General features: G+C 48.0%; 62 protein-coding genes (1 of these 62 cut by a window edge). 52 read left to right on the top strand and 10 right to left on the bottom strand.

All coding sequences use genetic code 11. The annotated features are described in order from the left end of the window. Positions 1–136: the final stretch of a peptide ABC transporter substrate-binding protein gene (locus ACM6JA_RS05385; protein ID WP_414851484.1), read on the top strand. The gene continues 1,511 nt to the left of window position 1, outside the view; only the last 136 of its 1,647 coding nucleotides appear in the window; its start codon lies beyond the left edge, outside the window; the stop codon is at positions 134–136. Positions 137–192: 56 nt separating this feature from the next. On the opposite strand, the gene ACM6JA_RS05380 is transcribed toward ACM6JA_RS05385, so the two are convergent. Continuing rightward, the gene (locus ACM6JA_RS05380) at positions 193–642 is read right to left on the bottom strand and encodes an SRPBCC family protein (RefSeq protein ID WP_414851483.1); all 450 of its coding nucleotides are present in this window, start codon (positions 640–642) and stop codon (positions 193–195) included. A 115-nt stretch (positions 643–757) separates the two neighbouring features. On the opposite strand from ACM6JA_RS05380, the gene ACM6JA_RS05375 reads away from it, so the two are divergent. The 8 genes from ACM6JA_RS05375 (at position 758) to ACM6JA_RS05340 (ending at position 10,531) form a co-directional block, all read left to right on the top strand. After that, entirely contained in the window at positions 758–1,561 is an 804-nt protein-coding gene (locus ACM6JA_RS05375) for an AraC family transcriptional regulator (protein WP_414851482.1), read from the top strand. 241 nt (positions 1,562–1,802) lie between these two features. After that, positions 1,803–3,428, top strand: coding sequence for a peptide ABC transporter substrate-binding protein (locus ACM6JA_RS05370; protein WP_414851481.1), 1,626 nt, complete (start codon positions 1,803–1,805; stop codon positions 3,426–3,428). A gap of 423 nt (positions 3,429–3,851) precedes the next feature. Further along, positions 3,852–5,504, top strand: a complete 1,653-nt coding sequence (locus tag ACM6JA_RS05365; RefSeq protein ID WP_414851480.1) for a peptide ABC transporter substrate-binding protein — start codon at positions 3,852–3,854, stop codon at positions 5,502–5,504. Between the two features lie 133 nt (positions 5,505–5,637). After that, positions 5,638–7,233 carry a peptide ABC transporter substrate-binding protein gene (locus tag ACM6JA_RS05360; RefSeq protein WP_414851516.1) on the top strand — a complete coding sequence of 532 codons (1,596 nt, stop codon included), beginning with the start codon at positions 5,638–5,640 and terminating at the stop codon, positions 7,231–7,233. Between the two features lie 129 nt (positions 7,234–7,362). Next, positions 7,363–7,620 (top strand): hypothetical protein, encoded by a 258-nt coding sequence (locus tag ACM6JA_RS05355; protein WP_007721136.1) that lies wholly within the window; start codon positions 7,363–7,365, stop codon positions 7,618–7,620. Positions 7,621–7,661: 41 nt separating this feature from the next. Continuing rightward, the gene (locus ACM6JA_RS05350) at positions 7,662–8,141 is read left to right on the top strand and encodes a hypothetical protein (RefSeq protein ID WP_414851479.1); all 480 of its coding nucleotides are present in this window, start codon (positions 7,662–7,664) and stop codon (positions 8,139–8,141) included. 171 nt (positions 8,142–8,312) lie between these two features. Next, a complete protein-coding gene (locus ACM6JA_RS05345) occupies positions 8,313–9,968 on the top strand; it encodes an N-acetylmuramoyl-L-alanine amidase (protein ID WP_414851478.1) in 1,656 nt (551 codons plus the stop codon). 14 nt (positions 9,969–9,982) lie between these two features. Further along, positions 9,983–10,531 carry a GerMN domain-containing protein gene (locus ACM6JA_RS05340; RefSeq protein WP_414851477.1) on the top strand — a complete coding sequence of 183 codons (549 nt, stop codon included), beginning with the start codon at positions 9,983–9,985 and terminating at the stop codon, positions 10,529–10,531. Between the two features lie 589 nt (positions 10,532–11,120). On the opposite strand, the gene ACM6JA_RS05335 is transcribed toward ACM6JA_RS05340, so the two are convergent. Continuing rightward, positions 11,121–11,321 carry a DUF378 domain-containing protein gene (locus ACM6JA_RS05335; RefSeq protein ID WP_409176883.1) on the bottom strand — a complete coding sequence of 67 codons (201 nt, stop codon included), beginning with the start codon at positions 11,319–11,321 and terminating at the stop codon, positions 11,121–11,123. A gap of 182 nt (positions 11,322–11,503) precedes the next feature. Between ACM6JA_RS05335 and ACM6JA_RS05330 the strand changes: the two genes are divergently transcribed. From ACM6JA_RS05330 to pstB (ACM6JA_RS05315), 4 genes are all read left to right on the top strand, one after another. Beyond that, on the top strand, positions 11,504–12,433 hold the full coding sequence (locus ACM6JA_RS05330; protein ID WP_007721131.1) for a phosphate ABC transporter substrate-binding protein PstS family protein: 930 nt from the start codon (positions 11,504–11,506) through the stop codon (positions 12,431–12,433). An 89-nt stretch (positions 12,434–12,522) separates the two neighbouring features. After that, positions 12,523–13,470, top strand: a complete 948-nt coding sequence (gene pstC, locus ACM6JA_RS05325; protein ID WP_007721130.1) for a phosphate ABC transporter permease subunit PstC — start codon at positions 12,523–12,525, stop codon at positions 13,468–13,470. Then, the gene (gene pstA / locus ACM6JA_RS05320) at positions 13,471–14,361 is read left to right on the top strand and encodes a phosphate ABC transporter permease PstA (protein ID WP_414851476.1); all 891 of its coding nucleotides are present in this window, start codon (positions 13,471–13,473) and stop codon (positions 14,359–14,361) included. A gap of 19 nt (positions 14,362–14,380) precedes the next feature. Then, a complete protein-coding gene (pstB, locus tag ACM6JA_RS05315) occupies positions 14,381–15,154 on the top strand; it encodes a phosphate ABC transporter ATP-binding protein PstB (RefSeq protein WP_007721128.1) in 774 nt (257 codons plus the stop codon). Between the two features lie 56 nt (positions 15,155–15,210). On the opposite strand, the gene ACM6JA_RS05310 is transcribed toward pstB (ACM6JA_RS05315), so the two are convergent. Further along, positions 15,211–17,256 carry a methyl-accepting chemotaxis protein gene (locus tag ACM6JA_RS05310; RefSeq protein ID WP_414851475.1) on the bottom strand — a complete coding sequence of 682 codons (2,046 nt, stop codon included), beginning with the start codon at positions 17,254–17,256 and terminating at the stop codon, positions 15,211–15,213. A gap of 234 nt (positions 17,257–17,490) precedes the next feature. Between ACM6JA_RS05310 and pstB (ACM6JA_RS05305) the strand changes: the two genes are divergently transcribed. Continuing rightward, entirely contained in the window at positions 17,491–18,243 is a 753-nt protein-coding gene (gene pstB, locus ACM6JA_RS05305) for a phosphate ABC transporter ATP-binding protein PstB (protein WP_414851474.1), read from the top strand. A 64-nt stretch (positions 18,244–18,307) separates the two neighbouring features. Here the strand turns inward: pstB (ACM6JA_RS05305) and ACM6JA_RS05300 are convergent, their stop codons facing one another. Beyond that, positions 18,308–18,646, bottom strand: a complete 339-nt coding sequence (locus ACM6JA_RS05300) for a winged helix-turn-helix transcriptional regulator (protein WP_007721121.1) — start codon at positions 18,644–18,646, stop codon at positions 18,308–18,310. Between the two features lie 174 nt (positions 18,647–18,820). On the opposite strand from ACM6JA_RS05300, the gene ACM6JA_RS05295 reads away from it, so the two are divergent. The 8 genes from ACM6JA_RS05295 to ACM6JA_RS05260 all read left to right on the top strand — a co-directional run bounded on the left by ACM6JA_RS05295 (position 18,821) and on the right by ACM6JA_RS05260 (position 25,363). Next, positions 18,821–19,444 (top strand): ester cyclase, encoded by a 624-nt coding sequence (locus ACM6JA_RS05295; RefSeq protein ID WP_414851473.1) that lies wholly within the window; start codon positions 18,821–18,823, stop codon positions 19,442–19,444. A 28-nt stretch (positions 19,445–19,472) separates the two neighbouring features. Further along, complete coding sequence (locus ACM6JA_RS05290; RefSeq protein ID WP_414851472.1) at positions 19,473–20,024, top strand: NAD(P)H-dependent oxidoreductase; 552 nt, start codon at positions 19,473–19,475, stop codon at positions 20,022–20,024. A gap of 34 nt (positions 20,025–20,058) precedes the next feature. Beyond that, positions 20,059–20,772, top strand: coding sequence for an SDR family oxidoreductase (locus ACM6JA_RS05285; RefSeq protein WP_414851471.1), 714 nt, complete (start codon positions 20,059–20,061; stop codon positions 20,770–20,772). Positions 20,773–20,878: 106 nt separating this feature from the next. Next, positions 20,879–22,171, top strand: a complete 1,293-nt coding sequence (locus ACM6JA_RS05280) for an arsenic transporter (protein ID WP_414851470.1) — start codon at positions 20,879–20,881, stop codon at positions 22,169–22,171. Between the two features lie 134 nt (positions 22,172–22,305). Continuing rightward, the gene (locus ACM6JA_RS05275; RefSeq protein ID WP_414851469.1) at positions 22,306–22,695 is read left to right on the top strand and encodes a hypothetical protein; all 390 of its coding nucleotides are present in this window, start codon (positions 22,306–22,308) and stop codon (positions 22,693–22,695) included. A gap of 27 nt (positions 22,696–22,722) precedes the next feature. Further along, positions 22,723–23,325 carry a gluconate 2-dehydrogenase subunit 3 family protein gene (locus tag ACM6JA_RS05270; protein WP_414851468.1) on the top strand — a complete coding sequence of 201 codons (603 nt, stop codon included), beginning with the start codon at positions 22,723–22,725 and terminating at the stop codon, positions 23,323–23,325. Beyond that, positions 23,312–24,931, top strand: coding sequence for a GMC family oxidoreductase (locus ACM6JA_RS05265; RefSeq protein WP_414851467.1), 1,620 nt, complete (start codon positions 23,312–23,314; stop codon positions 24,929–24,931). Before ACM6JA_RS05270 ends, ACM6JA_RS05265 begins: the two co-directional genes overlap by 14 nt. A 96-nt stretch (positions 24,932–25,027) precedes the next feature. After that, the gene (locus tag ACM6JA_RS05260) at positions 25,028–25,363 is read left to right on the top strand and encodes an ArsR/SmtB family transcription factor (protein WP_007721103.1); all 336 of its coding nucleotides are present in this window, start codon (positions 25,028–25,030) and stop codon (positions 25,361–25,363) included. A gap of 21 nt (positions 25,364–25,384) precedes the next feature. Here the strand turns inward: ACM6JA_RS05260 and ACM6JA_RS05255 are convergent, their stop codons facing one another. Further along, positions 25,385–25,636 carry a glutaredoxin family protein gene (locus tag ACM6JA_RS05255; RefSeq protein ID WP_007721101.1) on the bottom strand — a complete coding sequence of 84 codons (252 nt, stop codon included), beginning with the start codon at positions 25,634–25,636 and terminating at the stop codon, positions 25,385–25,387. Between the two features lie 170 nt (positions 25,637–25,806). On the opposite strand from ACM6JA_RS05255, the gene ACM6JA_RS05250 reads away from it, so the two are divergent. The 14 genes from ACM6JA_RS05250 (at position 25,807) to ACM6JA_RS05185 (ending at position 37,887) form a co-directional block, all read left to right on the top strand. Beyond that, entirely contained in the window at positions 25,807–26,049 is a 243-nt protein-coding gene (locus ACM6JA_RS05250) for a gamma-type small acid-soluble spore protein (RefSeq protein WP_007721099.1), read from the top strand. 156 nt (positions 26,050–26,205) lie between these two features. After that, positions 26,206–26,592, top strand: a complete 387-nt coding sequence (gene acpS / locus ACM6JA_RS05245) for a holo-ACP synthase (protein WP_007721097.1) — start codon at positions 26,206–26,208, stop codon at positions 26,590–26,592. Positions 26,593–26,856: 264 nt separating this feature from the next. Next, positions 26,857–27,894 (top strand): outer membrane lipoprotein-sorting protein, encoded by a 1,038-nt coding sequence (locus ACM6JA_RS05240; RefSeq protein WP_007721096.1) that lies wholly within the window; start codon positions 26,857–26,859, stop codon positions 27,892–27,894. Between the two features lie 692 nt (positions 27,895–28,586). After that, positions 28,587–29,669 carry a hypothetical protein gene (locus tag ACM6JA_RS05235; RefSeq protein WP_414851466.1) on the top strand — a complete coding sequence of 361 codons (1,083 nt, stop codon included), beginning with the start codon at positions 28,587–28,589 and terminating at the stop codon, positions 29,667–29,669. A 184-nt stretch (positions 29,670–29,853) separates the two neighbouring features. Further along, positions 29,854–30,294 (top strand): hypothetical protein, encoded by a 441-nt coding sequence (locus tag ACM6JA_RS05230; protein ID WP_414851465.1) that lies wholly within the window; start codon positions 29,854–29,856, stop codon positions 30,292–30,294. A gap of 2 nt (positions 30,295–30,296) precedes the next feature. Beyond that, positions 30,297–31,499, top strand: a complete 1,203-nt coding sequence (gene alr, locus ACM6JA_RS05225) for an alanine racemase (RefSeq protein ID WP_414851464.1) — start codon at positions 30,297–30,299, stop codon at positions 31,497–31,499. Between the two features lie 228 nt (positions 31,500–31,727). Then, a complete protein-coding gene (locus tag ACM6JA_RS05220; protein WP_007721089.1) occupies positions 31,728–32,027 on the top strand; it encodes a CopG family ribbon-helix-helix protein in 300 nt (99 codons plus the stop codon). Between the two features lie 3 nt (positions 32,028–32,030). Next, a complete protein-coding gene (locus ACM6JA_RS05215) occupies positions 32,031–32,381 on the top strand; it encodes a type II toxin-antitoxin system PemK/MazF family toxin (protein WP_005830205.1) in 351 nt (116 codons plus the stop codon). A 208-nt stretch (positions 32,382–32,589) separates the two neighbouring features. After that, positions 32,590–33,018: an anti-sigma regulatory factor gene (locus ACM6JA_RS05210; protein WP_414851463.1), complete on the top strand. Its 429-nt coding sequence runs from the start codon at positions 32,590–32,592 to the stop codon at positions 33,016–33,018. 5 nt (positions 33,019–33,023) lie between these two features. Then, on the top strand, positions 33,024–34,025 hold the full coding sequence (locus tag ACM6JA_RS05205) for a PP2C family protein-serine/threonine phosphatase (RefSeq protein ID WP_414851462.1): 1,002 nt from the start codon (positions 33,024–33,026) through the stop codon (positions 34,023–34,025). Between the two features lie 24 nt (positions 34,026–34,049). Further along, positions 34,050–34,376: an anti-sigma factor antagonist gene (locus ACM6JA_RS05200; protein WP_414851460.1), complete on the top strand. Its 327-nt coding sequence runs from the start codon at positions 34,050–34,052 to the stop codon at positions 34,374–34,376. Further along, complete coding sequence (gene rsbW / locus ACM6JA_RS05195) at positions 34,376–34,870, top strand: anti-sigma B factor RsbW (RefSeq protein ID WP_414851459.1); 495 nt, start codon at positions 34,376–34,378, stop codon at positions 34,868–34,870. The genes ACM6JA_RS05200 and rsbW overlap by 1 nt, the downstream gene beginning before the upstream one ends. Continuing rightward, entirely contained in the window at positions 34,839–35,627 is a 789-nt protein-coding gene (gene sigB, locus ACM6JA_RS05190; RefSeq protein ID WP_414851458.1) for an RNA polymerase sigma factor SigB, read from the top strand. The genes rsbW and sigB overlap by 32 nt, the downstream gene beginning before the upstream one ends. 97 nt (positions 35,628–35,724) lie before the next feature. After that, entirely contained in the window at positions 35,725–37,887 is a 2,163-nt protein-coding gene (locus ACM6JA_RS05185) for a Tex family protein (protein WP_414851457.1), read from the top strand. Between the two features lie 84 nt (positions 37,888–37,971). Here ACM6JA_RS05185 and cmpA read toward each other — a convergent pair whose 3' ends face one another. Beyond that, a complete protein-coding gene (gene cmpA, locus ACM6JA_RS05180) occupies positions 37,972–38,094 on the bottom strand; it encodes a cortex morphogenetic protein CmpA (protein WP_012684250.1) in 123 nt (40 codons plus the stop codon). Positions 38,095–38,170: 76 nt separating this feature from the next. Next, positions 38,171–38,509 (bottom strand): hypothetical protein, encoded by a 339-nt coding sequence (locus ACM6JA_RS05175; protein WP_007721062.1) that lies wholly within the window; start codon positions 38,507–38,509, stop codon positions 38,171–38,173. Positions 38,510–38,634: 125 nt separating this feature from the next. Between ACM6JA_RS05175 and ACM6JA_RS05170 the strand changes: the two genes are divergently transcribed. The 6 genes from ACM6JA_RS05170 (at position 38,635) to tsaD (ending at position 42,932) form a co-directional block, all read left to right on the top strand. Continuing rightward, on the top strand, positions 38,635–39,096 hold the full coding sequence (locus ACM6JA_RS05170; protein ID WP_414851456.1) for a SprT family protein: 462 nt from the start codon (positions 38,635–38,637) through the stop codon (positions 39,094–39,096). Between the two features lie 98 nt (positions 39,097–39,194). Then, positions 39,195–40,211 carry a thiamine-phosphate kinase gene (thiL, locus tag ACM6JA_RS05165; RefSeq protein ID WP_414851455.1) on the top strand — a complete coding sequence of 339 codons (1,017 nt, stop codon included), beginning with the start codon at positions 39,195–39,197 and terminating at the stop codon, positions 40,209–40,211. Between the two features lie 5 nt (positions 40,212–40,216). Next, complete coding sequence (tsaE, locus tag ACM6JA_RS05160) at positions 40,217–40,687, top strand: tRNA (adenosine(37)-N6)-threonylcarbamoyltransferase complex ATPase subunit type 1 TsaE (protein WP_234126301.1); 471 nt, start codon at positions 40,217–40,219, stop codon at positions 40,685–40,687. Further along, positions 40,668–41,390 (top strand): tRNA (adenosine(37)-N6)-threonylcarbamoyltransferase complex dimerization subunit type 1 TsaB, encoded by a 723-nt coding sequence (tsaB, locus tag ACM6JA_RS05155; protein ID WP_144617962.1) that lies wholly within the window; start codon positions 40,668–40,670, stop codon positions 41,388–41,390. Before tsaE ends, tsaB begins: the two co-directional genes overlap by 20 nt. Positions 41,391–41,394: 4 nt before the next feature. Next, the gene (gene rimI / locus ACM6JA_RS05150) at positions 41,395–41,850 is read left to right on the top strand and encodes a ribosomal protein S18-alanine N-acetyltransferase (RefSeq protein ID WP_007721048.1); all 456 of its coding nucleotides are present in this window, start codon (positions 41,395–41,397) and stop codon (positions 41,848–41,850) included. Then, positions 41,850–42,932: a tRNA (adenosine(37)-N6)-threonylcarbamoyltransferase complex transferase subunit TsaD gene (gene tsaD / locus ACM6JA_RS05145; RefSeq protein WP_414851454.1), complete on the top strand. Its 1,083-nt coding sequence runs from the start codon at positions 41,850–41,852 to the stop codon at positions 42,930–42,932. The genes rimI and tsaD overlap by 1 nt, the downstream gene beginning before the upstream one ends. A gap of 227 nt (positions 42,933–43,159) precedes the next feature. On the opposite strand, the gene ACM6JA_RS05140 is transcribed toward tsaD, so the two are convergent. Next, positions 43,160–43,318 (bottom strand): hypothetical protein, encoded by a 159-nt coding sequence (locus tag ACM6JA_RS05140; protein ID WP_414851453.1) that lies wholly within the window; start codon positions 43,316–43,318, stop codon positions 43,160–43,162. 243 nt (positions 43,319–43,561) lie between these two features. Here ACM6JA_RS05140 and ACM6JA_RS05135 point away from each other — a divergent pair, with 243 nt between their 5' ends. Then, positions 43,562–45,799: a hypothetical protein gene (locus ACM6JA_RS05135; protein ID WP_414851452.1), complete on the top strand. Its 2,238-nt coding sequence runs from the start codon at positions 43,562–43,564 to the stop codon at positions 45,797–45,799. 8 nt (positions 45,800–45,807) lie between these two features. On the opposite strand, the gene ACM6JA_RS05130 is transcribed toward ACM6JA_RS05135, so the two are convergent. Next, the gene (locus ACM6JA_RS05130; RefSeq protein WP_414851451.1) at positions 45,808–47,742 is read right to left on the bottom strand and encodes an ABC-F family ATP-binding cassette domain-containing protein; all 1,935 of its coding nucleotides are present in this window, start codon (positions 47,740–47,742) and stop codon (positions 45,808–45,810) included. Between the two features lie 107 nt (positions 47,743–47,849). Here ACM6JA_RS05130 and ACM6JA_RS05125 point away from each other — a divergent pair, with 107 nt between their 5' ends. The 6 genes from ACM6JA_RS05125 to ACM6JA_RS05100 all read left to right on the top strand — a co-directional run bounded on the left by ACM6JA_RS05125 (position 47,850) and on the right by ACM6JA_RS05100 (position 51,821). Continuing rightward, positions 47,850–48,428, top strand: a complete 579-nt coding sequence (locus tag ACM6JA_RS05125; RefSeq protein WP_414851450.1) for a 5-formyltetrahydrofolate cyclo-ligase — start codon at positions 47,850–47,852, stop codon at positions 48,426–48,428. Between the two features lie 131 nt (positions 48,429–48,559). Continuing rightward, complete coding sequence (locus ACM6JA_RS05120) at positions 48,560–49,075, top strand: molybdenum cofactor biosynthesis protein B (RefSeq protein ID WP_012684262.1); 516 nt, start codon at positions 48,560–48,562, stop codon at positions 49,073–49,075. Continuing rightward, positions 49,069–50,070, top strand: a complete 1,002-nt coding sequence (locus tag ACM6JA_RS05115; RefSeq protein ID WP_414851449.1) for a molybdopterin-binding protein — start codon at positions 49,069–49,071, stop codon at positions 50,068–50,070. Before ACM6JA_RS05120 ends, ACM6JA_RS05115 begins: the two co-directional genes overlap by 7 nt. Positions 50,071–50,132: 62 nt before the next feature. After that, positions 50,133–50,498: a twin-arginine translocase TatA/TatE family subunit gene (gene tatA / locus ACM6JA_RS05110; protein ID WP_069852148.1), complete on the top strand. Its 366-nt coding sequence runs from the start codon at positions 50,133–50,135 to the stop codon at positions 50,496–50,498. Between the two features lie 21 nt (positions 50,499–50,519). Continuing rightward, positions 50,520–51,296, top strand: coding sequence for a twin-arginine translocase subunit TatC (gene tatC, locus ACM6JA_RS05105; protein ID WP_414851448.1), 777 nt, complete (start codon positions 50,520–50,522; stop codon positions 51,294–51,296). A gap of 105 nt (positions 51,297–51,401) precedes the next feature. Continuing rightward, entirely contained in the window at positions 51,402–51,821 is a 420-nt protein-coding gene (locus ACM6JA_RS05100; protein WP_414851447.1) for a hypothetical protein, read from the top strand. 67 nt (positions 51,822–51,888) lie between these two features. Here the strand turns inward: ACM6JA_RS05100 and ACM6JA_RS05095 are convergent, their stop codons facing one another. Further along, complete coding sequence (locus ACM6JA_RS05095) at positions 51,889–53,208, bottom strand: CAP-associated domain-containing protein (RefSeq protein ID WP_414851446.1); 1,320 nt, start codon at positions 53,206–53,208, stop codon at positions 51,889–51,891. Positions 53,209–53,473: 265 nt separating this feature from the next. Between ACM6JA_RS05095 and groES the strand changes: the two genes are divergently transcribed. The 3 genes from groES (at position 53,474) to ACM6JA_RS05080 (ending at position 56,434) form a co-directional block, all read left to right on the top strand. Continuing rightward, positions 53,474–53,758, top strand: a complete 285-nt coding sequence (gene groES, locus ACM6JA_RS05090) for a co-chaperone GroES (protein ID WP_007721023.1) — start codon at positions 53,474–53,476, stop codon at positions 53,756–53,758. Between the two features lie 55 nt (positions 53,759–53,813). Further along, complete coding sequence (groL, locus tag ACM6JA_RS05085) at positions 53,814–55,445, top strand: chaperonin GroEL (RefSeq protein ID WP_414851445.1); 1,632 nt, start codon at positions 53,814–53,816, stop codon at positions 55,443–55,445. A gap of 206 nt (positions 55,446–55,651) precedes the next feature. Continuing rightward, on the top strand, positions 55,652–56,434 hold the full coding sequence (locus tag ACM6JA_RS05080; protein WP_414851444.1) for an HAD family hydrolase: 783 nt from the start codon (positions 55,652–55,654) through the stop codon (positions 56,432–56,434). Positions 56,435–56,629 lie beyond the last annotated feature (195 nt).

Raw genomic sequence — 56,629 nt, 5'->3', positions numbered from 1 at the left:
AATCTTTATGGATGCCATGCCGTTGATCCCGTTGTTCACTGATGTGGATGTCTGGGTGCAAAGTGACAAAGTGAAAGGCGTTCAAGTGGATGGACTCGGATTTATCGACCTGAAGTGGGCAGAAATGACGGAGTAACGAATATAACAAAAATCCCGAGACCAACGAAATTGCTGGTCTCGGGATCTTTTGTATTAGTAGCCAAAATCAAGTGTCTTGCCTGTCTCCGCATACGTCTTGATCGACGAGAGCATCATCGGCCAATTGTTGCTGGCACTTACGTGGGAGGGGTGATTTTCTGTCCATTGATCCTGAATCAATGTCAGCTTGGTGCAACCGCCAACCGGTTCTAAGGTAATGGTGACACGAGACTGCAATTCCGCATGATTCTCGTAATAGGCAGGGCCAGGATGTTCAGTGAAACTGAAAATGTGATGAGGTTCGAGCTGCAAGATTTTCCCGTATACATGAACCGTGTCGTCACCGTCTTTTCCAGGACCAACGTAAGCCATCTCATCGCCTACTTGAAAAGTCGAGCGGATCGTACAGCCAAAGAAAGTACTCTTGACGCCTTCATCGGAAGTAAGGACATGCCAGACCTGCTCTGGCGTAGCAGCAATGTAGAAATCGAAGCGAAGATCCATCGTTTTACCCCCTGATTTTTTCATTTGGGAATTGTAATCAAGTCTCCCAACTACTACTCTTACTATAAGAAGAATTCGGTAGTGTGTATTGTAAAAACACGACAGGAGGCGCACCTTGGAAAATCAGACTGCCAAGTTCCCAAAGGGTGTACTGCATGCCATGATTGGACAGAAGAAATTTTCGCTAGATAGATACGAGCCATCTGCCGAAATTAGCTACTTCGTGCAGCACTACTGGGTCGTCCGGTGGGATTTGCGTACAGAACTTCCTCACTCGCAAACCGTATTGGCTCATCCCAATGTGAATCTGGTGTTTGAAAAAGGAGCAACGGGCATTTTTGGTGTAGCACGCACGACTTCCTCGCATCTATTAGAGGGACAAGGTCACGTTTTCGGTGTGAAATTCAGGCCCGGAGGTTTTTATCCGTTTCTGAATGCCCCGGTATCCGTGCTGAGTGGCACTTCTACGAGTCTGGAAGCCGTATTTGGTGTTGCAACCGAGCAGCTTGAGAAAGAAGTGCTGAGCCTGCCAGATGATCAGCAAATGGTGAAAACGGTAGAAGCCTTTTTATTCGAACATTTGCCGAAGCCTGATCCGAATGTAGCGCGCATCAGTGAAATCGTCAGGATGATCCAGGCAGATCGAGCCGTACTCAAAGTCGAGGATGCGGTACAGTTGACCGGAATGAACTTGCGGACGATGCAGCGCTTGTTTGATCGGTACGTAGGCGTTAGTCCGAAGTCGGTCATCCAACGATACAGACTGCATGAGGCGGCAGAGCAGATTGACCAGGGAACGGTCCAAGATTGGCTGGACCTGTCTACCTCTCTAGGCTACTACGATCACTCTCACTTCATTCGAGATTTTCGAGCAATCGTCGGTGTAGCGCCAAACGAGTATCGACAAGCCCAAATGTAATCATTGTGAACCCCTTCGCCTTCTAGCTGGAGGGGTTGTTTTCATACTGCATAAATTTTTATGTACGAGGCATACTTCTTCATGATGAAATTACCAAATTTATTTCCTTTAATAGAATTTGATGTTTGAATAAAACATAATTAATTTTACTTAAAATGTCTTCAATATTACTAAAAATGCAGTATATTTGTGGAGTAGCTTTCAATGAAGTTTTACCGATAGAAAAAAGGGGGTCAACACCGTGAAAAAAAGCGTTTTTGCAGCAATGAGTTCTATCCTAGTTTTGAGTGCGGCGCTGGCAGGCTGTGGCGGCGGCGAGAAAGCAGGAGAGCAAGGTAGCAAACCTGCTGGTGAGCAAACAAGTGGACCTAAAGAATTGAGAATGAACATGATGTCCGAGCCACCAACTGCTGACCCTGCATTGGCTGAGGATTCTACTTCCAGTGCGGTTCTGCGTGCAACATTTGATGGTCTCACTCGTATTGGCGAAGATGGCAAACCACAACCATCTGTAGCAGAAAAAATTGACGTATCCCAAGATGGTCTTACTTATACATTCACCCTGCGTGACAGCAAATGGAGCAATGGAGAGCCAGTTACTGCAAAAGATTTCGAATTCGCTTGGAAGCGAGCGCTCGATCCGAAGACAGCATCTAACTACTCCTACCAATTGTATTACCTGAAAAACGCAGAAGAATACAACAAGGGTAAAGCAAAAGCTGATGATGTTGGCGTAAAAGCGACAGACGATAAAACACTCGTCGTGACTTTGAAGAACCCAACACCATTCTTCTTGGAGCTGACTGCGTTCTATACGTACTACCCAGTTAACCAAAAAGTAGTGGAAGGCAGCGATAAATGGGCGGGCGAAGCAGCTACACACGTAGGTAACGGTCCATTCAAAATGGAAACATGGGAACATAAGAGCAAATTGGTTCTCGTGAAGAGCGATACCTACTGGGATAAAGACGCTGTAAAACTCGACAAGCTCAACTTCTCCATGGTTGAAGATGCAAATACAGAGCTGTCCATGTTCGACAATGACGATCTGGATTGGTCCGGAGCTCCTTTGAGCGCACTTCCTACCGATGCGATTCCTGCATTGAAAGAATCCGGTCAAATGCAAACACGCCCGATCGCGGGTACGTACATGTACAAATTCAATACGGAAGTTCCGCCGTTCAACAACGCGAAAATCCGTAAGGCGTTTGCTTATGCAATCGATCGTAAATCTATCATCGACAACATCACGCAAGCAAACCAAGAACCAGCTATGGGTCTGATCCCGCCAACAATGGCAGTGGCAACAAGCCCGTACTTCAAAGACGGCGATGTAGAAGTAGCGAAAAAATTGCTGGAAGAAGGTATGAAGGAAGAAGGCATTACCAAAATGCCGACCCTGACACTTTCCTTCAACACGTCTGAAGGTCACAAGAAAATTGCCGAAGCGATCCAAGACCAATGGAAAAAAGCACTCGGCGTAGACATTAAGCTGGAGAACAAAGAATGGAAAGTATTCTTGGAAGATGTAAACCAAGGTAAATTCCAAATCGCACGTTCCAGCTGGACTGGTGACTACAACGATCCATACACGTTCTTGGACCTGTTCAAGGACAAAGATGGCGGCAACAACGACACGAAATGGGAAAATCCGAAGTACAAAGAGCTGCTGAACCAGTCTGCTTTGGAACAAGACCCAGAAAAACGCAAACAAATCCTGGCACAAGCAGAAGCCATTTTCATGGACGAAATGCCAGCAATGCCAATCTACTACTACACTCATTCTTATGTGAAAAAAGACAAAGTAAAAGGTGTAGTACTCGACGGTCTGGGCTTCGTAGACTGGAAATGGGCAGACATTCAATAAGAAAAACCGCATAACACGTTGTAATACAGGAAGGGTGCTACGGCACTCTTCTTTTTTTGTAAACCATTTATAAGAGAGAACAATCGAGCAGAGGATTGACGATAATAGTAGAAATTATAAAATTATTAATTAAATTACTGTTGTCACTTTACTGAATGTAGGTAAAATTGGCTGAATGAAAAAATAGAACAATAAATGAGGTGTGAATCCTCAACCCTGAAAAATCTTGATATTATGCGGTTTTCCTTAAAGATATCGAGGTAGGGATGTTATGGAAAATTTATTTATCGATCAACATATTTTATAATTTATTAATTCTCTTTATAAATAAATAAAAATTTATTAAATCATTCTAAAACATATTTAAAAAATATATAAAACCATGTATATTGATAAAAGATTTAGAAAAGGGGGATTACTTGTATGAAAAAGAATGTTTTCGTGGCAATGAGTTCTATCCTCGTTCTTGGTGCGGCACTCGCAGGATGCGGTGGCGGAAACCAGGCGGCACCAGCAGATAGCAATGCATCGGCAGGAAAGACAGAAAATTCTGCACCAGCAACTGGCTCTAAATTACTGAAACTGAACCTGCACTCCGAGCCACCAACAGCTGACCCAGGTATTGCGGAAGATACAACTTCCAGCACAATCATCACAGCTACCTTCGAAGGTCTGACTCGCGTTGGTAAAGACGGTAAATATGCTCCAGCAGCAGCAGAGAGCTATACTGTTTCTGAGGACGGTAAAAAATATACATTCAAAATCCGTGATAACAAATGGAGCAACGGCGATCCTGTATCCGCAAAAGATTTCGAATATGCTTGGAAACGCGCTCTTGATCCAAAAACAGCTTCCAACTATGCATACCAACTGTACTATGTGAAGGGCGCAGAAGCCTACAACAAAGGCAAGGGTAAAGTAGAAGAAGTTGGCGTAAAAGCAGTTGACGATAAAACACTCGAAGTAGAATTGGCGAACCCAACTCCATTCTTCCTGGAGCTGGTTGCATTCAAAACATACTTCCCAGTTAATCCAAAAGTAGTAGATGGCAATGAGAAATGGGCTACCGATGCGAAAACAGTTATTGGTAACGGTCCATTCAAAATGGATTCTTGGGAGCACAAGAGCAAGCTCGTAGTTTCCAAAAACGATAACTACTGGGATAAAGACAATGTAAAATTGGACAAAATCGAATTCTCCATGGTAGAGGATGAGAATACTGAGCTGTCCATGTACGAAAACGGTGAACTGCACTGGGCAGGTGCTCCAACATCTGCGTTGCCAACAGACGCGATCCCGGCTTTGAAAGAATCCGGAAAAATGACAACTCAGCCAATCGCGGGTACTTACTTCTACCGTTTCAACACAGAAAAACCACCGTTTAACAACGTAAAAATCCGTAAAGCGTTTGCCTATGCGATCGATCGTCAAAGCCTGATCGACAACATCCTGCAAGCTGGTCAATTGCCTGCAACAGGCTATGTACCACCAAGCATGGCACTGAACAAAGACGGTTTCTACAAGGATAATGACATCGAGACAGCGAAGAAATTGCTCGAAGAAGGATTGAAAGAAGAGGGTCTCACCAAATTCCCGGCACTTACTCTTTCCTTCAACACTTCCGAAGGTCACAAAAAGATTGCTGAGGCAATCCAAGACCAATGGAAGAAAAATCTGGGCGTAGACGTGAAGCTCGAGAACAAAGAGTGGAAAGTATACCTGGATGACGTACACCAAGGTAAATACCAAGTGGCTCGTGCAGGCTGGTTGGGTGACTTCAACGATCCAATCAACTTCCTGGAAATGTTCAAGGAAAAAGACGGCGGAAACAACGATACTCGTTGGGAAAATCCGAAGTACAAAGAACTCCTGAACCAATCCGCTCTGGAGCTAGACCCAGAAAAACGTAAAGCAATCCTGGCGCAAGCGGAGCAAATCCTGATGGATGAAATGCCAATTATGCCAATCTACTACTACACACAATCTTGGGTGAAAGACGACAAGGTTCAAGACGTAATCATCGATGGTCTGGGTGCTGTAGATTACAAATACGCAGATATCGTAGAAAAGAAATAATAGCTGTGCCTGTAAAAGAAGAGCGGTGTTATACTCACCTCTCTTCTTTTTTTGTCTATTTAATATCCAAAATTTTACTTTTTATTGTATACTATTTTTGGAAGATTTTATCAGGAGGTAATGAGGGTATATGATGAAGAAGAGTGTTTTTATGGTGTTGAGTTCAGTCCTTGTTTTCGGTGGAATGATGACAGGGTACGAAGGCGCTATCCAAGCAGCTGAGCCTAAAGTATTAAGAATAAATCTGCAATCGGAGCCGCCTACAGCAGACCCAGGAATTGCGGAGGATACTACCTCTAGCACGATCATCACTGCTATATTCGAAGGTCTGACACGTCTCGGAAAAGACGGTAAGGTGCACCCAGCCGCAGCAGAGAGCTATACCGTTTCTAAGGATGGGAAGACTTATACATTCAAGATTCGTGAAGCCAAATGGAGCAACGGCGATCCACTAACGGCATATGACTTCGAGTATGCTTGGAAACGCGCGCTCGATCCAAAGACAGCTTCCAACTACGCCTACCAGTTGTATTATGTGAAGGGCGCAGAAGCATTCAATAATGGGACCGGCAAGGCTGGAGACGTTGGCGTAAAGGCGATTGACGATAAGACGCTAAAAGTGGAACTGACAAACTCGACACCATTTTTCCCGGAGCTGGTTGCTTTTAACACATACTTCCCTGTGAACAAGAAGGTAGTCGAAGGCAATAAAAAATGGGCTGACGAGGCAAAGACGGTTGTTGGCAACGGACCATTCAAAATGGAAACATGGAAACACAAGAGCAATCTGACTGTCGTAAAAAACGAGAAGTACTGGGATAAAGCCAATGTAAAATTGGATAAGATCGAATTCTCCATGATAGAGGATGAGAATACGGAATTGTCCTTGTTTGATAACGACGAACTGGATTGGGCCGGTGCTCCAAATTCCTCGCTGCCAACCGACGCACTTCCGGTTTTGAGGGAAGCTGGCATCTTGAAGACACAACCAATCGCCGGTGCCTACTTTTATCGTTTCAATACAGAGCAAGCACCGTTTACCAACGCAAAAATTCGTAAGGCGTTCGCGTATGCAATTAATCGTGAAAGCATCACCGCCGATATCCTCAAAGCTGGTCAAGTACCGGCAACAGGCTATGTACCTCCGAGCATGGCGTTGAACAAAGACGGTTACTTCAAAGATAATGATCTCGAAGTTGCAAAGAAATTACTGGTAGAAGGTATGAAGGAAGAGGGTATCTCCAAACTCCCCCCAATCACACTCATCTACAACACATCCGAAGGTCATAAAAAGATCGCAGAAGAAATACAGGATCAATGGAAGAAAAACCTCGGCGTAGATATCAAGCTCAAAAATACAGAGTGGAAGGTATACTTAGAAGACGTACACCAAGGTAATTATCAAGTCGCTCGTGGAGGCTGGCTGGGTGACTTCAATGATCCCATCAACTTCTTGGAAATGTTCCAGGAAAAAGACGGCGGAAACAACGATACACGTTGGGGAAATCCAAAGTACAAGGAGCTCCTGAACCAATCCGCTTTGGAGCAAGACCCAGAGAAGCGTAAAGCAATTCTCATGCAGGCTGAGCAAATCCTGATGGATGAAATGCCAATCATGCCAATTTACTTCTACGCGAACTCTTGGGTGCAGAACGAGAATTTGAAAGATGTCGTGATGGATGGTCTGGGTGCTATCGATTTCAAATATGCGGATATCACCAAAAAATAAGAATGCAGGAGAAGAGGGCTAGTTTCGTTTCCCTCTTCTTTTTTTCTGTCTCATGGACAAATGACCAATCCATTACGCCCTTGGCTACATAGAGTAAAAAGGAACTAACTGCAACCAGGGGGGATATTGATGGATATTGGTTCTTTGCTCAACATTGTAAAATCCATTCCTAAGGAAAAGCTGAGGACAGATGCGGGAATCAAGGAAGTCATTCGTGAAATGGCCAGAAAGTCAGGGAAAAAATTGACTGAGCAAGAGGTTAACAGTTATGCTGCGCAGTTTCGTCAGATGCAGAAAACAGAAAATGTCGGAAGTCTGTTGAATAAGCTTTCGAAAAAAGGTGTCACTGCAAAGGATTTGGAAAATATAAAAAAACGTTTTAGATAAGGGGGTAGAGTGAGGAGGGAGGTGGGATTATCGTTGAGAAAATGAAACCGAAAAAGAAGCAGGCTGTCCCCAAGAACCATTTGCTAGAATCGATCAACAAACTTGCGGATGCACAGCATTCAAACAATGCCCAAATGATGAAAGAAATGAGTCAGGTGCGACAGGAGCTACAGGATATGAAGAATACACTGGGGCGTCTTAAACAGGCACCTCCAAGAAGTACAGGAGAACGGCGAGGTCTGCTGTTTGGAGGACGACGGAATACCGCTCAAGTGGAAGCTGTAACCCAACCACCACAAAAGCCTGCTATTTCTATCGAAGATTTACTGCCGCTTTTACCGTATCTAGGCGACGCTATTCCCCAATTGAAAAACCCAAAGGTAGCTGACTCCATTAAGGTGCTGTCAAATCCAGCTGTGATTTCGCTGATACAGCAATTTCTTGCCAACGGGGGCTTGAACATGATAAAAAAACCGGTTCAAGAAGTAAGTAGGCAAGAGAGAAGGGGATTTTTTCGATAACAAATATCAGTTACAAAGACTGTCTCGCGGGGCATGCGGAGGCGGTCTTTTCATTTTGGTACCAAAAGACTATAAACTTTACAGATCATCTAGCGTCTAATAGAATGGTGAACGTTGCACATTGGCTGACGCCACATAACGAAGAAAACAGACATCACGGAGGAGGTCAGGATGAAGAGACGATTTTACCCTCTGCTTTTTGCGCTGCTGGTCCTGCTGCTAATCCCCGGTTGGGCGGTTGCAGCAAGCAGTGCCTCAGAGGAGGCTGTCAATCTCATGATTGGTGGACAAGCAGTGAATGCTGAAGTGCCGCCAGTCATCAAGAATGGACGCACGTTGGTTCCCGTCCGTGTCATCGCCGAAGGGCTAGGTGCAAAAGTGGATTGGAATGACGCTACTCGAACAGCTGTCATTACCAGAGGCACACAGCACCTCTCCCTTACACTTGACTCCCGTACAGCAGTGTTGAACGGCAAACAAGTGAAGCTCGATACGCCGCCTGTTATTTCACAAAAGCGTATGCTGCTGCCACTGCGTTTTGTCGGTGAGTCACTTGGCGTTACAGTCGGGTGGGACAACAGCACACGAACTGTCATTGCGAACGAAACACCACAGGTCAAGCTGAATGGCAAGGCACCAACCCAGCCGATCAAGCTGTATCAAGTGGAAGACACGATGTACGCGTCCGCACAGGCTGTAGCTGAGCAAGTAGGACAAAAAGGCTTTGAGTGGAAAAGACCTGAGCGCGGGATGACGATTGATGATCAGTTGGTCCTCCCATTACGTCAATTGGAGGACGAGCTTGGAGGGTCATTTGCATGGGACAAGAAAAATAATCAGGTTGAGATCGATCGCCTCAATATTTTGAAAGATGTATCTGAGGACGGCGACCGTATTCGTATTGAAACGACCATACCTGTCATTCCTCAGTCCTTTGTGATGACAGGTCCTCACCGGATCGTCTTGGATCTCCCGCAAACAGCATTGGATGATGATTTAATCGAAGATCTAAAACGTCAAGACGAGAAAAACGATAGCGTAGGCGAATCCGAGGAAGTAGCCTCTGCTGATGATGAAGACCAAGGTACAGATTCAGATTCTGATGAACTGAATCAGGCAGAACAAGCGAAAGAAGAACCTCTCATCGCTGACCTGCGTTACAGCCAATACAGTGCATCCCCTGACACGGTTCGCGTCGTCATTGAGCTGAACCAAAAGAGCACGTATGAGCTGGCTTACACGAAAGACGGTATCGAAGTAAAATTGACGCCAAAACCGAAGAAAACAGGTTACCTGATCGTCGTTGACGCCGGTCATGGAGGAAAAGACCCAGGCACGAAGGGCTCTGCTGGCAACAATGAAAAAGATTACAACTTGGCTGTCTCCAATAAGATTGTGGATTTGCTGAAGCAATATCCAGAGTTTCAAGTCGTTCCCGTCCGCACGACGGATGTGTTTTATGAACTGTCAGAGCGTGTCGCTTTTGCCAATGAGTTAGAAGCCGACTTGTTCTTGTCTATGCATGCCAACGCATTCCCGAAACCGACGGCTGCAGGAACAGAAACTTTCTATTATAATGAAAACAGCAAAGACTTTGCCCAAGTGGTACATAAACATTTGCGTGGGGCAACGCAGTTCCCGGATCGAGGAGTCAAGCAGAGCGGCTTTTATGTGATCAAAAACACGAAAATGCCTGCTGTGTTGACCGAAACTGGCTTCCTCTCCAATCCACAGGAGAATGCACAGCTGACGAATCCGGCATTCCAAGATAAAATCGCGAAAGCCATTGTTGCGGCTATTCGTGAATACTACGAGTCTTATCAGTAAGGGGGCTTTTCACGATGAAAAAAAGTCGAGTGATCTGGATGGCAGCGTTATTGATGCTGCTTTTGGCCGGATGTGGGCAAAACGCGACAGAAACACCACAGCCAACCACACCAGTAGAACAGCCATCTGGTTCAAACACTGATCCATCGACAACAGAGCCGACTCTGAAAAAGCAAATGGTCACCGTTTACTATTCGGATAATAATGTGATGGAGCTGCAAAAAGAAGAGCAAGAGATCACGTATGCAGAAGATATCGAGAAGTACAAAAAGACACTTGCCCTGCTGGAGACGCCTGTAAAGCCAGACGTGCACATTCCACTGTGGAAAGACTTCAAGTACCATTCGATCACACTTGATAAAGGAACCCTGAAAATTGACGCAGATAGCAAGAATCAGTTCAATATGGGTTCAAGTGGCGAGACGATGGCTATGGATGCGTTGAAGAATACATTCTTTCAGTTCTCGGAAGTAAAGGAGATTGTCTTCTTGGAGGATGGCAAGAAAGTAGAAACGCTGATGGGGCACGTAGATCTCTCCGAGCCACTGAAACGAGACAATTAATCATCACCATAAAAGCGGCACACCCTGTTAATCGGGATGTGCCGCTTTTTTTCGTGGATATTGTGTTTCACGTATAGTGGCTGTCGTGGAGAGAAGAATATTTCCAGTCTAGGCTCCAGGCTCCGTCCCTCGGGGAAGTGTGGACTGCCCGCTCCGAAGCGATTAGCGGGGAAACGCAAAAGTGGTAGCCGCTTCGTCGCTCGGGCACGTTGCGTTTCTTTTGCCCGCTAATCGCTTCTCCGCTCGGTAGGACTTCACAAGTCGCTACGTCTGGAAATATTCTTCTCTGTCGTGACTGAATACATTCTTCAATCTTTTAAGGCTTTTAAAACCTCTCGAATAACACGGAAAGCTCGTAGAGGAAACAGGAGAAATAAGCGAAGATCTTTGGTACACCGACCGAGACGAAATGCAAAAAGCGAAACACGCTCTTAAGCGTCCACCTCTGAAAAACATCCTGAAAGAACTACTTTGGACGCGGTTTCGCTTTTTGCATGGAGGCGGGCAGTGAATCCCTCAGCGGGTGGGACAAGAAGCTGAGCGTTTTCTCCTGTTTCCTCCTCTCCACAACAGCCGGACATAGTTTTTTTTATGTTGGTGTTTCTTCCCGATCCGTGAATAGAAACTTGATGGCATACACCCCAAACAAGCCTACCAACGTATACACGATTCGACTTACGATCGACTCTGCTCCTCCAAACAAGCTTGCGACTAAATCAAACTGAAATAACCCGATTAATCCCCAGTTCAGGGCACCGATGATAACAAACAGCAAGGCCAGTCGATCCATATGGACACCCCCAGAAAAGAATAGGGACATTATTCCCATGTTTTCGGTTTTACAACAGGAATTTCTCCATCTTTAAGAAAGCTTTACATTCACAACATAATACGACAACATTCCCGCTGTATAGTTTGTACTTGTAAGAGAGAAAAAAACAAACCGAACCTTTTAAGGAGGATTTTCATCAAATGAAAAAACTCAGCAAAATGTTTATTGCGCTGACATGTGTAGGGGCATTACTCGCGGGGTGTGGAAGTGGCAACACTGCACAGACACCAGCACCGGCGCAAAAGCCAGCCCAGGAGCAAAGCAACTCTGGTTCGACAACAAAAACTTCCGGTGAACCTGTAACAGCAGTGGGTTCAACCGCTTTACAGCCTCTGGTCGAGCAAGCGGCCAAAGACTTTATGGCAAAAAATGCAGGCGCACAAATCCAAGTACAAGGCGGAGGAAGCGGCACGGGCTTGAGCCAAGTAGCAAGCGGTGCAGCAACGATTGGTAACTCTGATATTTTTGCAGAAGAGAAAAAAGGCATTCCAGCAAACGAACTGGTAGACCATAAAGTAGCGGTTGTCGGTATGGCAGCAGCGGTAAGCCCGCAAGTAAAAGTAGACAACTTGACCAAGCAACAATTGATCGATATCTTCACTGGTAAAATCACCAACTGGAAAGACGTTGGCGGTGAAGACATGAAGATCACGCTGGTTAACCGTCCGAAATCTTCCGGAACTCGCGCGACATTCAGCAAATTCGCGTTGGATGGTAAAGAAGAAGCAGAAGGTATCACAGAGGATTCCTCCGGTACTGTTCGCAAAATCATTGCAGAAACACCAGGTGCAATTGGCTACTTGGCACTGTCCTACTTCAATGACTCTGTAAAAGCTCTGAAATTGGATGGCGTGGAAGCAAACGCAGAAAACATTACATCGAACAAATATCCAGTATGGGCGTACGAGCATATGTACACCAAAGGTGAAGCAACTGGCGATGCAAAAGCGTTCCTCGACTTCATCCTGACTGACGAAGTACAAAAGAAAACTGTAACAGAATTGGGTTTCTTGCCAATCACAGATATGAAAGTGGAACGTGATGCAGAAGGCAAAGTAACACAAAAATAAGCATTATCGTCAACAGCAAAATAGAGGGGTAGGGGGGCCTTCCCCTCATTTTGCTTGCGTACAGTCGTTTTCTTTCCAGGAGGGAGAACATGAGCCATCGTACTGAAGGGGTAAATACAGAGCGTCAATCGATGATTGCGCAAAAAATGCTGACAACGAACAAGCGTCAAAAGACAGAGAATATTACTGGCAAAACCATCGCGATGATTTGTGCGGGTTTGCTCGTTATTGTTGTTTTATCCATCACCTATTTTATAGCTTCAAAAGGGCTCTCGACGTTCTTCGTCGATGGAGTAAGCTTCAAAGAATTTTTAACCCATGACAAATGGGATCCAGAAGGTGAACCATCCGCGTATGGTGTCCTGCCTTTTATTCTTGGTTCGTTTTTCGTAACGGCACTGGCTGCTTTGATTGCCGCACCACTTGGAATCGGCGCCGCTATTTTTATGACAGAGATCTTTCCGGGCTTCGGGAAAAAAGTATTGAAGCCGGTTATCGAGCTGTTGGTTGGTATCCCATCGGTCGTTTACGGTTATGTTGGACTAACTTTGCTTGTTCCATTTATTCGGGAACAATTTGATGTTCTTGGCTTCAGCTTATTGGCAGGGGGACTTGTTCTTGCCCTGATGATTTTGCCTACCATTACGAGTGTGGCAGCAGATGCAATTGAGGCTGTTCCGCAAGATTTGCGCAACGCTTCGCTCGCGCTGGGTGCTACTCGCTGGCAAACCATTTGGAATGTCGTGTTGCATTCCGCACTTCCTGGCTGTTTGACGGCCATTGTTTTGGGAATGTCTCGCGCTTTTGGAGAAGCTTTGGCTGTGCAAATGGTTATCGGTAACACAACGAAGCTGCCAGGCGGTTTGCTCGAACCGATCAGTACGCTCACTAGCGGTATTACATTGAACATGGGGAATACGATTCAGGGAACTCCGTATAACAACGCTCTCTGGTCAATGGCTTTGCTGCTCTTAGCGATGTCTTTCATCTTTATCGTGATTTTGCGCCTGTTGGGCAGAAAGAGGTTGGCGAAATAGATGAAAGCGAGACTGATGGACCGCGTTGCTACTGTTGTTTTGACACTGATTGCCGTACTGATTATCGGTACCCTGGTGGGACTATTGGGCTTCATTCTCTCACAAGGCTGGCATAAGCTGAATCTTGACTTTTTGACCTCTCCACCGGATATTGTCAATGCGGGGGGCGGGATTGGACCACAGCTTTTCAACTCGTTGTACTTGCTGGTCCTGACCATGCTGATCGCGTTGCCGCTCGGGATCGGAGCAGGCATTTATATGGCTGAATATGCGCCGGATAATAAGATTACACAGTTTATCCGCATGAGTATAGAAGTATTGTCTTCCCTTCCGTCTATCGTAGTTGGTTTGTTTGGATTGCTTGTGTTCGTAAATATGACTGGCTGGGGTTATACCCTGTTTGGTGGAGCACTTGCGCTGACGGTATTTAACCTGCCACTCTTGGTTCGTGTAACAGAGGATGCACTGCGCAACGTACCACGCAGTCAAAAGGAAGCGAGTCTCGCGCTTGGTATTACCAAATGGCGTACCATCGTGTCTGTCATCCTTCCAGCAGCACTCCCAGGTATCATTACGGGTGCCATTCTGGCATCTGGCCGTGTATTTGGGGAAGCGGCTGCCTTGCTGTTTACAGCGGGGATGTCTTCACCGAATCTGGATTTCACCGACTTCTCATTGAATAGTCCGACCTCTCCGTTGAACCCGTTCCGTCCTGCCGAGACATTGGCCGTGCATATTTGGAAGGTAAACAGCGAGGGGCTGACACCGGATGCGCGTGATGTCGCAGATGGCGCATCTGCTGTTCTGATTATTGCCGTCTTGCTCTTTAACCTTTCCGCTCGTTGGTTCGGGAATTGGGTTTACAAAAAGATGACGTCAGGATCAAACTAAGAAGAGGTAGGTGGCAGCCATGTCCGTACTGACCATGCAAGAAACGATCATTCAGACGAATAACGTGAATGTATACTACGGAGAGAAGCACGCCGTAAAAAATATATCAATGGATATTGAACGCAACTCCGTGACGGCCTTTATCGGTCCGTCCGGATGCGGGAAATCGACGCTTCTACGGAGCTTGAACCGGATGAATGATCTGGTTCCTTCTTGTCGTGTAGAGGGTTCCATTATTGTAGATGGTATCGACATTAACAGTTCGCAAGTAAACATCGAGAGTTTGCGCCAAGTGGTAGGAATGGTGTTCCAACGTGCGAATCCATTTTTTAAATCGATCTATGAAAATATCGCATTTGCACCGCGTTTCCACGGGATGACCAGTAGACGTGATTTGGATGAATTGGTTGAGTCGAGCTTGCGAAAAGCAGCGCTTTGGGATGAGGTAAAAGATCGTCTTCGCGACTCTGCGCTCTCCCTTTCCGGTGGACAGCAGCAAAGGCTTTGTATCGCGCGTGCAATCGCGATGCAGCCGACCATTTTGCTTTTGGACGAACCGGCTTCCGCTCTCGATCCGATCTCTACCATGAAAATCGAAGAGCTGGTCATGCAGCTAAAAGATGAGTATACGATCGTGATCGTTACCCATAACCTTCATCAGGCAGCGCGAATTTCTGAGAAAACCGCCTTCTTCTTGATGGGTGAGCTGATCGAGATGGATGAGACAGGGAAAATCTTCACATCACCTGAGAACGAAAAAACCGAAGCGTATATTAGCGGACGATTTGGTTAATAGAAAAGAAAAGCCCTCCCGAGCACATGTGCTTGCGGGAGGGCTTTTTCTTATCATTATGAATGTTTTTGGAGAGTGGGATTGTCATCCGCTCTGAAAAATTTGATCGCTTGCTCCAGATCCTCAACGATATCTGCCAAACGCAGGGAGTCATCGAGAAATTGCTCCGATAAGGATAGACTTTCTTGATTGGCGGCTACGGCTTGCTGCGTGCCTGATACTACTTGCTGTGCAGAGGCAGACAGATTGTCTACCCGCTGTGAAATGGCTTGGCTCTGTGTCGAGATTGTTCCTGTGAGCATTCTGATCGATTCAAATTGCGCAGTCAACGCTTCGCTGAGCTCGATTGTATTGTGAAAGATAGAAGCGGCCTGGTGCAAGGTTTGAATGCCATTTACAGTAGCATGATCGGTCGTTTGCAAGCAGGTGGCTACGTGCTCCATTCGTTCTTCCCCTGATTCAATTACCTTTTGAATACGGGCCGATGCGTCTTCGGTCTGATCGGACAGCAAGCGAATTTCGTCTGCTACGACGCTGAAGCCGACTCCGGCTTGTCCTGCCCTGGAAGCTTCGATTCGGGCATTGAAGGACAAAAGCTTGGTTCGCTTGGAGATGGCGGAAATCAAACCGAGCATTTCGTTGATGTCGCTCATGCTTTCTCTCATGGAGGACATGGCATGCATAGAAGCCTTCATATCTTCTGAGATACTGTGCATATTTTCTTTTAGCAAGTCAATGGAGGTTGCTGCTTTGGCATTTTGCTGACGTGATTCCTGGCTCTGTACGATTGCTTTTTCCATGGAGTCTGTGATCCGAGACATTTCTTGTGTGATGCCGGCCATTGTGGCGTGGATATCATCGATCTGCTCTTGTTGGTTGTCCATTTCTTGAGCAAGTCGCTCTGTTACGGATACGACTTCTGACTGCATGGCGTGAGAATGGCGGGAGCCTTTTCCCACATGATCGGCTACTTGTTTGACGTCTGAGATGACATACTGGATTTTACCGATGATCGTCCGGATTTGTTCACTCATTCGATTGAAGCTGTCAGCCAGCTGGCGAATTTCATCATTGCTTTGTACGTGCATGGTTTGCAGGAGATCGCCCTCGCTAAAGGCGGACATTTTTTGTTGTGCTTCCTTAATTGGCTTGATGATTCGACGTACGTACACATACAGCATTAGTGCGAGTGCAGCGAGTCCGACGAGTGAGACGGCCAAAATGGTTAGCTGAAGGCGACGGACCTCTTTTTTTACCTCGGATACCGACTGTGCGACGATCACTCCCCATTTCAAGGAGGGGTCAAATTGATAGGCGGCAAAAGAGTCCACCCCATTGATCCTGCTCGGTTCGTAGCCAGATTGACCAGCGATGACGTTTTGCACGATCGCAAGCTCCGAGAGAAGGGGGCGCTGCAACGCGTAGGATTGATCGGGATGAGCGACCAGTTTGCCTTGTTGATCAACAATCATGGCATATCCGGTTTCCCCCAGTTTAATCTGCCCGATGGATTCGCTCAGCTTCGGGACAGAGACAAATGCCACGACGACGCCTACGGGCTCCTCGTCTTCATTGCGTAAAGGGAGTGAGACGGCGATCTTGGGAAACTCCGTCTCGGAAAACTGGAAGACATCTGAGACAAAAAGCCCTTGCTGTGGTTGATTCAATGCCCCCACATACCAGTCCATTTTTCGCGGATCGTAGGAACTGTCGAGGGGTGATCCCGGAAAGGTCAAATACCGTCCGTCTGTGGTGACGATCTGTAATTCGGAAATCGTAGGATTGCTGGCCGACATATCTGTAAAAATGCCAAAGATCTGACTGTTAGTGATCTTGCTGTTTTTATAAGTGGAAGCAAATGATTGCAAGGCGGTTACGATGTCATAGACCCTGCTATGTACTTTCTGTAGAGCTGCACCTGATGCCTCGTGTAATTGCTGCTTTGTTTTTTCATTGAGTGTGGCTTCGGATTGATAGCTGATGAAGAAGGCGGCGATTGCCATCATGCAGACTAGCATCCCCATAATGCCTGCAAAAAGCCTGGTGAAAATTGAACGATAATGAAACGACGAGCGACCCCATAGTTTTCTTATGTCTGGCATTCATTGTTCTCCCCTTATTCGTCAAAACGTTCAGTTTTATTGTAGGGGGTACCTAGAGGAGCGTATATGCTTTACCAGCAAGATTTACCATAACTTAATGTAAGATGACCTATGTAAAAAGTCCTAAGACGAAATCTTTATTGAAACTTAATAAACTTCATACGGAAACCTAACATTGGTGCGCTATAGTGGGGAAGTAAAAGGACGTAACAACCACGAAGGAGCGAAGACCGTATGAGCGTTATTTCGGTGAGAGAGTTGAATCTCTTCTACGGTAATAAGCAAGCCCTCTATAATATAAATCTGGATGTAGAGCCTGATTCCATTACAGCCTTAATCGGTCCGTCAGGCTGCGGTAAGTCTACATTTTTACGGACGTTGAATCGAATGAATGATTCTGTACCGAACACCAAAATTACGGGAACGGTAAAAGTGTTCGATGAGGATATTTATAGTAATCGCGTAGAAGTTGAACGACTTCGCAAAAATATCGGCATGGTGTTTCAGCATCCGAATCCTTTTCCGAAGAGCATCTATGACAACATCACGTACGGGCCGAGACTTCATGGCATGAACGATCGTAACAAGCTGGACGAGTTGGTAGAGACAAGCCTCAAGGCAGCAGCGCTTTGGGATGAAGTGAAGGATGTATTGAAAAAGCCTGCAACAGGGCTTTCTGGTGGACAGCAGCAACGCCTCTGTATCGCACGGGCACTGGCTGTTCAGCCACAGATCATTTTGATGGATGAGCCAACCTCAGCCTTAGACCCGATTTCTACAGCTAAAATCGAAGAGCTGTTGGAAGAGCTGAAGAACCGTTATACGATTGTAATCGTGACGCACAACATGCAGCAGGCAGCACGTATTTCCGATAAGACTGCGTTTTTCTTGAATGGAGAGCTAGTCGAGTTTGACAGTACTCCGTCGATCTTCCAAAATCCTCGTGACAAAAGAACAGAGGATTACATTACCGGACGTTTCGGATAATTCAATAAGCATGATGGAAGAAGAGCGGACTTTTCGAAGTCCGCTCTTTTTGATTTTATAACGTTTATAAATGTAACCCGAATCTCTTTAACTCAATAAAAATACCTTCCAATCGTTTCCCTTTCTCCGTTAACGTATATTCCACGCGCGGAGGGACTTCCGGAAACACCTTCCTTTCCAATATGCCGTGCTCCTCCAATTCCTTCAGTCTGAGCGACAGTGTTTTCGGACTAATCCCATCCATGGATTTCAGCAGGTCGCTGAAACGCAGCGTTCCTTCGATAAGCAGGTCCCGAATGATTAAAAAGGTCCATTTGGTCCCTATTACGTCAAGCGTTTTGGCAATGGGGCAAGGTTGGCCCGGGGTTCCTTTGTTCAGTTCGATTGGCTCAAGAACGTTCATCGGAATATCCTCCAAAAAAATTTTTTTAGGTTTTTTTGGCTATTATAGCGCAATAGTATCTTTTCGGAAACTATATGAATTAAATATCACTACTTCCATAAATGAAGTTAATGTCATTACAATATCAATGTAAACCGATCCTTCCACTCTAGATAAGGAGCTGAATAGAACAACATGATTCCACGTACCAAAACAATTAGTTCGATAGCTGGTATTGCTGTCATCTTCGGGACGATGCTGTTCGCAACAGCATGCGCTACTGATTCGAAAACGTCTGCTTATGATAATCAAACTGCTGAGTTGTCCTCCAAGACAGACATTCAACTATTGAAGGATCTTCCTCAACCCGTTTCAATGACGATTGACTCCTCATTGAACGCAACGAAAGCTACCGAAATGGTACAGGCTGCTCAACGTTTCTACGGATTCTGGAACACTGGGAATGAGGATCTCATTGTACAAACCGTTTCTCCAAGTTTCATAGATAACACGTTGCCGAAAGGAAGACCTCAAGGCCCCGATGGCTTGTTATTCGCTTCTCGCAACTTTCGGAAAGCAGTTCCCGACTTGCAATGCAAAATTGAGGATTTATTGGTAGTGGGGGACAAGGTGACAGCTCGTCTTTCCTTTACGGGTACGAGCAAAGGCGAGTTTATGGGAAAACCTTTGACCGGGAAGCCTATTCAATTTATGGCGATCGATGTTTTACGCATCAAGGATGGGAAGCTTGTTGAAGACTGGCACCTGGAAGACAATTTAACTTTTATGCAACAAATTGGCGTCGTAGCGGAAAATTGAAAGTCCTAACGTAAAGGGGATGTAAAAAATGAAAAAAATCCTTATCATCAATGGTCACCAAAAATATGGCTCATCAGAGGGGAAACTGAACCAAACGTTGATGGATCATATGGTGAGTCTGCTCGAGAAAGAGAACCATGTACGAACTACCATTATTCAAAATGGATACAAAATGGAAGAAGAACACCAGAAATTTCTCTGGGCAGATATGATCATTTATCAAACCCCCATCTACTGGTTCAGTGTCCCTGGGTTATTGAAGACATATATGGATGAAGTATATGCGTACGGCTTGTTTTTCAAAGGTGCTAATCAATACGGAAGAGGCGGCTTATTAACCGACAAAAAATATATGTTCTCGACGACTTGGAATGCTCCAGAAAAAGCATTTAACGATCCGACCCAATTTTTTAAAGGGGAAAGCCTGGAAGATGCAATCAGCCATTTGCACCGCGTACAGGAATTTTTAGGCATGCAACCTGTAAAGAGCTTTGCTTGCTATGATGTCATCAAAAATCCGCAGATCGACCGATTTGTATCCGAACTCGAGTCGCATCTCAAACAGGTATTGAGCTTCTAATGAAAATCTCAAAGTAAAAGGGAGAGATCATGTTATGTTGCACAATCAAAAGATAGTCATCATCGGCGGCAGCTCCGGAATTGGTTTGGAGACAGCCAAACAGGCAGTAGCGCTAGGGGTAGAAGTGATCATTGCCAGCCGCTCCGAAGAAAAATTGCAGAAGGCAAAAGAGAGTCTGGGCTCCAAAGCCTCGGCGTATACGCTAGATACCACCGATGAGCAGCAGGTTCAGGCCTTTTTTGAAAAAGTAGGCACATTTGATCATCTGGTCGTCAGCGCAGCGGAAACATCAGGTGGTTCATTCCTTCAAACGGATACAGCCCAAGCGCGGAAGCTGTTCGACAACAAATTTTGGGGTCAATACTACGCGGCGAAGTACGGATCGCCGAAGATTGCAACAAACGGTTCCATCACCTTATTCTCCGGGGTTGTCGCCTACAAAGCGATGATTGGTTCGTCTGTCCTTGGCGCAGTCAATGCGGCGGTTTCGAATCTGGGGCAAACCCTCGCCTTAGAACTGGCACCAATCCGAGTGAATATCGTTTCACCTGGCATTATTGATACGCCATCACGCAGCAAAATGCCTGAAGACGTGCGCGAAAATTTCTATGCAACATTGGCAGACAAGCTCCCTGTGAAGCGAGTTGGACAAGCGAAAGACGTCGCACAAAGCGTACTATACCTGCTCCAAAATAGTTTTGTAACCGGAACTGTACTTCATGTAGAAGGTGGCCACATTTTACTTTAAAGAATTCCATTACTTGACGTTTCAGATCATTTCAATTTGTAGTATGGTAGGAGAGCGGACTTTTCGAGGTCCGTTCTTTTTTGTTTTTGGAAAGGAGATACATGCAGTGGTTTGGATTTCATTCTTCCTTTTTCTGATCACATTGACATTGGTCATCTGGCAACCACGGGGGCTATCGATTGGTTATCCGGCTGTGGGTGGAGCACTGTTGGCCTTGGCGATCGGGGTAGTCTCGATCGGTGATGTTGCAGAGGTAACCTCCATTGTTTGGAATGCAACACTAGCACTAGTTGGGATTATCATCATCTCGCTCGTATTGGACGAAATCGGTTTTTTTGAATGGGCTGCGCTCCATATGGCTCGTTTTGCCAAAGGGAATGGGCGGCTTATGTTCGTTTATGTCATCCTGCTTGGTTCACTCGTTTCCGCCCTGTTTACGAATGATGGGGCAGCCTTGATTTTGACACCGATTGTGTTGGCACAGGTGCGGGCACTGAAGCTGGATGGGAAAACGGTTTTGGCATTTGTCATGGCGAGCGGGTTCATTGCAGATACGAGTTCTTTGCCCTTTGTAATTAGCAATCTGGTGAATATTGTTTCCGCTGACTACTTTGATATTGGCTTTGCTGCGTATGCGGCCAAAATGATCATTCCGACTTTGTTTTCGATTGGTGGAAGTCTGCTGGTTTTGTACCTATATTTTCGCAAAAGCATTCCAGCGCAGGTTGACCTTTCCCATCTGAAAAATCCGGAGGAAGCGATTCGCGACCACAGAATGTTTCGCCTGGCGTGGCCGATTCTTGCGGTCCTGTTGATTGGTTTTTTTATTAGCGAGTCCATCCATACGCCCGTTTCTATCATCATTGCGGGGGCAGCTATCATTTTTTGCTTGGCTGCAAGAAAAAGTGAAGCGATCGCCATGGGGCGGATTATGAAAGAAGCACCGTGGGTAGTTGTTGTTTTTTCGATTGGCATGTATGTAGTGGTGTGGGGGCTGCACAACGCGAAATTGACTGACTTGGTCAAGGAAACCTTGGATTGGTTCATGGCGCATGGTTTATTGGCAACGACCTTGGGAACAGGCTTTTTGGCTGCTGCTCTTTCCTCTGTCATGAACAACCTTCCGACAGTCATGTTCAACGCGTTGGCAACTGCAGGGACACAGGCAGACGGAGTGTTGCGGGAAGCAATGATCTACGCGAATGTGATTGGGAGCGATTTGGGGCCGAAAATGACCCCGATTGGATCACTGGCGACTTTGCTCTGGTTGCATGTTTTGGGACGCAAAGACGTGACGATTACGTGGGGGCAGTACTTTCGGACGGGGGTTATTTTGACCGTACCGACATTGATGGTAACCTTGCTTGGATTGTATTTGACGTTGGTGTATTTTTCATAGGGAATGAAAGCCTGCTGGTTAATAGTCAGCAGGCTTTTTCTATTCATCATGCTGCTTGCAGTAAAATAGGCAGAATAGGACCTGACAAGGACGGAAAAAATAGGCGCAACCTACGTAAAAAGGAGGATGTTTCCATGTGGCATGGCTGGCCGATCGAACGCGTACTAATTCTTTTTGCTGGATTGGCGTTTGCCCTGATTGCGGTTCAGGTAACACTTTTTCACTCCAGACAAAACTTCCGACATTGGGCAATGTGGATTCCTGTGCTTGAGCTCCCTGTATTTGCGGTTACTGCTATTGTTTTATCGTTTGTGAATGCGGGGTGGCTGCGTTGGGTGTTTGCCTTGATGATGGTGCTTGGCATGGTTGGTGGTTTGTACGGAGCTTATTTGCATACGGTCGGGGTTGGGCAGCGTGTGGGAGGTTATTCACAAGGTCAAAATTTTCTCGTCGGTCCTCCTGTGATTCTTCCTTTACTGATCACGGCAATGTCAGCATTAGGGCTTCTTGCGCTATTTTGGTAAAAAGCGTTTTCGAAGGGGTGAGAGGATATGGAGAAGCCTGGACGTTACCCATCCTATGATGTTTGGGACCAGCATACAGAGTGGGATGCTCACACCAGGAAAGTAGTAGGGGCCAGAAAAATGCCCGCGATCGCCAATCAATTTTTTACGAAGCCTGAATCCTTGCTCTTACAGACAGTCGTAGGCGTATTGGTCCATGATCACCGCTTGGAGGTGCTGACCTTTGTGGTGGAGCATCTGGATAATACAACAGCTAGTAATATCGGTGAGTCGCAACGAAAGGTCGGAGTTCCACCCAAAAAAGAGCTCTACCGCTCGGGCTTGAAAGGGATTGATGCGGAGAGTCATGCGGCTTATGGAACTGACTTCGTTGCGTTGAAGCTAGACCAGCAGGAAGCGGTTCTTCAGCAGGTGGCGAATGGGGGCATCAAAAACCAAGAGGTGTGGACAGACTTGGTTCCCGCAGATTTTTTCAAGCGGCTGCTGCATGACACTGTCAGTGCGTACTATTCACATCCGTTGGTCTGGTCGGATATCGGCTACGGTGGACCAGCTTATCCGCGTGGCTATGTACGGGTGGAAAAAGGATTGACGGACCCATGGGAGGCGAAAGCAAATGACGAGTCATGACCATCATACGATTACTCATCGCCCCACTCCTGTGGATCAAAGAAAATACGCCGATGACGCAGATGTATGTATCGTAGGCGCTGGAGCGGCAGGGGGCGTGCTGGCTTATGAGCTGGCAAAGGCTGGGTTGCGAGTGGTCGTACTGGAAGCAGGGCCGTTTTGGGACCCGCAACACGATTTTGCCAGTGATGAGCTGTCGATGCGGAGATTGGCCTGGCAGGAAACGAGGCTAGTAGCAGGCAATGACCCGCTGCGTTTGGGACATAACAACTCAGGACGGGGAATTGGGGGAGGCACCGTGCATTTTACGGGGGTGTTCCTGCGTTTCCACGAGAGTGATTTTAAGACAAAGACCGTAGACGGCGTAGGGGAAGACTGGCCGATTACGTATCAGGATCTTGCCCCGTATTACGACAAGATTGAACGTGAGATTGCGGTCTCAGGTCCGAATCATTTTCCGTGGGGTTCCTTTCAAGGCCCGTATCCGTACCCGGTTCGGGAGCCAATCAGTGCCAATGCCCAACTGTTCCGGGAAGGATGCGAGAAGCTGGGGATCGAGAGTGTGGTTGCCCCTCTGGCGATTTTATCGGGTCCTTTTGATGGGCGTCCCCCCTGTATCAACCGTGGCTTTTGCAATCAAGGGTGCATGCCGAATGCCAAGTACAGCGGGTTGATTCATCATATCCCCAAAGCGATAGCGGAGGGGGCAGAGGTGCTGTCCGACTGCATGGTGACGGAAATTTTGATGGCTGGCGACCGGATCAGTGGCGTGTTGTTCAACCATAATGGTTTGACGCACAGGCAAATGGCTCGTGTGGTTATTTTGGCCGGGTTTGTGGTGGAGACTCCCAGATTGCTGCTCAGTTCGGCGAATGCTCAGTTTCCGCAAGGGCTGGCAAATTCGAGTGGATGGGTAGGAAAAGCAATTATGCCCCACTCCAGTCATGATGTATATGGACGACTACCGGAGGAAGTGCGACTGTATAAAGGCACACCTGTCCTTGCTTTGACCCAGCATTTTTATGAGACGGACCGGGAACGAGGATTTGCCCGCGGATATACATTGAGTGCACACGGGTCACGTCCTGTCGGGATGGCGGCTGCTATTGCTGCCGAGAGGGAAGACGGCTCGTATTTATGGGGAAAACAGCTTCGAGAGACCATGCTGGATTACAATATGTACGCGAGGATTACCTTGGTCGGGGAAGTACTGCCTCATCCTGATAACAGAGTGACGCTCTCTGGGGAAAAAGATGAATACGGAATGCCAATCCCTACGGTAACGTTCAGTTATCAGGAGAACGACAAACAGCTGTACAAGCATGCTATTGGGCAAATGAACCGGATTGTAGAAGCGATGGGGGGGCAGCCGGAGCATGTGGTGTCTGATACCGCTCATCTCATGGGGGGATGCCGAATGGGGAATGACAGGGAAAGCTCTGTTGTGAATGAATATGGGCAGTCACATGACATACCCAATCTTTTCATAGCGGGTGCTTCTACGTTCGTTACCTCGAGTGGCAGCAACCCGACAAATACAGTCATGGCGCTGGCTGCGCGCACTGCGGACAAGATCATTGAGGCGATGAAAAAGCAAGATGTATAAGCAGGATTCACATAACTTTTGCGTTCTATCTTCCCCATCATATAAGCCATATAGTATACTGATAAACAGATATGTAAGGCAAAGGTGGGTATCCTTATGGAAATGGATTTGATGCAGGTTCTGTTTTTGTCAGAGACTTATAAGCTACTTGGTGACAAGACGCGCTTGACGATCATGGCTCTCCTGCAAGTACAGTCCTTATGTGTCCGTGATCTCGTGGAAATTTTGCAAACTTCCCAGCCTTCTGTTTCCCAGCACTTGGCTAAGCTAAAAACTCATGGTTTGGTCAAAGAGCGCCGGAAGGGACCATGGGTTTATTACTCCGTCAATGCGGAATGCAGTCCTGAAGTGAAGCAAATTTTGTCTAACTTGCCGGACATGTCGCCAGTCGTCAAACAAAAATCTGTTACAAGTGAACCTTCATTTGGCTGATCAGTCGTAAAAAGCGTTGGATCAATTGAGATCCAACGCTTTTTTTAGTTCTTCCTTGTCAAATCCATGGATGACAATTTGCTCGCCGTTTTCCTTTTCAATGTAGGTAACAGGTGTCATGCTGGCGCCTAATTGAATGGCTTCCTGGAAATAAGCCTCGTTTTGACGGATGTCTCTGTCTTCGAAAGCAATGTTGTTTGAAGTCAGCCACATTTTTTCTTCCTGACAAGGACCGCAAGTGACTTGGGTATAGATAATAACCTTGTGAGCCATACAGAATCGCTCCTTTCAAAAGCAGAGTAGAAGCCTTACTCTTACCAATATGAATGATCGGTCGCGACAAAGCAAGTAAGCAACAGCATGATTTGGAAAAATGAGGATGGATACATATATAGGGGGCTGTACAAATTATATTCAGTGACGTCGAGGAGGTGAATGTAACGATGCCTAAACAAAACAGAGGTATGGGCCAAGCGAACCAAGCTAGCCAAGCAGCAAACACTGCGACTGAATTCGCAAGTGAAACAAACGCAGCAGAGGTTCGTAGTCAGAACCAACAATCCGCACAACGCGCTGCTTCCCAAGGCGCTGCGACTGAGTTCGCGAGTGAGACAAATGTTGCGGAAGTTCGCCGTCAAAACCAACAATCGGCTGCACAACAATCTTCTGGCCAAGCTACTGAGTAGGAGCCAGCGGACAAAAAGCCCTCGCAATTTGCGGGGGTTTTCTTATTTTTACGTAAAGTCTATGTGTGGAATGTGGTTTCTATCCTCGCACTTGCAAAAGCGTGGAAGTGGATGATACTGTGATTCGTAAATCAGCCTACTAGGAGGCAATTGCTCATGATCATTGGAACAGGCGTAGACATTGTGGAAATAGAGCGAATCGCTACTTTGATAAAAAGACAAGAGCGTGCGATCAAACACTTTTTGACCACAGATGAACAACAGCTCCTGCATGGAAAGGCAGAGACGAGACAGGCGGAAATGGTTGCAGGCAGATTTGCTGCCAAGGAAGCGGGAGCAAAGGCTCTTGGTACAGGAATTGGTGCTGTACTCAGCTTTTTGGATATGGAAATCCTCCCGAATGATTCGGGCAAGCCGATCATGACTATAAAGCACGAGGTGTACAGCAAACTCAATCTGGACCCTGCTCGCGTTCATATTCATGTGAGCATTTCGCATAGCCAGACACACGCGATTGCACAAGTAATTGTAGAAGAACGATAGATGTTTGAACAACCTCGATAAACTTGTCTGCATATTGGGACGAGGATGGACATACATTTATATCGCGTAGATCAGGAGGGACTACCTGCTCTTACACGGAAGGCTAAGTCTGTAGCCGATCCAAGCGATATATCGCCAACTTCGTATCCATTCGCAACAATTGACACGATATGCGCTGCATGGGCGAGAGACTGACAGATTTCCCAGGAAATAGACAGGGATGCCCTTCTTTGTCGAAAATATTGACAAGGAGGAGTTCATTGAATGAAACGGGTAGCTTTACCACTGGTGTTATTGTTGGTTTTCACCCTGTTCCTCGGCGGTTGTTTCGGTCAGAAAACACCAGAAGATGTGGTGAGCGACCTGAACGGTACGCTGGGAAAAATGACTGGGTACAAGTCTCAGGCTGTTTTGACCATGCAGACAGGCTCTACCCCCATGGAGTACGATGTTCAGGTCTGGTATGAAAAGCCAACCAACTATCGGGTAGCTCTCACCTCGAAGCAGCGTGGCATTACACAAATCATCTTGCGAAACAATGAAGGAGTCTTTGTACTGACCCCGCATCTGAACAAGAGCTTCCGCTTCCAAAGTGGCTGGCCTGAGAACAACGGACCGTTGTATCTATACGAAACGCTGGCCAAGAGCATTATCGATGACACTGAGCGCCAAATGAAGATGGATGAAAAACAGTATGTATTCGAAGTAAAAGCGAACTACAGCGGCAATCGTTCTTTGACAAAGCAAAAAATTTGGCTGACAGAAGATTTCAAACCGACGCACGCTGAAATTATGGACGCTAGCATGAATCCGCTCGTACGGATTGATTTCACTGATTTTTCGTTCAACCCTATGTTTGACAAAGACGCCTTTGACAAAGAACGCAACATGACAACAAGCTCGTTGACAACGATCCCAACAATGGCGCCAGCAAATGGACAGGTCGTAAAACAGCCGAACAGCCAATTCGGTGTCATCGTCCCTACCTATATGCCAGAAGGGGTTAAGCAAGGTGATATTGAGCCAGTTACCCGTGATGGGGAGAGAAAAGTCATCTTGACCTACAAAGGGGCCTACAACTACAAGGTAATCGAAGGACGCCCGACAGCAGCATCTGTGTCATATGAGCAAGGTATGCCTGTGAACCTCGGCTTTACGGTTGGTGTGCTTGCGCAGACAGGTGAAAATCAGCGACTTCTGACATGGGAGCTCGACGGCATCGAATATACAATCGCAGGAGATCTTCCTGAGGAAGAAATGGTGAATGTCGCACAGTCGACATATGGCCTTAGCGCGAAATAAAAACGTGGGAGAGGGGACGGTGAATGCCGTCCTCTTTTGCTATTTTTACGGAAAGTGGCTGCAGTGGAGGGGAAGAAGCGCATTTTCAGTCTACGCTTCGGCCTACGCCCCGCTGTAGGATGGACTGTCCGTTCCGAAATAAATGACGGGAGCGCTTCAAAAGTAGTCATCTCGATGACGTACTCGCAGAGGTTGAAGCTGAAAACCCCCGTCATTTATTTCGGAACTAGGTCGGGCTCCAGAGGCGCTTGGACTGGAAATGCATTTCTTCCCAAGGGAGAAGAAAGAATGAACTTCCTAAGTTTTTAAAGAAGCGATGACTCAAAAAAGCTGGCGAAAAGAAAAAGCACAGGGCTCGCAGACCTTGACAACGCCTACCCAGTCGGAACTCCAAAAAGGGGACCACGCTTGTCGAACACTTCTTCCCTGAGAAACTTCCGCCCGTAGGGTGGCTTTGGATCGACGGTCCCCTTTTTGGAGTGGAGACGGCCAGTGAATCCCCCCGCTGGCGTGTCAGAGTCGAAGAGAACTGTGCTTTTTCTTTTCCTCCACTATGTTGACATAGTTTTCTACGATTTTCCCTCAAGTTTTCCTTTTTTCTCAAACGGGAATCTAAAAATACCCATGTACACTTGGTCTTGTACCAAAGAGCAAGCACACTACACGAGCAAAGACGAAAGGGTTGAGTGTATATGTTTAGCAAAGCGAAAATGGGAATGCTGATGGGAACGATGGCAGTGGTTCTAAGTCTGGGTAGCATAGGCGGAGCAATGGCAGCCGATTCAGCAAAGCCAACTTCATTGAATAAACCGACAGAAGTAAAATTCAAAACAGGCAAGATGGGCCACCACGGTGGAGTGGGCTTCAAAGAAAATACAGAGCTGCTCTCGCTGTTGAAGCTGGATGCTGACAAGCTGAAAGAAGAGCTTGCGGCAGGGAAAACACTCGCAGCGATTGCACAAGCCCAGGGAGTTGACACCGCTGATGTCGTGGCACTTCTGGTTGAACAGCAAGAGGCCAAACTGAAGGAAGCAGTAACAGCAGGCAAACTGACGCAGGAGCAGGCAGATAAGCTGTCTGAAAATCTGAGCGATCGCGTAAAGGAACAGGTAGAAAACACGAAACCGGATAAAGGCTTCGGCAAAGGAGGCTTCATCGGTGGCTTCGAGAAAAACGAAGAACTGCTGTCCCTCTTGAAGCTGGACGCCGATAAACTCCAAGAAGAACTGAAAGCGGACAAATCGCTGGCTGCAATCGCAGAGGCTCAAGGCGTATCTGTAGATGATCTGGTGGCTCTTTTGGTAAAACAACAGGAAACCAAGCTGAAAGAAGCGGTAGCGGCAGGCAAGCTCACTCAGGAGCAAGCCGACAAGATGAATGAAAAAGCGAGCGAACGAGTAAAAGAAATGGTGCAAAACACGCATCACGGACGTGGGCCGGGTAAAGGAATGGGCATCGAGAAAAATGAAGAACTGCTGTCCCTCCTCAAGCTGGATGCAGACAAGCTGAAGGAAGAGCAAAAAGCAGGAAAATCGTTGGCGACCATCGCCAAGGAACAAGGCGTAGAAGTGGATGACGTCATCGAGCTCTTGGTAGGTCAGCATGAATCCAAGCTGAAAGAAGCAGTAGAGGCAGGCAAGCTTACACAGGAGCAAGCAGACAAGCGCAGCGAGGAATTGGCAGCAATGGTGCAAAAGATGGTGGATGGCAGCTTTGAAAAAGTCGTTTTCCCAAGACATGAAAAAGGGGAAAAAGACCAGGAGGAAACCATGTAGAAAAGTCAGCAGGTGGGAGCTAATCCCATCTGCTTTTCTATTTCCTCGGGATTGGTCGATGAGGGCCGATTTGTACATAAAAACCAACGTGCGAATGAGATGAAAGGACAATCCGCGAATTGACACACAGCGGGAAAACACGATACATTCAGAGTAACTTATTGAATGAGGTGGCATGCTTTACATGAAGAAACCGTCTAACGAAGTTTTGTACGAGGAAGCATCGACCTACAAAGACATGCTCCTGCGAAAAAGCTGGAAAATGCGCATTAACGAGACTGTCATGTTTGTGCTGGGGATGATGATTCTCGCTCAATTTTTCCCGACCAATGACACGCGATTCAAAGTGCTTGTTTTCGCCATTGCCATTGCCGTTGTTGGATTGTCTCCGTTTCTGTACAAATCGGTATTACGTCCGGTGTACAAGCTGACCAAGACACACCTGATTATTTCCATGTCAGGGCAGGAAAAGAGCTACCCGCTGTCTGAAGTCGAGCAAATTTATGAAGGCCGTCATTTTTATCGTGTAGGCGGCAAAAAGGAATCACTGATGGTTTCCAGGCAATTTCTCAGTCATTTAAATGAACGCTTGTTTTACTATAAAAAAGGGAACAAGAGGAGATAGGAATGAAATCGTTTTGTCGTGACACTTGGGTAGAGGTTGATTTGGATGCCATCCGGGCGAACCTCGAGACATTCAAACGCCATTTGCCAGAAAAAACGGGTATTATGGCTGTTGTGAAAGCAGACGGGTATGGTCATGGCGCTGTCCATGTCGGAAAAGAAGCGTTGGCGAGCGGTGCAGATTCACTTGCAGTCGCATTGCTCGATGAAGCGCTGATTTTGCGGAGGGCAGGGATCACTGCGCCGATTTTAGTGTTGGGATACACACCTGTCGAATCCATTGTCACTGCAAGCGAGCTGGAAGTGGAGTTAACCGCTTACAGCGTCGAATGGATCACGGAAGCGAACGACATTCTTCAGAAAAACGATCACAAGCCTGTCGGGATTCATGTGAAGACCGATACGGGAATGGGACGTTTGGGCGTTCGGACAACGGAAGATTTGCTTGCGGTTGTAGGTGCCCTTGAAGAATGCTCTAAGCTTAAGTGGACAGGCATTTTTACGCATTTTGCCTGCGCGGATGAACCAGATACAACCCATGTGCGACGACAACACGACTTGTTTCAATCCTTTTTGCAAGTACTGCGTGAAGCAAATAAAACATTGCCGACTGTTCATTGCTGCAATACGGCTGCGGCTATCGCATTTCCCGATTGGGGGTATGATACGATTCGTTTAGGCATAGGTTTATACGGATTGTATCCTTCTGTGTACATGAAAGAACGTGCGGATGTCATTCTTGCCCCCGCCCTGGCGCTCAAGACCAGAATTGCCCACGTAAAGAAGGCAGATGAGCCATTCACGGTCAGCTATGGTGCTACGTATGCAGCAAAGCCTGACGAGTGGATTGCAACGCTGCCGATCGGATACGCAGATGGCTATTCTCGCCTTTTGTCCAATCGTGGTGAGGTGTTGTACAATGGATCGCGCTACCCGATTGCAGGCAGAGTTTGCATGGATCAAATCATGGTCAGCCTGAATTCGACAGAAGCAGCGGTCAATGATGAGGTCGTCTTGTATGGCAAGCAGGGGGACGAGGAAATCTCTTTGGATGAAATTGCCGAATTGCTGGGAACAATCAATTATGAGGTTCCTTGTATGCTGAATTACCGAATTCCGCGCCTCTATTTGCGCGACCTGAAAGTAACTGACGTATTTCACCCATTGACGATGAAGCACTCGTCCCGTGAAAATGTAAATAACTAGCAAGGAAAAACAGCAGGATTTTTCCCGTGGAACACGAATACTAGTTAAGCGAAAAAGCTGGCTTTTTTGGGTAAACGAAGTCTTCACTGCACCTTTGGATTGTTTACACTCACGTTTTCTCACCGAAAAAGCGACAGTAGGTATATTTTTGCAATGGATTCGACATAATGGTATTGTTCATATTGGCTGTTCTTTCTAGAACCAGCATAGCGGATGGAAGTTACGGTCATGGTTGGAGGTGGATTTGTCTTGTCGAAGTCAAACACGAAACGCATCATGATCAGCTTGCCACAACACTTGCTTCAGGAAGTGGATGGCGTTATTCAAAAGGAAAAATCCAATCGCAGCGAGTTTATTCGTCAAGCGATGCATTTGTATTTGAAAGAGCGAAAAAAACGCACAATCCGTGAGACCATGCAAAAAGGGTACATGGAGATGGCGAAAATCAATCTGAATATGGCATCGGAGGCTTTTGGCGCTGAAGAAGAGGCTGACCATACTCTTGTCCGCTTAGTTAGCGGGGTGTGACTGGTGATTGTCAAACGTGGCGATGTGTTTTTCGCGGACCTGTCCCCGGTCGTTGGCTCTGAGCAAGGAGGCGTACGGCCTGTTTTAGTCATTCAAAACGACATTGGAAATCGATTTAGTCCGACGGTCATCGTCGCAGCCATTACGGCGCAGATTCAAAAGGCGAAGCTGCCTACGCATGTGGAAATTGACGCAAAAACTTATGGATTTGATCGTGACTCCGTTATTCTATTGGAACAAATACGAACCATTGACAAACAACGTCTAACTGATAAAATTACGCATCTCGATGACGAGATGATGGATCGGGTTAATGAATCCTTGCAAATCAGTTTAGGACTCATTGATTTTTAACGTGTGAAAAAAGATCAGACTAATTGATAGGAAAAGCCACTTGAGTGAAGCAAGTGGTTTTTTGCTGTCAAATTTGCAGGGATTTTATAGGTGCACAGCGAACTGTTCGAAAAGAGAATATAAGACAAAATGTGACACAATATGATTTATTTTTCGAGGTAGAGAAAAAACTCATTTCTACCTACCAAGCGAGGCGGAAGGGGTTTTTTTGGTTGTGGCAGACTTTTCTCCTGAGACAATCAATATAGAACAAGAATCAGACATCGTGACGGCGCGGCAAGTGGGGCGAAATATGTCGAAGTTGTTTGGCTTTGGCACGATCACGCAGTCCCGCATCGCCACGTCAATCTCTGAATTGGCTCGCAATATTTATTTGTATGCGGGTACGGGGACGATCATCATTTCGCCTATTGAGAGCGAAGGAGTGATCGGCTTGCAAATAACAGCGAATGACAGCGGACCAGGGATTCCTGATATTCGACAGGCGTTAGATGATGGCTATTCGACTTCGGGTGCCCTCGGGGCCGGATTGCCGGGTGTCAGGCGCATGATGGATGAATTTGAGATCCACAGTACCCTGGGAGAAGGGACGCGTGTCGTTGTTGTGAAGTGGAGCGATCAAGCAAAGGAGGAATGAGATAAATGGTAACCCGGAGCTTCCAGGAAGAGTATGTAAAAATTCTTCGGGATTACCTGAGTGCTCAAGGGGAGGACCAGCTTTACGGAGCCCAGCAATTGGGCAAATGGATGCTTTCTCAAGATATTTCGCCAGAAGAAATAACTGATTTGCATGCGCAAGCGCTTGAGCAGCTCGGGGAAGTGCCAGAGTTTGTGCGCTCCTCCTTCTCCATTTTGACAGAGGTCATGATTGAATATGGGAACGAGCACCGATCCGTAAACAGCTGGCGCAATAGGCATCAGCAGATGGAATCGGAAATAGCCGTGGCGAAAGCGATGCAGCAATCACTTTTGCCAAGTGAGGTTCCAGTCTATCCAGAACTGGAGATTGGCGTAGTGAGTATTGCCGCGAAACAAATCTCAGGCGACTATTATGACTTCATTGAACAAACCGAAGGTCGTTTCGGCGTCGCCATAGCAGACATTACCGGGAAAGGAATGCCTGCTGCGATGTGTACGTCGATGGTGAAATATGCGATAGACAGCCTTGGACAAATGGAGCTGGGTCCCGATGAAATGCTGCACCATTTAAACCGGATCGTGGGAAGAAATATTGATCCGAGCATGTTTGTGACGATGATGTTTGGCAGTTACGACTCGAAGGAACACTGTTTCCGTTATGCCATGGCAGGACACGAGCCAGGATTTTTGTACAGGTCGGCCGAAGGAAAGTTTTACGATCTCGAAGGGCGAGGGAATGCACTCGGTTTATGTCCGAGCAGTGAATACGAGGTTCAGGAGATTCGTTTAGAAATAAATGATGTTCTGATTCTTCTGACGGATGGTGTAACAGAATGCAAAAATAACCGATATTATTTGCAAAGGGAAGAGCTTGTACACCATTTGCAAAAAGAGGTAGGCGAATCTGCCCAAAAGATGGCAAACGGCCTGTACAATAGACTGCTTCTGCTCTCCCAGTTTAACCTGCTGGATGATTACACCATGATTGTACTTCGAAGAACCTAAGCAACGTACGGGGGGTAGACGCAGATGGACCTGCTAATTGAGACAACGAGCCTTGAAACTGAGCACCGAGTGGTCCTTGGTGGAGATATTGATGCTTTTACAGCACCGAAAGTTAAGGAAACACTCATGTCACTCGTCAACAAACCGGATATCAATCACATAACGGTTGATTTGGAAGCAGTAGAATACATGGACAGTACCGGAATTGGAATTTTCATCGGGATTATGAAAGAGTGCATCCAACGAAATCGTACATTTGGGGTGCACAAATTGTCTCCGCGTGTGGAAAGGCTATTTCGCATTACTGGCTTATACGATCATATTGCCATCCGCAAAGGAGAGAGCGAGTAATGGGTCCAAATCGACCTCAGGCAGACGTGATTCAATTGACTTTGCCAAGCAAGGCGGAGTATTTGGGAGTAGCGCGTCTGACTGTATCCGGTATAGCCAACCGTATGGGCTTTTCTTATGAAGAGATTGAGGATATCAAGCTTGCCGTCGGAGAAGCATGCACGAATGTAGTAAGACATGCATACAAGGAAACAGAGAATCCTGGCTCCATTCATATCCAATGCCACGTTTATGAAGATCGATTGGTGATCGAGGTAAGCGATCAGGGCGTTGGATTTTCAAATGAGTTCATTGCTGAGCAACTGACGCCGATTTATGCAGGGAAAAGCATAGAGGATTTGGGTGAGGGCGGGCTTGGGCTCTATCTCATTCACACGCTTATGGATGAGGTGGAGACTCGTTCTGAATCAGGGGTAGTAGTCTCCATGACCAAGTATGTTCGGCAGGATGGGGTGGCTGGCAATGACTGGACAATCGCGGAAGCAGAAATATAGTCCAGAGGAGTTGAAGGAGCTCATCCACCTGTATGGTGAAACAAAAGATCCTGCGATACAGGACCAACTGGTGAGGGCCTATACTCCTCTTGTGGAATCGTTAGCGAAGAAGTTTGTTCGCGGACAAGTCATGTATGAAGACCTCGTGCAAGTCGGATTAATCGGCCTGCTTGCTTCCTTTCGTCGGTTCGACCCTAGCTTTGAGCGGACATTTGAGAGCTTTGCGATCCCGACTATCGTGGGGGAGATTAAGCGCTATATTCGGGACAAGACATGGAGTGTCTATGTTCCGCGAAGAGTAAAGGAACTGAGCCCGAAGATCAAACGGGTGGTCGACGAGCTCACGATCAAGCTGCAGCGATCTCCCCAAATTGCGGACATTGCCAACAGCCTCGGCGTTACAGAGGAAGCGATTCTGGAAACCTTGGAGATGGGGCGCAGCTATCATTCTCTCTCTATGGACAGCGAGCTGGAAGCGGATCTGGATGGCAACACCATTTCTTTACTCGACCTAGTGGGGTCGACAGAGGAAGGGTACGGAGCAGTCGAGCAGAATCTGATGCTGGAGCGGGCCCTGCAAATTTTGGATCACCGTGAAAAAGAAATCATACAATTAACTTTTTATCAAAATTTGAGTCAGAAGCAAGCTGGGGACATCATGGGGATGTCGCAGATGCATATATCCCGCCTTCAGCGCAGGGCGTTGGGCAAGCTGAGAGAAGCATTGAAAGTGGAACAGCTGGAAACCGCGACGTAGAGGGGCCAAGTGGCTCCTCTTTTTTCTTCCCTTTTTCCAGTCCTTGTTAGCAAATGTGGTACAATAAACGACGAAGAATGAGCGCAGGAGGACAGGTATGGAGCTTACGTTGATGATCCAGACAATCGCCCAAGATACGGGTGTCAAACCTCACCAGGTGGAGCGCACGGTTGCCCTCCTGGATGAAGGAAACACGGTTCCTTTTATTGCCCGCTACCGCAAAGAAATGACGGGGCAGCTAGATGAAACACAAATTCGAGCGATTGAGGAACGCGTTCGCTATTTACGCAACCTGTCAGTTCGGAAGGAAGAAGTCGTTCGGCTCATCGATGAGCAAGGCAAGCTGACGGACGAGCTGCGCGCAGCTATTGAGCGTGCGACAAGGCTGCAAGAGGTAGAGGACCTGTACCGCCCTTACCGCCAAAAACGCCGCACGCGTGCAACCATGGCCAAGGAGAAGGGACTAGAGCCACTTGCCAACTACCTCATGAGCTTACCGAAAACCGGGAATCCGGATGAAGAAGCAAAATCATACATCAACCCGGAAAAAGGCGTAGAGACGACTGAGCAAGCTCTGCAAGGAGCAATGGACATCGTGGCGGAACTTCTGTCTGATGACCCAGAAATTCGCCAGTGGGTTCGCCAGCGCTCCGTGCAAAAAGGGTTGCTTCTGACTGAGCAGAAAGCCGAAGAAGCAGACGAGAAAAATGTATACCAAATGTATTACGCATATAGTGAGCCTCTGAAAAAGGTGGTTCCACATCGGGTACTGGCCATCAATCGGGGAGAAAACGAAGGCATTTTGAAGGTTTCCATTGAAGCGCCTGTCGCAGAGATTGTGGCTTGGATGCAAAAACGCACCATTCCTCGTGATACAGTAGCCCGCAATCTGCTGACTTTGACAGTCGAGGACGCGTATAAGCGTCTGATTGCCCCTTCTATTGAACGAGAGGTGCGCGCCGAGCTGACAGAGGCAGCCGAGGAACGTGCAATTCACATCTTTGCAGAAAACCTGCGCAATTTGCTGCTTCAACCGCCTGTAAAAGGAAAAGTCGTACTTGGGGTCGATCCGGCGTTTCGGACAGGTTGTAAGCTCGCGGTTGTAGACGAAACCGGCAAACTGCTGGAGGTTGCCGTCGTTTACCCGACCCCTCCGGCCAATAAAGTGGCTGAAGCTACAGTGAAAGTGAAGCAGTTGATCGAAACCTATGCAGTTACGGTTGTCGCGATTGGCAACGGTACTGCTTCGCGCGAGACAGAACAGTTCATTGCCACGCTACTGAAAGAGCTGAAGCGAGAGGTGATGTACATCATCGTGAACGAGGCAGGCGCATCCGTGTATTCCGCATCCACCATAGCCAAGGAAGAATTCCCGGACTTGGATGTAGCAGAGCGAAGTGCGGCTTCGATCGCGCGTCGCTTGCAGGACCCGCTCGCTGAGTTGGTCAAAATCGATCCGAAGTCCGTCGGGGTCGGTCAGTACCAGCACGATGTTTCCCAATCGAGGCTGGCAGACAGTCTGCAGTTTGTGGTTGAGTCTGCCGTAAACCATGTCGGAGTAGATGTGAATACTGCTTCTCCTTCTCTATTGCAGTATGTATCAGGGATCAGCCGTCAAGTGGCGGGGAATATCGTGAAAAAACGGGACGAGGTCGGGAAGTTCACGGAGCGCTCCCAGTTGAAGGCGGTTCCGCGCTTAGGTGCCAAAACGTACGAGCAGTGTATCGGGTTTCTCCGCGTGATGGATGGAGCGAATCCACTGGACAAAACACCGATTCACCCGGAATCGTACGATGCGACCCACCAGCTATTGTCAATGCTGGGCATTAACGCTCACGAGATCGGCGGTGAGAACTGCAAGGAACGCGTGCAGTCTTTGGATGTAAAAGAGACTGCTGCGAAGCTCGGGATTGGTGAGCCTACGCTACAAGACATTGTGGACAGCCTCTTGCGTCCTGGTCGCGACCCACGTGACGAGCTGCCAAAACCACTCTTGCGAAGTGATGTCCTCCAGCTGTCTGATCTGAGTGTGGGCATGAAGCTGCAAGGTACTGTGCGCAACGTGGTCGATTTCGGAGCGTTTGTGGATATCGGTCTGAAAAACGACGGACTCGTGCACATTTCCCGTTTGAAGAAGGGCTTTGTGAAACATCCACTTGAAGTGGTGACCGTTGGCGATATCGTAGATGTATGGGTAGTAGAAATTGACGAGAAACGTCAGCGTGTAGGGATGACCATGATCGCGCCAACGGAAGGATAACCGATCCTCCTTCTTCAGGTTCTCGCCACTTTCTCGGTGCTGAAAAGACGACTTTTTGAACATGAACTAAAAGGCGGCCTCCTGTCAGTCAGGGCGGCCGCCATTTTTTTCCAAATATAAGAACCAGCAACTGTTGAGCACACGAATTTGGCGAACGTCCTTCCCATTAAAGGCACGTTGCAACTGCCTGCGCATCCATTGTGGCATGAAAGTACCTCCTGGAGAGATTCGTCTATAGGCAATGTATGCGCAGAGACGAGCAGGAGGTGCCTACAATTTTCATTTACTCTTCTTCTTCGTGCAAATACTCCAATTGAGCTTGTAGGGCACGGATCTCTGTCAATAAAGAGATGAGCGGATACTCTGTCTCTTGTAGGGCAGCGAAGCGACGCTCCAGACCACTGACGTACTCCAAACCATCCACGATCGAAAGCCCGCTCTCTAACCGATCCACATCCGCACAGTCTGCCAGAAGCGTAGGCAATTCTGGGCGCTCTGTGATCGTCAATTTGTCAATTTCCTTGTAAAGTCGTTTCAATAGAGCGATTAATTGGTACATATGCGTTTCTGGCAACGAGACAAACTGTAGTCCGTCACTGGACTGCAACAACAAATAGCGCATGAGCTCCTCCACCATTCTGTCTACCGTTTAGATATGACCGTTTATTTGCACATAGTGTAGCCTATCTATCTGGCACTTTTCAACTGGAACTGCTATGGTGAAAAGAAGGAAGCGGAGGAGATGAGATGACCGATATGGAACTGCAAATGCTGGTAGAGCAGATATCCAGCGAATTTTTTGCCAAGCCCTTTCGCCATCAGGCCCGCTTTAACAGCAGATTGCGCACGACTGGCGGCAGGTACTTGCTGCGCTCGCATGACATTGAATTGAATCCGAAGCATTTGCAGGAGCATGGTGTGGAGGAATTGATTGCGATCATTAAGCACGAGCTTTGCCATTATCATTTACACATAGAAAAGCGCGGGTATAGACACGCTGACCGGGATTTTCAACTACTTCTGCGTCAGGTGGGGGGAAGTCGATACTGCCAACAGGTAGGAAACGGTCGGACGACCCTGCCTTACCGCTACGAGCTGGTATGCAAGGCATGTGGCATGAGCTACAAACGCAAACGAAAGATGAACCCGAGCCGCTATCGTTGCGGACGCTGCAAAGGAAAGCTGCTGTTACGCGAGCTAACGATGTAAAGAGTCAGAGGCGGTTGGCTTTCTTGCGCGTCTTTTGACAGCAGGGGTATAATGAACAGACGAAAAATGTTTTCCGCGAAGGAAAAGGAGCGTTTGAAGTGGCACACGACGAATTTTCCCTGATCCGGCAATGGACGAGTCGTTCTGCGGGGCAGGAAGGGAACGGTTTGACCGTCGGGATAGGGGATGATGCCGCTGTCTTCTCCCCAGCGCCAGAAATGGAAGTCGTGGCTTGTTGCGATGCGATGGTGGAGACGGTTCATTTTTTGAAGAAAACGATGAATCCTAGTGATATCGGATATAAGGCTGTTATCAGCAATGTGAGCGATGTTGCAGCGATGGGCGGGGTTGCCCGGTATGCGCTTGTCAGTATCGCGGTAAGTCCGCAATGGACGCCTGACGAATGCCAGCAAATCTATGAAGGTATTTACGAGGCTTGTCAGGCATATGGAGTTCGTGTCATTGGTGGTGATACCGTTTCTGCGCCTGATGCCTTACACCTGAGTGTTACCGTATTGGGCGAGGTAGAAAAAGGGCGTGCCATTCGTCGTTCACAGGCAAAGCCTGGGCAGCTTGTTTTTGTTACAGGGCATGTCGGAACTTCTGCAGCAGGACTACATTTACTCCTGCAAGGCGAGACTGCTGAAAGAAGCGTCTCTTTACCTTGGGAGACATTGATGAATGCTCATCAGCGTCCCGTTGCCCAAATAAAAGCGGGCAGACTGCTCCTGGAATCAGGGGCATGCAGTGCGCTGAATGATGTCAGTGATGGGCTGGCGTCAGAGCTGTGGGAGATTGCCGAGGCCAGCGGCGTATCGATTTTGGTCGATGCTGCAATGGTACCGATCCATGACGAAGTTCGGGAGTATGCACGGCACGTAGAGAAAGATCCGCTGGAATGGGCTTTTTATGGCGGTGAAGATTATCAATTGGTCGGAACGCTTGCGAAAAGTCACTACGAAGCCGTAAGCAAGCAATTTGCCGCTAGTGGTGTACCGTTTACTGTCATCGGTGAGGTGGTAGGGAAAAGGCAAGAACCAGAATTGATGCTTCAGCGCGATGATCAACAGCTCCCGTTGCCCAAAGCGGGATTCAACCATTTTAGGAGTGGATGAAAGAGATGAGCTATACATGGAGGCTCACGGGAGCGCAGGAGACGCAGCGCTTTGCCGAGCAACTGGCAAGTCTGCTTGAACCAGGTGACTTCCTCGCGATGGAGGGAGATCTGGGAGCGGGCAAGACGACTTTTACCCAGGGGTTGGCCAAAGGACTAGGAGTCCGACAAGTAGTGAACAGTCCGACCTTTACTATCATAAAAGAATATCAGGGGCGCTTGCCGCTTTATCATATGGATGTCTACCGGGTAGGCGATGACCCAGACTCTCTTGGTCTGGACGATTACTTTTTTGGAGAAGGTGTCTGTGTTGTAGAGTGGGCCTCTTTGATCGAGGATGTCCTGCCGACAGATAGGATGACCGTCTTCCTGCGTAGAGAAGGGGAGGAACAGCGGGTGATCGAGCTGGTTCCTCAAGGGAATCGTTATGTGAAATTGTGTGAGGAGTTTGATTTTGATGCGCGTACTGGCGATTGATACATCGAATCTGGTGCTAAGTGTAGCTGTGGTAGAGGAAGAGCGGGTCTTGGCTGAAATGACGACGAACCAACAAAAAAACCATTCCGTGCGTCTGATGGACTGCGTTAGTGAACTGCTCGATGCAACAGGAACAGCGCCAGAGGAACTCAGCGGTTTCGGGGTGGCAAACGGACCGGGCTCCTATACAGGCGTGAGAATCGGCGTTGCCTCTGCGAAAAGCATGGCTTGGTCACTGAATGTGCCAGTCATCGGTGTATCCAGTCTGGAGGTAATCGCCATGAATGCCACAGGCTTCTCTGGATTGATTGTACCGCTGTTCGATGCGCGCAGAGGTCAAGTGTATACTGGCTGTTATCGTTCCGATGGCATGGAGGCGGTGCGTGCGCAGTCCACAGAACAAATCATCCTGTTGCGAGAATGGCTACCACTGTTACGAGATCAAGCGCAAGGAGAGCCGATCTTGTTCTTGGGTGAAGATGTAAGGCTGCATCGGGAGACGATTGTGCAAGAGCTCGGGAATCAGGCGCAATTTGCTTCTCCAGCGTTCAATCACCCGCGTGCTGCCCATATCGGCTATGTGGCACTGCGCAAGCTTCAAGACGGCGGAAATGCGCATGAACTGGTTCCGGAGTATTTGCAACTGGCAGAGGCAGAAGCGAAGTGGCTTGCCCAAAAGCAGGCGGGGGCCGTAAAGGAGTAAAAGCATGAGTCAACCAATCGATTTGGAATATCGTTATATGACGATGCAGGACGTTGGGGCTGTGGCAGAGCTGGAGCGCTTGGCTTTTACAACTCCATGGCCACATGATGCATTTGTCAACGAGCTGACGAGAAATCCAAATGCACGCTATGTAGTCGTCGTTCACCAAAATCGGGTTATCGCTTACTGCGGCATGTGGATCGTGATCGATGAGGCACATATTACAAATATCGCCGTCCATCCATTATATCGTGGAAAAAAGGTTGGATTGGCACTGATGATCAAAATGATGGGTGTTGCCAAGCTGCAGGGGGCCCATAGCATGACGCTGGAAGTTCGACCTTCGAACACAGTTGCGCGGAACATGTATATCAAGCTCGGCTTTAAAGAGCATGGGCGGCGCAAGAGATATTATTCGGATAATAATGAGGACGCAATCATTATGTGGGTGACATTGTAATGAACAAGACGTATACGTCGCGCTACGAGAAGCGCATACAGCAAAAATACGAAGCACATAGAGAATCAGGTGCTCCTACTTATATTTTAGGAATTGAAACAAGCTGCGACGAGACATCGGCTGCTATCATCCGTGATGGTCGAGAGGTGCTGTCGAACGTCATCGCTTCCCAAGCCGATATCCATAAAAGGTTTGGCGGAGTCGTGCCGGAGGTGGCTTCTCGCAGACATGTAGAGAATATTACACTTACCATCGAAGAGGCACTGACCGAGGCTGGGAAAACGCTGGATGACATCCAGGCAATTGCGGTGACGTACGGGCCTGGGCTTGTCGGAGCCCTGTTAGTTGGCGTGGCAGCAGCAAAAGCCATTTCCATGGCCAGAGGCATCCCGCTAATTGGAGTGCATCATATCGCGGGTCATATTTACGCGAATCGACTGGTGCAAGAAATGGAGTTTCCGCTGATCGCACTCGTCGTATCGGGTGGGCATACAGAGCTTGTCTGGATGAAGGAGCACGGTCAGTTCGAGATTTTAGGGGAAACGCGAGATGACGCTGCAGGAGAAGCATATGACAAAGTAGCACGAGCACTGAATATGCCGTATCCAGGCGGACCTCATATTGATCGCCTCGCACATGAAGGGGAGGCAAATGTACCGCTCCCTCGTTCATGGCTGGAGCCAGACTCCTACGATTTCAGCTTCAGTGGCTTGAAGTCAGCGGTGCTCAATACTTTGCACAATGCAGCTCAGCGAGGAGAGACGATCGAACCGGCGAATCTGGCTGCGAGCTTCCAAGACTCTGTAACAGAGGTGCTCGTAGAAAAGACGATTCGGGCAGCTCGTTCTCATGGAGCGAAGCAGGTACTGCTGGCCGGGGGCGTCGCGGCGAATCGCGGATTGCGTGAGCGACTGCAAGCAAGGTGCGAGGCAGAAGGAATTCCGTTGGTGATTCCACCGTTCTTACTATGTACGGACAACGCTGCGATGATTGCGGCAGCAGGCTTTATCAAGTATGAAAAAGGACAGTTTGAAGGGCTTGATTTGAACGGAGTCCCAAGCTTGTCGCTTTCTGAGCAATAGAGTGACCAGATGAAAAGCATCTCTGAGGTTGAATCAGAGATGCTTTTTTTGTTTGTTTAAACGAGCGGCTGCAGTGGGGGAAGAAGCACATTTCCAGTCTACGCTTCGGCCTACGCCCCGCAAGGGGAGGGAGACTGCCCGCTCCGGAATAAATGGCGGGAGCGCTTCAAAAGTAGTTACCTCGAAGAGGTATTCGCAGAGGTTGAAGCTAAAAACACTCCCACCATTTATCCCTCCGCTCGGTCGGGCTCCAGAGGCGCTTGGACTGGAAAGGCGCTTCTTCCCAGGCGGCTTTTCTCAACACTCTTCACTTCCTCAAAATAAGGAGCTGCTTCGTCTCCCGTCAGCATTTTTTTCAGCCAAGGAAGTAACTCTTTATCGTTCATGGGGGCCCCTGCAGAACGTATTACACGCCTATATTCGCTTACAAAGGCAAAAAGGTTCAGTTGTTTCCGGCCATCTACCTTGATTTATCCACATCATAGGATAACTTTCTGGATTGTTCACATATACTCCTGTGAATACTGGTGATAACACGAGAAAATGACCGGGAAAACCGCATGTACTCTGTGGATTGTTCTGTGGAAAATGTGGATAAAAAAGTCGAGTTATCAACAGGAGGGAGACTCGTGAGAAAGAAACTCGCGCTGATTTGCTTGTCGTTCCTGATATTGTTTCTAGCTACAAATATAGGAAAATCATTGGTAGCAAAGGAAAAACAACAGGTCATCATGCTGTTTGTGGAGGGGATGTCGTTTCATGATCTGGAGCAGCTCAAAAAGTTATCTACTGTGGATAAATGGTTGGATGCTGCAGTAGCTGGGGCTCTATCCATAAGAACACCCGGATCGCGCACAGCCGCAAACGGCTACCTGCTCATGGGGAGCGGTGGTCAAGCGCTTTACTCTGAAAAGAGCGGGACAGGCTATCATCCGTATGAAGCGCTATCGTCCAGGGAAACAGCCGGTGAACGGGCACAAGAGCTAGGCAGTGATCAGGCGCGGGAGGTGGCGCGCTCCTCGATCATTTTTCCGGGTATTTTCCGGCTCTTGGCAGATAATCAGGAGAAGCCGTATTCTGCGCAAATCGGGCTTCTTGGGACCGTGCTTGCTGCAAACAACATTCAGGTTGCTTTATACGGAAACGGTGACTATGAGGAAATCCGACAGAGACATGCCGTTCTGTTTGCGATGGATCAGCAAGGAAGGGTTCCGACAGGGGACATTTCTACAAAAAGCATGGGGCTCTTTCGTGGCTATCCGTACGGGATCAAGACAAACTACACCTACCTGCTTGAGAAAATCCACAGCGAGCGTCAAGCGGGCTTGATCATTGCTCAACTCTCAGATTTATCCCGGTTATACCAGTTGAGTGCGGATATGGACCCAGGTCAGTTTACCCGGCAGTATCAGCGCGTTTTGCGTGACTTTTCCCTTTTCCTTGACCAACTTCTCGAGAAACGTAAACCACACCAACGCATTGTATTGGCGTCACCAGCCGTCAATCATGTGGCGACAAAAGAAAAGGCTCTCTTAACTCCCGTGTTCATTTGGGGAGAGAAAGCGAGTGGAGTTTTGACATCCGCTACCACGAGGCAGTCGGGATTAGTCAGTGGACTCGATATGGTACCAACTATACTGTCTTGGCTGGACGTACCTGTACCCAAAGGGTTGGCTGGTCATGTCATACGTATCGAAAAAGGCAATGGTCTCACTGCCCTTCAGAATCAGGTAGGCGAGATTCATCATACATATGCGACACGGCCAGCAGTGCTCTATACCTACGTCATGCTGCAGATTGTTATTGTTGGGTGTGCGGTTGTTCTTTGGTGGTTTGGGCGGAGGAGAGAAGGGGCAGGTCTTTTGCGGCTTCGTAGAGGAATACGTCTCGCGCTACTGGCTTTATTATGGTTTCCCGCATTGCTTTTGGCAGAGAGCCTGCTCGACTGGCAGGTTTCTGGCGCGGTAGTCTTGGGGGGGCTCATCATGACTGCCCTGATCGCGGCTTTTTGGCAGGAAGCCCACGCTCTCCCGCGAATCGTGATGACGGTTAGCACAGTGACGACAGCCATTTTGCTGGTGGACGGATGGACGGGCGCTCATTTGATGAGGCAATCGTACCTCGGGTATGATCCAGTAATCGGAGCGAGGTTTTACGGGCTAGGAAATGAATACGAAGGGGTCCTGATCGGCAGCACGATCATGCTTGTGGCTTCGCTGTACGAGAGAATGCGTGGGGGACACAAGGATCTATATCGGGAAAATAAATGGTTGCCTGCTGTTTCCGCAACCATATACAGTGTCGTGCTTTATTATATGGTGGCACCGAACCTAGGAACGGACGCAGGCGGTTTTCTTGCGGGGATGATCGGATTTTCCGTGGCATTGTCACGGCTTGAGAGCTGGCGAATCGGCAAAAAAGGCCTCCTGCTGTTGGCAGGCGGCCTAGTAATGGGTGTATGCAGTTTGATGGCGATCAGTCTCATGTCAGATCAGCCCTTGACCCATGTCGGACGGCTTTCTCAGCAGATTGTACATGGTGAATGGTCCGAGGTAGGGCAGATGATTGAACGCAAGCTGGCGATGAATCTCCGTTTGATTCGCGTTTCCATTTGGAGCAAAGCATTTGTCGTCTCCCTAATTGCACTAAGCGTTCTCACCTTGAAAAACGACCGCTTTTTGCACCATCTGGCGAAGGACACGCCTTACTTGGTCAAAGGCTTTGCTGGTGTCATTGTCGGTGCACTGGCTGGGCTGATCCTCAATGACTCAGGCATCGTCACAGCAGCCACCTGCATTACCTTTCTAGTGGTTCCTGCTCTCTATGCCGCCTTGGAGGAGCCTGCGCAGGAGCGCTGTTCTACGTAAAGACGGGATTACTCTTCTGTTAGCGCGCTCCACTCGTCATACAACTGCTCCAGTTCTTCTTTGGCAGCATGGATTTGATCGTTGCGTTCTTTTGCCTGCACATGATCGCTATAAATTTCCGGGAGACAGAGCTCTTCTTCCCATTTGACAATGTCAGCCTCTCGTTTTTGGATCGTGACCTCAATCTCTTCCAAACGGCGCTGACGTTGACGCTCGCGACGTTTCGCTTCTTTATCTAGCTCATAAGAGGATTTCTCAGGCTGTGCCGCTACGGTACCGCCTTGTTTTTTTGCGGGCTGCGCTGCTTGTTCGGCTGCGAGCTCTTCCAGTTCCTGCTTTTTCTCCACGAAGTAATCATAGTTACCCAAATAGCTGGTCACGCCATCACCTGTCAGCTCTAGGACGCGGGTAGCAATCTTGTTTAAGAAGTAACGGTCATGGGACACAAACAGGATCGTACCCGGATAATCGTAAAGGGCATTCTCGAGCACTTCTTTACTGAAAATATCCAAGTGGTTCGTGGGCTCGTCGAAGATCAGGAAGTTTGCTTGCTTCAGCATGAGCTTTGCCAGAGAGACGCGTGCACGCTCTCCTCCAGAAAGGTCGCTGATCTTCTTTTGTACATCATCACCGCTAAACAAGAAGTTGCCGAGCAAGGTGCGGACGTCCTTTTCCAGCATGTTCGGGTACTCATCCCAAATTTCGCCTAGCACCGTATTCCGTTCGTTCAGGTTACGATGCTCCTGGTCGTAGTACCCGATCGTTACATTGCTTCCGAAATGAATATCGCCGCGCAGCTTAGGCAACTGTTCCACAATCGTTTTTAACAGTGTCGATTTCCCGATACCATTGGGACCGACTAAGGCCACACGCTCCTCGCGCTCGATTTCAAACGTAAGGCCCTGAGAAAGGACAGCATCCGGGTAGCCAATCGCGACGTTGTTTGCTTTCATCACAATGGTGCCGCTCATTTTCGCCACATCAAAAGAGAAGTGGACGGATTTGTTGTTCATGATTGGCTTGTCCAAGCGGTCGATCTTTTCCAACGTCTTGCGTCGGCTCTGCGCTCGTTTGGTCGTCGTAGCCCGAGCGATGTTTCGCGCGATGAAATCCTCCAGCTTGGCGATCTCTTCCTGCTGCTTTTCGAATCGCTTCAAATCCTGTTCGAGCCGAGCCGCCTTTTCATCGAGAAAGCGACTGTAGTTACCGACATAGCGGGTAGCGCGTGTCCGTTCGATTTCATAGACCACAGTCACGAGCTTGTCCAGGAAGTAACGGTCATGGGAAACGACGAGAATGGCGCCCTGGTAGTTTTGCAAATACGTCTCCAGCCAAGTCAGTGTCTCGATGTCCAGGTAGTTCGTCGGCTCATCAAGCAGAAGAATGGTGGGAGATTGGAGCAGCAGCTTGGCTAGTGCCAGACGAGTCTTTTGTCCGCCGCTCAATGTGCGGATCGGCGTCGTGTAATCGAAGTCCGCAAAGCGCAGGCCGTGCAGAACCCCACGAATCGCACCCTCGTAGCTGTAGCCGCCCTTTTCCTTAAAGGCTTCCGAGCGGTGAGAGTAGCTTTCCAACAGTTGCTGGTAACGCTTCTCATCAGCGAGAATAGCTGGATCACCCATTTTGGCCTCGAGCTCACGAAGCTCCAGCTCTTCTTTTTGCAGATGGGAAAAAACGCTCAACAGCTCATCCCAGATCGATCGTTCCGATTCAAGGCCACTGTTTTGTGCCAAATACCCGAGTGTAACATCCTTTGGAATGCGGATAATTCCTTTGTCGTAGCTTAGTTCGCCGGCGAGGATCTTCATCAGGGTCGATTTGCCTGCACCGTTTACGCCAACCAGACCAACCCGTTCCCCAGTTTGAATTTGCAGGGAGATGTCTTGTAGAATGGTTTCGATACCGTACGTTTTTTCTATATGTTCAGCTTGTAGCAAAATCATCGGATTCACCTCTTTATATACTAATGTCAGTGTAGCCTAGAGAGAGCGCATGGGACAAGCCTCGTGGGAATGTCCCATGCACGTTACGAAAGAGGGAAGAGGTTGTCATGGACCAAAAAACGAATAAAAAACAGCTGCGAAGCCATATTTTGGAGAGCCGCAAGTCCATATCTGCAAAGGAACGGGAGCAGCTTTCCAGAGAGGTATGCAATTATTTGCTGTCTCATGAAAGGCTGGCTGATGCCAAAGCAATCATGGCTTTCCATCCTTTTGGAGATGAACTGGATATTCTGCCCTTTCTACATGAGGCAAAAAAGCGAGGCCAAGACATATGGCTGCCGCTCACAAATGTTGCCGAGAGACGTCTTATTCCCTATCGGTATACGGGAACGCACATGCTAAAGCAAGGAGTCTACGGGATTTGGGAGCCGGACCCTGCCCTGGCAGAGGAAGCGGATGTATCACACTTGGATGCGATCCTTGTTCCCGGCGTTGCTTTTGACAGCAAGGGCGGACGTATGGGGTATGGCGGTGGTTATTATGACCGCTTTCTGGCAACGCTGAAAAAGCTCCCGTTCTTGGTTGGAGTGGGCTTCTCTATTCAGGTTGTGGAGCATGTGCCCCTAGAGTCTCATGATGTTTTGCTAGATGCAGTTGTCACCGAAAAAGGTCTTCTGCATTTTTGAATGTTTTGTGTCAGTAGCTTTTTCATCCCTTCTACTGTCGCGAATGGTGCTATCCGCCAAGGAAAAACGACGAGACGTTTTTGACAGAAAAGTGTACAATACTATCGAATGAGAAACCGGAGGAATGTATCGTGAGCAAATGGAAGGTAGGCGTTATTTCTGCAAGTGATTCAATTGCCAGAGGAGATCGTGTGGACGATCGTATGCCAATCGTTCGTCATCTGACAAGGGAATGGCTTCAAGTAGATGTCGCTGTATACCGTGCCGTTAGTGATGATATGGAAGATTTGCAAGAACATATGATTGAGCTCGTAGACCGCGAAAAATGCGATCTGTTGATTGTTACGGGGGGCACGGGGCTTAGCCCGCGTGACGTTACGCCAGAAGTGACAGCGTGGGTCATTGACAGACCAGTCCCAGGCTTGGCCGAAGAAATGCGCCGGGCTGGTTTGAAGCAATCCCGACGGGCGATGCTGACCCGTGCAGTTGCGGGAACGAGGGGTAATTCGTTGATTATCAACCTCCCTGGTAACCCGAAAGGCGTAGAAATCTGTTTCAATGCGATTGGCGATATGCTGTCCGACGCTTTGCACATTTTGCAAGGAACGGGAGAAGCAAACGAAGATTGGGGAGGATTGCATTGGTAGAAAAACCTCAAATGCGGGAAGTGCCAGTGCGTGAAGCGATCGGAATGATGCTTCCTCACGATATGACGCAAATTTTGCCTGGAGAATTCAAAGGACGCTTGTTCAAAAAAGGGCATGTTGTCACCGAGGCGGATATTGAGCCGCTGTTGTCCATTGGCAAAGAGCATATTTACGTGCTGGAGATGCCAGAAGGCTACATCCATGAGGAAGAAGCGGGCGTTCGTATCGCGAAGGCTGTATCCGGACCAGGCTTGACCTTGACGCCTCCTTATGAGGGCAAGGTGTCGATGAAGGCCGCTAGAACAGGTTTGGCCAAAATCAACGAGGATGCTGTCCATGCGTTGAACAAACTCGAAGGAATTGCGTTCTCCACGATTTACGGCGATCAGGTCGTGCATCCGGGACATACATTGGCGGCTACGAGAATCATCCCGTTAATTATGGAAGAGTCTCGAATCATCGAGCTGGAGCAACTGGCCAAACAGTTTGACGAACCGATTGTACAAGTAAAAACGTTTCAGGATAAAAGAGTGGGACTTGTAACAACAGGGGGAGAAGTTTTCTCTGGCAGGATTGCAGACAAGTTCGGTCCTGTGATTCGAAACAAGGTAGAAGCTCTCGGCTCTACTCTAGTAGACCAGCGTTTTGCGCCAGATGACAAGGAAGCGATCGAACAACAGATTCATTCGTTCCTCGATGAAGGAGTCGATCTGATCTTGGTCACGGGTGGCATGTCTGTCGATCCAGATGACCGCACGCCGGGAGCGATTGCAGGAGTAGGAGCGGAAGTAGTGCGCTACGGTACGCCGATGCTGCCGGGCTCCATGCTAATGGTTGCTTACAAAGGCGATGTGCCGATTCTCGGTTTGCCGGGAGCGGTCATGCATGAAACGTTTACTTCCTTTGATGTATTTTTGCCGCGTATTTTGGTTGGGGAGCGAATAGTCGCTTCCGATATGACAAGACTCGGATATGGTGGTTTACGAAAGTGCTAGCTGGTTAGACTGGCAAATAACGAAAAGCAAACGACTTCACAAGAAAAAAGGAGTGAACAAGTATGAGCTCAATCGGGATTCCTGGATTAATCTTAATTTTAGTTTTAGCCTTGGTGCTTTTCGGTCCGAAAAAGCTTCCAGAATTGGGGCGTGCGGTAGGTCATACTTTAAAAGAATTCAAAAATGCTACGCGTAGTCTGACAAGCGACGATGAAGACGACGATGAGGAGAAAAAGCGCAAGGAGCTAGCCTCCAAAGAAGCGTCTGCCAAAACAACGCCGGTTGTCGCTGAGAAGGAAGCAGCGGAGCGGGAGCGAATTGAACGCGAAGTTCGTGAAAAAATGGAACGCGAGCGCTTGGAAAAAGAAATCCGCGAAAAGCTGGAGCTAGAGCGCCTGCAAATGGAAAAAGAGCAGAAGAACGCGTAACAGGTAAGGTTGGTGGTTACCATGAAGGATCAGGAAATGACAGTGGTAGAACACCTGACGGAACTGCGCAAGCGCATCATATGGGTGCTGGCCGTGTTTATTGTCGCACTGGTCGTCGGGTTTTTCCTCGCCGGTCCACTCGTGGATTATTTAAAGCAAGAACCGATTGCGGATGGCGTGCCCATTGTCTCGTTGCATCCGTCAGACGCACTTCGTGTTTACATGCAGGTTGCCTTCATAGTGGGCGCTGTCATCACACTGCCTGTAGCACTTTATCACGTTTGGCGTTTTGTTTCGCCAGGGATGGAAGTACAGGAAAAGCGCGGGACGCTTTATTTCATCCCGGCGGCTTGTTTTCTGTTTATCGTTGGTATCCTGTTTGGCTACTACGTCGTTTTTCCGATGGTCATGCAGTTTATGACCAGTATTACAGCGTCGATGGGTGCAGACCCGAACTACGGAATCGCGCAATACTTTGGTTTCATGTTTAATATGGTCATTCCGTTCGGGATACTGTTCCAGCTGCCGATTATCGTCATGTTCCTGACGAGACTGCGCATCCTCAATCCAATGAGGCTGGCAAAGGCACGACGCTACGCTTACTTTGCACTAGCTGTAGTCGGGATTACCTTAACACCTCCTGAGATTGTCAGTGATATTCTCGTGATCATCCCTTTGCTGCTGCTGTACGAGCTGAGCATTTGGTTATCCCGTGTTGTGTATCGCAAGCAATTGAAAGAACAAGAAGCGTGGGAACAAGAATACGGCGGTCTGGAAACAAACGAACCCGTTCAATAATAAGCGTTGAAAAAAGTCTTCTGTCCCGAGTGGCAGAGGACTTTTTTTGTATTTCAGCAGAAATTGGGAAATACTACGGAAGTTATGATCCGGGAGGTGCTGAATATGTGGCTGATCGTATGCTTGGCGTTGCTCTTTTCTGGGAGTACTGCTAATGCCGCCGGGCTGGGGGAGCCTATCGAACTGTTTGATACGGACAAAAAGCGCGTTGTGGCTAGCTTTGAAAATACATCTGGCTTTCAGGAGGAGGCCCAGCAGATTTTGCAGAGTGTGAGCGGGCGGGTCTTGGAGTTTAATCCATCGTTGGATTCCGCCATGATCGTGAAAATTCCGCTTGTTCCCCCAAAGCCAATAAAGCTAAAATCCGCTAATCTCGATGCGATGATTGCAGAGATGTTTGTCATCATGCCCAAAAAAGGGGAGCGTCGTCCGTGGCTAATTCTGCACACGAAAGAATATGAGACGGTCGTTGTGGAGTTTACTGAAAAAGTTGACCACCTGAGGGAACAGGTGAAATTGCCGTAAAGTGGCGCTTCTTCTTGCAAAAACAAGCCCGGTCGTCCATAAAAAGCGACGAAACCGGGCTTTTCGATTATTTCATGGGAGTGAGGAAGGTTTGGGTGAAGTAGTCTGTATATACGCCCACTCCTAACTGGGTGAAGCCTTTTTCGAGTACGTTTTTGCGATGACCAGGACTGTTCATCCAGCCTTCATGGGCTTCGATGGCATCTGTGTAGCCTGCTGCAATATTCTCTCCGGCCATGCTGTAAGCGAGAGAGGCACTTTTCATGCGGTCAAATGGATTACTGCCGGTAGTCGCAGAGATGTGATCAAAGAAATTGTTGCCCTCCATGTCTATGCTGTGTTTTCGTGCCACATCGGCAGCTTTTTCGTTCCATTGAAGGGGCGGAAGCTTGTATCGGTAGCGGGAAACATTGACCAGATCGAGGATTTGCCGCTCAGATGCAGCATTGACCTGCTCTCGTTCACCGACACGAAGCGGCGGGGGATCAAAATTGGGTGCCTGACCTTGATAGGTCCATTTCGTTTCGTAAAAACTGCCGCGCAATAGCATTTGCGTATCCATCATACGTACGGCGGTGACTTTGTTGCCATTCTGCTTGTCCAAGTAATAAATGAAGGGTGTGCCATCTTTCATGACAAGAGGGCGTTGCTGCTTTTGATTGGTAATCTGGATTTGTGCCCCCTGAAAAGAGAAGGAAACAATGTTTTGTACATTCAACTGACGCTCGAGTGATTGCTGGCTGGTGCCAACTCCGATGTTTCCGAGCTTTGCTGTCGGAGCAAGAGAGTACACATCGACGACTTTGTCATTTGCGATGCCGACTTGAATGTATCGGGCAGGCTCACGATTGTACACCCACCATTGATAGCCGAGACTGCTTGGCTCTTTGCGGGCAGGCTCACCTAACAGTTTGTGTACATCCTCAGAAGAAATGCCGAGAGCTATATCAAAAATCGTGTTAGGCTTCTCCTCTCGGATGGGTACTGCAGGTGGATTGGTTGTTGCAGGCTTTTGGGGAAGCGGCAGGGAGGCAGGGACTGCATCGGGTGTAGTCTGTTTTTCAGGCTGTCCGATTGAGAATACAGGAGGTTGACCGACCCAAGCAGTTTGGGAAGTTTCATCCCAACCGATAGGCTTATTCAAGTGGCGACTGATCATGGACAGAGGTACATATAGCGTTCCTTTGTATTCTAAGGAAGCTGGTATTTCCTTGCCATCCTCCGTGTAGTACCCGGACTTTTCGCTTGCGACGATTTCACGGCCATCCCAATAGATGGAGGCTGGGTTAAGATTGACCCGTATAAAGGAAGTAGTATCTGAAGTGAAGAGACGGCTGATTCCCAAGACTCCCAGGGCTATTAAGCCAATCCAGAGCCATTTGTGCATGGAACAATTCCCTCCTTGGCGAGCTTGCCTGATTCTATGTTTCATTTATATGAGCGTGTCCGAATACTAGAACCTTTTTGCTAGAGGATGCAATTTGATAGGGGGAAGAGTAGTCAAGCAGTTGCAAATGGAAAAAAGTGAGGGAAACTACTTGCAAAGTACATAGTGATTCATTATTATAGGAATTGGGTGTTAGCACTCATAACAGTCGAGTGCTAACAACAGAAATATTGTTTACCTACATTTTTTGAGGAGGGTGTTTTTAGTGCTTAAGCCATTGGGTGACCGTGTGGTAATCGAAGCTATCTCCAAAGACGAAACGACTGCAAGCGGTATCGTTTTGCCTGATTCTGCAAAGGAAAAACCGCAAGAAGGCCGCGTAATCGCAGTAGGTTCTGGCCGTGTTGCTGACAACGGCGAGCGCATCGCTTTGGAAGTAAAAGAAGGCGATAAAGTAATCTTCTCCAAATACGCTGGTACTGAAGTAAAGGTAGACAACAAAGAATACCTCGTGCTGCGCGAATCCGATATCCTCGCGATCATCGGTTAAGGCTCTTAACATAGGAAGTCGAACGAATAAACACATAACAGGAGGTTGAGTTTAGATGGCTAAACAAGTCAAATTCTCTGAAGACGCTCGCCGCTCCATGCTCCGCGGTGTTGAAACTTTGGCAAATGCGGTTAAGGTAACCCTCGGTCCAAAAGGCCGCAACGTGGTTCTTGAGAAAAAATTCGGTTCTCCGTTGATCACTAACGACGGTGTTACCATCGCGAAAGAAATCGAACTGGAAGACGCTTACGAAAACATGGGTGCGCAACTGGTTAAAGAAGTTGCTACCAAAACCAACGACATCGCTGGTGACGGTACAACAACTGCAACTGTACTTGCTGCAGCTATGATCCGTGAAGGTCTGAAAAACGTAACTGCTGGCGCTAACCCAATGGTTATCCGTCGTGGTATGGAAAAAGCAGTTCGTGCAGCTGTAGAAGAAATCAAATCCATCGCGAAGCCGGTTGAGAACAAATCCTCTATCGCGCAAGTAGCTGCTATTTCCGCTGACGATCCAGAAGTAGGTAACCTGATCGCTGAAGCAATGGAAAAAGTGGGCAAAGATGGCGTAATCACTGTTGAAGAATCCAAAGGATTCGTAACAGAGCTGGAAGTAGTAGAAGGTATGCAATTTGACCGTGGCTACGCTTCCCCTTACATGATCACTGACACTGACAAGATGGAAGCGGTTCTGAACAACCCTTACATCCTGATTACTGACAAAAAAATCTCCAACATCCAGGAAGTTCTGCCTGTACTCGAGCAAGTCGTACAAAGCGGCAAACCACTCCTGATCATCGCTGAAGATGTTGAAGGCGAAGCGCTCGCTACTCTCGTAGTGAACAAACTGCGTGGTACCTTCACAGCTGTAGCGGTTAAAGCTCCTGGCTTCGGCGACCGCCGCAAAGCTATGCTGCAAGACATCGCTGCTCTGACTGGCGGGGAAGTAATCACGGAAGAGTTGGGTCTGGACCTGAAATCCGCTAAGCTGGAGCAACTGGGCCGCGCTGGCAAAATCGTGGTTACAAAAGAAAACACAACTGTTGTTGAAGGTGCTGGCGACAAGGCTTCCATCGAGGGCCGCGTAAGCCAAATCCGTCAACAAATCGAAGATACTACTTCCGATTTCGATCGCGAAAAACTGCAAGAGCGTCTGGCTAAATTGGCTGGCGGTGTAGCAGTAATCAAAGTCGGTGCAGCTACTGAAACCGAACTGAAAGAGAAAAAACTCCGCATCGAGGACGCTCTGAACTCTACTCGCGCAGCAGTAGAAGAAGGTATCGTACCTGGTGGTGGTACTACTTTGATCAACGCAATCAAAGCGGTTGAAGCGATCAATGTAGGTGGCGAAGAGGCTGTAGGTGTACAAATCGTACTCCGTTCCCTGGAAGAGCCAGTTCGTCAAATCGCTGCGAACGCAGGACTCGAAGGTTCTGTAATCGTAGAGCGTCTGAAAAAAGAAGCAGTGGGCATCGGCTTCAACGCTGCAACTGAAGAGTATGTAAACATGCTCGAAGCTGGTATCGTTGACGCGGCGAAAGTTACTCGCTCCGCACTGTCCAACGCTGCATCTGTAGCGGCTATGTTCCTGACTACAGAAGCAGTAATTGCTGACAAACCAGAAGAAAACAAAGCTCCTATGGGCATGCCAGATATGGGTGGCATGGGCGGTATGGGCATGATGTAAGAAAGCGGCTCGCCGTTTTCTTCAAAGAGAGGCAGACAAATCGTCTGTCTCTTTTTTGTGCGTGGCTTAATGCTGCCAATGAAACTGACGATCGTGGGGATAGTTCATCTGATCGGAGTGTGAAGGGCGAAGAATTTAGCACCATTCTGTTAGGCGTGCTTACACTATCTGGGGAGTATCGAAGGACTTACGTCGGGGGCGATAAAATGAGCAAACGCTGGATTAGCTTTGATCTGGATGGAACCTTGATGCAAAACCCATTTGGAGCGTGGGTATTTCCAGAGATTGCGCGTGTAATCTCCGGTCAGTTAGGAAGAGAGCATGATATTGTTTCAGAAATGGTAACCGAGCATGAGCGGCGTATGTCCCAAGAACGCTACGTAGAAGCGTATGATTGGGATGATATCCTTGTTAGTAGATGCGATGCATTGTGTATAGAAAAAAAGATCGATATTGAATTGCTGGTTCGGAAACACTCTGTAATGCCCAAGGTTGATTTGCTCGAGGATGGAATTCCCCAGATGCTCGAGGAGATAAAGAAGCGAGGCTTTTCGTTGGCAGTAGTCACAAATGGCTTTTACAAGTTTCAGGCACCAGTAATGGAGGCATTAGGCGTGCTGGAATACTTTGATGAGATCATTACGCCAGAACGAGCAGGTACTGGCAAGCCGGACCCAGCTATTATGCAAAAACTGCAGGGACAAGTAATCGCTCATGTAGGAGATCGCTTGGATCATGACATTCAACTTGCTAACCGCAGTCATGTAACCTCTATATTAATAGAACGAAAATTGCCAGAGGAATTGTTGAGGCTCCAACCGCAGATGCGCGCAAATGATCACGGAATGCGTTTGTTTTGCTTGGAGAAGTGGAGGAGGGAGTGCAAGAATCCTTTATTGTCAGAGCTTCCGGAGCTTTTCATGCCGCGAATTGTTATTCGTTCTATGGGAGAATTGCTGTCTGCTCTGGATGAACAGGGGATGGGATAAAATTCTTGGTAATAATGCTTGCGTTTTTGCTTCCCGCTTGGTATGATAACTCTTGTCGCTTTTGAAGGGAATTTTAGAGAGAATGAAAAAAACTTCGAACTTCTAAAAATAACCCTTGATTTTCAAAAGAAGATCTGATATAGTTTAAAAGGTCGGCGCTACAAGCGCTAACGACGAAAGAAAAGTACGATATGC

The organism is Brevibacillus sp. IT-7CA2 (genome assembly GCF_949767855.1).
Lineage (GTDB): Bacteria > Bacillota > Bacilli > Brevibacillales > Brevibacillaceae > Brevibacillus.
This window is presented reverse-complemented; position numbering and strand designations above follow the sequence as displayed.

Coding starts and splice junctions, on each gene's coding strand:
- ACM6JA_RS05285 (WP_414851471.1), top strand. CDS start 20,059: ATGTTGCACAATCAAAAGATAGTCATCATCGGCGGCAGCTCCGGAATT.
- ACM6JA_RS05095 (WP_414851446.1), bottom strand. CDS start 53,208: ATGCACAAATGGCTCTGGATTGGCTTAATAGCCCTGGGAGTCTTGGGA.
- ACM6JA_RS05300 (WP_007721121.1), bottom strand. CDS start 18,646: ATGAACGTTCTTGAGCCAATCGAACTGAACAAAGGAACCCCGGGCCAA.
- rsbW (WP_414851459.1), top strand. CDS start 34,376: ATGGGTCCAAATCGACCTCAGGCAGACGTGATTCAATTGACTTTGCCA.
- ACM6JA_RS05360 (WP_414851516.1), top strand. CDS start 5,638: ATGAAGAAGAGTGTTTTTATGGTGTTGAGTTCAGTCCTTGTTTTCGGT.
- pstB (WP_414851474.1), top strand. CDS start 17,491: ATGAGCGTTATTTCGGTGAGAGAGTTGAATCTCTTCTACGGTAATAAG.
- ACM6JA_RS05250 (WP_007721099.1), top strand. CDS start 25,807: ATGCCTAAACAAAACAGAGGTATGGGCCAAGCGAACCAAGCTAGCCAA.
- ACM6JA_RS05100 (WP_414851447.1), top strand. CDS start 51,402: ATGTGGCTGATCGTATGCTTGGCGTTGCTCTTTTCTGGGAGTACTGCT.
- sigB (WP_414851458.1), top strand. CDS start 34,839: ATGACTGGACAATCGCGGAAGCAGAAATATAGTCCAGAGGAGTTGAAG.
- ACM6JA_RS05270 (WP_414851468.1), top strand. CDS start 22,723: ATGGAGAAGCCTGGACGTTACCCATCCTATGATGTTTGGGACCAGCAT.
- tsaB (WP_144617962.1), top strand. CDS start 40,668: ATGCGCGTACTGGCGATTGATACATCGAATCTGGTGCTAAGTGTAGCT.
- ACM6JA_RS05125 (WP_414851450.1), top strand. CDS start 47,850: ATGGACCAAAAAACGAATAAAAAACAGCTGCGAAGCCATATTTTGGAG.
- ACM6JA_RS05130 (WP_414851451.1), bottom strand. CDS start 47,742: ATGATTTTGCTACAAGCTGAACATATAGAAAAAACGTACGGTATCGAA.
- ACM6JA_RS05265 (WP_414851467.1), top strand. CDS start 23,312: ATGACGAGTCATGACCATCATACGATTACTCATCGCCCCACTCCTGTG.
- tsaE (WP_234126301.1), top strand. CDS start 40,217: ATGAGCTATACATGGAGGCTCACGGGAGCGCAGGAGACGCAGCGCTTT.
- ACM6JA_RS05330 (WP_007721131.1), top strand. CDS start 11,504: ATGAAAAAACTCAGCAAAATGTTTATTGCGCTGACATGTGTAGGGGCA.
- ACM6JA_RS05350 (WP_414851479.1), top strand. CDS start 7,662: ATGAAACCGAAAAAGAAGCAGGCTGTCCCCAAGAACCATTTGCTAGAA.
- ACM6JA_RS05175 (WP_007721062.1), bottom strand. CDS start 38,509: ATGCGCTATTTGTTGTTGCAGTCCAGTGACGGACTACAGTTTGTCTCG.
- ACM6JA_RS05220 (WP_007721089.1), top strand. CDS start 31,728: ATGGTTGGAGGTGGATTTGTCTTGTCGAAGTCAAACACGAAACGCATC.
- ACM6JA_RS05340 (WP_414851477.1), top strand. CDS start 9,983: ATGAAAAAAAGTCGAGTGATCTGGATGGCAGCGTTATTGATGCTGCTT.
- acpS (WP_007721097.1), top strand. CDS start 26,206: ATGATCATTGGAACAGGCGTAGACATTGTGGAAATAGAGCGAATCGCT.
- ACM6JA_RS05310 (WP_414851475.1), bottom strand. CDS start 17,256: ATGCCAGACATAAGAAAACTATGGGGTCGCTCGTCGTTTCATTATCGT.
- groL (WP_414851445.1), top strand. CDS start 53,814: ATGGCTAAACAAGTCAAATTCTCTGAAGACGCTCGCCGCTCCATGCTC.
- pstB (WP_007721128.1), top strand. CDS start 14,381: ATGTCCGTACTGACCATGCAAGAAACGATCATTCAGACGAATAACGTG.
- alr (WP_414851464.1), top strand. CDS start 30,297: ATGAAATCGTTTTGTCGTGACACTTGGGTAGAGGTTGATTTGGATGCC.
- rimI (WP_007721048.1), top strand. CDS start 41,395: ATGAGTCAACCAATCGATTTGGAATATCGTTATATGACGATGCAGGAC.
- ACM6JA_RS05230 (WP_414851465.1), top strand. CDS start 29,854: ATGAAGAAACCGTCTAACGAAGTTTTGTACGAGGAAGCATCGACCTAC.
- ACM6JA_RS05235 (WP_414851466.1), top strand. CDS start 28,587: ATGTTTAGCAAAGCGAAAATGGGAATGCTGATGGGAACGATGGCAGTG.
- ACM6JA_RS05205 (WP_414851462.1), top strand. CDS start 33,024: ATGGTAACCCGGAGCTTCCAGGAAGAGTATGTAAAAATTCTTCGGGAT.
- ACM6JA_RS05355 (WP_007721136.1), top strand. CDS start 7,363: ATGGATATTGGTTCTTTGCTCAACATTGTAAAATCCATTCCTAAGGAA.
- ACM6JA_RS05140 (WP_414851453.1), bottom strand. CDS start 43,318: ATGAACGATAAAGAGTTACTTCCTTGGCTGAAAAAAATGCTGACGGGA.
- tatC (WP_414851448.1), top strand. CDS start 50,520: ATGAAGGATCAGGAAATGACAGTGGTAGAACACCTGACGGAACTGCGC.
- cmpA (WP_012684250.1), bottom strand. CDS start 38,094: ATGCCACAATGGATGCGCAGGCAGTTGCAACGTGCCTTTAATGGGAAG.
- pstC (WP_007721130.1), top strand. CDS start 12,523: ATGAGCCATCGTACTGAAGGGGTAAATACAGAGCGTCAATCGATGATT.
- ACM6JA_RS05335 (WP_409176883.1), bottom strand. CDS start 11,321: ATGGATCGACTGGCCTTGCTGTTTGTTATCATCGGTGCCCTGAACTGG.
- ACM6JA_RS05170 (WP_414851456.1), top strand. CDS start 38,635: ATGACCGATATGGAACTGCAAATGCTGGTAGAGCAGATATCCAGCGAA.
- ACM6JA_RS05200 (WP_414851460.1), top strand. CDS start 34,050: ATGGACCTGCTAATTGAGACAACGAGCCTTGAAACTGAGCACCGAGTG.
- ACM6JA_RS05365 (WP_414851480.1), top strand. CDS start 3,852: ATGAAAAAGAATGTTTTCGTGGCAATGAGTTCTATCCTCGTTCTTGGT.
- ACM6JA_RS05295 (WP_414851473.1), top strand. CDS start 18,821: ATGATTCCACGTACCAAAACAATTAGTTCGATAGCTGGTATTGCTGTC.
- ACM6JA_RS05240 (WP_007721096.1), top strand. CDS start 26,857: ATGAAACGGGTAGCTTTACCACTGGTGTTATTGTTGGTTTTCACCCTG.
- tatA (WP_069852148.1), top strand. CDS start 50,133: ATGAGCTCAATCGGGATTCCTGGATTAATCTTAATTTTAGTTTTAGCC.
- ACM6JA_RS05290 (WP_414851472.1), top strand. CDS start 19,473: ATGAAAAAAATCCTTATCATCAATGGTCACCAAAAATATGGCTCATCA.
- ACM6JA_RS05260 (WP_007721103.1), top strand. CDS start 25,028: ATGGAAATGGATTTGATGCAGGTTCTGTTTTTGTCAGAGACTTATAAG.
- ACM6JA_RS05255 (WP_007721101.1), bottom strand. CDS start 25,636: ATGGCTCACAAGGTTATTATCTATACCCAAGTCACTTGCGGTCCTTGT.
- ACM6JA_RS05185 (WP_414851457.1), top strand. CDS start 35,725: ATGGAGCTTACGTTGATGATCCAGACAATCGCCCAAGATACGGGTGTC.
- ACM6JA_RS05080 (WP_414851444.1), top strand. CDS start 55,652: ATGAGCAAACGCTGGATTAGCTTTGATCTGGATGGAACCTTGATGCAA.
- tsaD (WP_414851454.1), top strand. CDS start 41,850: ATGAACAAGACGTATACGTCGCGCTACGAGAAGCGCATACAGCAAAAA.
- ACM6JA_RS05275 (WP_414851469.1), top strand. CDS start 22,306: ATGTGGCATGGCTGGCCGATCGAACGCGTACTAATTCTTTTTGCTGGA.
- ACM6JA_RS05380 (WP_414851483.1), bottom strand. CDS start 642: ATGGATCTTCGCTTCGATTTCTACATTGCTGCTACGCCAGAGCAGGTC.
- pstA (WP_414851476.1), top strand. CDS start 13,471: ATGAAAGCGAGACTGATGGACCGCGTTGCTACTGTTGTTTTGACACTG.
- ACM6JA_RS05345 (WP_414851478.1), top strand. CDS start 8,313: ATGAAGAGACGATTTTACCCTCTGCTTTTTGCGCTGCTGGTCCTGCTG.